The sequence below is a fragment of the Kitasatospora sp. NBC_01266 genome, from assembly GCF_036242395.1.
In the GTDB taxonomy this organism is placed as follows: Bacteria; Actinomycetota; Actinomycetes; order Streptomycetales; family Streptomycetaceae; genus Kitasatospora.
Map to the genome: position 1 here is coordinate 398170 of NZ_CP108458.1, position 56447 is coordinate 454616.

Consider the following 56447-nt stretch of genomic DNA (forward strand, 5'->3'; position numbering starts at 1 on the left):
TGGACGCCCGGTCTGGAACCGGGCATCGGCGGCGTCACGGTGACCCTCACCGACGACGCCGGCACCAGTATCGACGCGGTCACGGCGGCCGACGGCACGGTCACCCTGGCCCCGGCGCAGAGCAAGGCCACCGGCGGCAAGTACCGCGTACAGGTGGTGAACCCGCAACCGGGCGTACTGTTCCCGGCCTTCGCCTCACCGCAGGGCCTGGACGGCGCGCCGACCCAGCTGAGCAGCAACGAGGAGTTCGTCGACCTCTCCGGCAAGAAGAACGTGTCCTACACCACCGGTCTGTGGAGCCCTGGCGACTACTGCCAGAAGAACGCACCGCTGGTGACGACCTGTCAGCCCGCCACCCGCGAGGGCGCATCCCAGCGCACGCTGGTCTCCTTCCCGTACGACACGCGCGGGCAGGACGGCGCCGACGGTGTCAACGTCACCGACATCGCCACCGACGCCGACACCGGGACGCTGTTCGGCATCGCCTGGAACAAGGCCGACAAGCGGGTCTTCTCCTCGGCGGTGGCCAAGCGCACCACGGACTACGGTCCGGGCGGGCCCGGCGGCATCTACGTGACCGACATCGCGGCGAAGAAGACCTCGCTCTTCACCGTCGTCCCGGACGCGGGCACGACGGCGCACGGCCCGGGTACCGATGACGCCTTCCTCGCAGTGCCCGGCAAGGAGAGCCTGGGCGGCATCAAGATCACCGACGACGGTTCCTCCCTGTTCGTCGTCAACCTCAACAACCGCAAGCTCTACGAGTACGACGCCACCGCGGCGAGCGCGGCGGCGCCGAAGGCTGCCTTCAGCATCCCGGACCCGGGCTGCCCGGCGGCCGTGGACTGGCGGCCGTTCGGCCTCGGCATGCAGGACGACGTCGGTTACGTCGGCGGCGTCTGCTCCGGCGAGTCGACCGGCAAGACCTCCGACATGCGCGTGGTGGTCATGCCGTTCAACCTCGCCACCGGGGCCTTCGGCAAGCCGGTGCTGGACCAGCCGCTGGACTACCCCCGGCAGTCCACGGTCGGCTCGGGCGCGTGCGACGGCGGCACGGGGTGGTGGCCCTGGACCAACACCTGGCCGACCTCGCAGAACGGCCAGGCCTGCACGAGTTACCTGGCCCAGCCGGAACCGGAGTTGGGCGAGATCGGCTTCGAGACCGACGGCTCGATGCTGCTGGCCTTCCGCGACCGGTTCGCCGACCGCGCGCCGGCCGGCCCCACGCCGGGCACCACCGGCCTGGTGCTGTCGGGCGGAGACCTGAACAAGGCCTGCCTGTCGGGCGGGACGTACGTGATGGACACCAACGACGGCTGCGGGCTCTCCCCCCGGGGTACCCGGTTCTTCGACAACAGCCGGCTGGGGGCCCACCACAACGCCGCGTTCGCGGGGATGGCGCTCTCCAAGGTGGAGGACACCATCGCGGTCTCCAGCTTCGACCCCAACAGCACGGCCTTCGGGGCCGGCACCGCCTTCGTCGGACGGGACGGCAAGCAGCACCCGCCGGACGGGCTGCGGCTCAACCCCGCGGGCGTCAATGCGGCGTTCGGCAAGGGCGCCTCGATGGGCGACCTGGAGGTGCTCTGCGACCAGGCGCCGCTGCAGATCGGCAACCGCGTCTGGTACGACCCGCAGCGCACCGGCATCCAGGACCCGGGCCAGTTGCCGGTGGCCGGGGTGACGATCCACCTGTACGACGGATCGGGCAAGTTGGTCGGCACGACGAAGACGACGGCCCGGGGTGAGTACTACTTCGACGACTCCGACGTCACCGGCGGACTCAAGCCGAAGACCGACTACACCATCAAGCTGGACAACCCGGCCGACTACGCCAAGGGCGGTCCGCTCTACGAGTGGGTGCCGACCGACGCGAACGTCGGGACCAACCACTTCATCGACTCCAAGGGGACCGTGCCGCCGGGTACCGCGTTCCCGGTGAAGGCGCTGACCACCGGTGGGCCCGGCGAGAACAACCACACCTACGACTTCGGCTTCCGCCAGCAGGAGGGCGTGCTGCGCTTGGTCAAGCACGACCAGAACGGCAACCCGCTGGCCGGAGCCGAGTTCCAACTGTGGGAGGAGAGCAACGGCACCAACGGCCTGCAGACCGGCGGGTCGAAGCCGGACACCAAGGTGGGTGACGTCTGCACCACCGGGGCCGACGGCATCTGCCAGGGCAGCGGCACGGTGGGAACGTACTACTGGCAGGAGGTCAGCCCGCCCGCGGGCTACACCGCGCCGGACTCGACGGTCTTCGGACCGCTGGTCCTGACTGCCGACAACCTCACCACCGGGGTCTCGGTGACGGCGGTCAACCAGAAGATCGTCACCCCGTCCCCGACGCCCACGCCCACGCCCACGCCGACGCCGACGCCGACGCCGGGCCAGTCCCCGACGCCGACGCCCGCCCCGACCACGCCGGCACCGGTCGTGCCGGGCCCGGGCTCTCCGCCGGGCTCGCAACTGGCCTTCACCGGCATGGACGAGCTGGTTCCGCTGGCCCTGGTCGGCGGCGCCGCGCTCACCGCGGTCGGCGCGACGGTGCTCGTGCTGATGCGCAAGCGCAAGGCCTCGACACAGCACAGCTAGAGCCTGTCGAGGGGCCCCGGCACCAGGTGGTCCCGGGGCCGGATCGGGCGGGTTCGGCGGTCATCGGCCGACGAACCCGCCCGTATGCGTGACCGATCGGCCGTGCGACCGATCGGCCGGGACCCGATCACTCCCCCAGCGATGAGAGAAGGCGGCCGCATGGCTCGCAAGACCAAGAGCACCGGCCCCGCGCCGCACCAGGACGACCCCGCGCCGCAGCGGACCCGCTGGTCGCGCCGGACCCGCTGGCTCAGGGCCCTGGTCGCGCTCGCCGTGTGCGGCGCCGCGGTGGGCGGCCTGGCCGCCTACCGGGGCCTGTCCGGCGGCAGCGGCGAGCGGCCGGTGACGATGGACGAGGCCTCCCGTCTGGCGCTGTCGCGACTGAACCTGTACCAGGCCAGCCCCGTGGCGGTGACCCTGACCGCCGCCGAGGGTGGCGGCGTGGTGCTGCGGGTCAGCGGGGTGGTGGACTACCGGACGCACCACGGCGTCGGAAGCTACCAGACCACCGGGGCCGGGTTCACCGGTCCGTCCGGCACGGCAGGCTCCACCGCCGCCCCGCAGCTCGACCACGGCCTGATCGTCTGGGACAGCGACGGCCTCGGCCTGGCCCCCGCGCTGGACGGCACCCCGCCCTGGCAGCAGGCCGAGCACATCCCCCGCTCGGGCTGGTCACCGCGCTCCTACACCACCGATCCGCTGGACGCCGGACTCCAACTGCTGATCGGGCTCGGCGCGGACCGGCCGGACAACCCGCTGCTGCTCGCCCAGTCCGGCGCCCGCTGGCTGGGCCGCGACCGGATCGACGGTCGTGACTACGACGAGATCTCCGGCCCGCGGGCCACCGGCACCACCCCGGGCAGCGGCCCCGACGGTGGGAAGTCGCCACTGACCTACTGGGTGGACGGCAACGGCGACCTGCGCCAGGTCACGATGCGGATGCCGGGCCTGGGCACCCCGACCACCCTGGAGTTCACCGGGCACGACGCCAACGCCAAGCTGCCGGAGGCGCCATGGGACACGGGCACCGACTGAGACCCGAACCCCGTGGCGCACGGATGATCCGACTGAGCGTCAGTGCGACGCCGGCACCGCGCCGGCGTCCGTGGGCAGCGGGTACGCGTCCGGGTCGACGGTCCCCGGCAATCCGGTCGCCGGGCTGGCCGCGGCCGTCGGGTCGGGCATCGACGGCTGCGCGGGCGGCGCCGGCACCTGGGTGAACGGAACACCGGGCGGCGCCTGCACCGGGGCCGGCTGACCGCTCGGCAGGCTGCCCCGCCCGCTCGCCCCGCTGCTCGCCCCGTTCGCCCCGCAGCTCGCCAGGCCCTCCAGTCCGGCCGGGCTCTGAGTGGCCGGCTGGTTGCCGCTGAAGCAGTTGCTGGGGTCGGCGGCGGCCAGCACGAGGTCCTCGCCGTTGCCGGTGACCCGGTTGCCGGTGACCTGGTCGCCGCTCGCCGGGTGCCCGGGCGGGTCGGTGATGATCACCCCGACCGCCGTGTTGCCCTGGACCAGGTTGCGCTGCACGCGGTCTCCGGTGCCCCCGCCGATGCCGATCCCGATCCCGAAGCCGCCGTCCGCCTGCTCGGGCGTGTCGGTGGCGTTGTTGTCGCTGATCACGTTGCCCGCGAGCACCGCGCCGTGCTGCGGGGCGAGCGCCTCCTGGTCGTTGGAGTTGATGGTGACACCGACCCGGTTGCCGGTGACCAGGTTGCCCAGCACCGAGACGCCCTCGGAGGCGTTGGTGATCTCGATGCCGACCGCGTTCTGCGCCATGGTGTTCCCACGGACCAGGGTGTCGCAGGGCCGGCACTGGCCGACGTAGATGCCCGAGTCGGCCTGCCCGGAGGCGTAGGAGTCCTCGATCACACCACCGTGCGCGTCGAACGCGTAGATCCCGTACAGGCCGTTGTCGTACGAGGTCACACTGGTCGCCCGGAAGCCCTGGACGGCGGGGAAGCGGGAGGTGTCCAACGGGTTGTACGCCGAGCCGCCGGCCCCGCGCTGCTGCAGCTTCTGGTCGGTGACGCCGGTGAACAGCACGCCGTTGGCGAGGTAGTCGCGCACGGTGAGGTTCTCCACCACCGAGCCCGCGCCGGTCGCGGTGATGCCGTTGACCAGTCGCACCCCGCCGTCGAAGACCACCGCGTTGCGGTCCGTGCCGCGCAGCACCACGTCGGGCTTGGTGACCTGGACGCTCTCCCGGTACACCCCCGGGCCGATCAGCACCGTGTCCCCTGATCGGGCGACGTCCACCGCCTGCTGCACCGTGTGGAAGTCCTGCGGCACCCGCAGCACCGTCCCGGCCGGGTGCTTCGCGTCGGCGGACGCCGAACCCGAGGAGGAGCAGCCGGTGGCCGCCAGCGCCACCGCCGCCGTCGCGACGAGCACCGACAGGCGCACCGTCACCGCCCGAGGACCCGCCGGTCGGGCCTGACGGCAACTCAACACGGGCCGAACAGAGAGCATTTGCATGACAGCCGTTCTATCGTCTCCAATAGCCACATGCCCACCGAACCGGAAAAAGCGCAGGACCCCGTCCACCCGGGCGGCGGCGGCTTCGGGCGGCGCGGGGCGCTGCTCGCCGCCGGTGCGGTGCTCGCCGCCGGAATCGGCGCGGCGGCCGACGACCTGGTCAGGAAGGACCTGACGGACGCCCGCAGGCGCGCCCCGGCCGCACCGCCCGAGGCCGCGACCCCGTTCTACGGGCCCCGGCAGGCCGGTGTGACGGCGCCCCAGCAGCCGGCCACCCAACTGCTCGCCCTCGACCTCCCGCAGACTTCCGCCGCCGCCGACCGCCAGACCCTGCGCGCCGTCCTCGACGCGCTGACCCGCACCCTCGCCACAGCGGCTTCCGACACCCCGTCGGATGCCCGGCTGCAGGGCGTCGGCACCACCCGGCTCACCTCGCTGGTCGGCGTCGGCCCGGGCCTGGCCAGCCGGCTCGGCCTCGACGTCCCCACCGGGCTCGCCGAGCTGCCGCCCTTCCCCGGCGACCAGCTGGACCAGGCCCGTGGCGGCGGCGACCTGCTGCTCCAGCTGTGCGCCGCCGACCGCTGGACGCTCACCGTGGTCGCCGAACTCGCCGCCACCGCCGCCCGGTCCGCCGGCGCCACCCCGCGCTGGAGCCAGACCGGCTTCCTGCCCGTGACCGCCCCGGGGACCACCCCGCGCAACCTGTTCGGCTTCAAGGACGGCACCTCCAACCCCGGTCCGGCGGAGGACGAGCAGTTCGTCTGGGGCCCGCCCGGCGCGCACCAGAACGGCACGCTGCTGGTCTACCGCCGGATCCGGATGGACGTGGCCGGCTTCGCGGCCCTGCCCGCGGACCAGCGCGACCGGACGATCGGCCGCCGCGAGAGCGACGGCGTCCCGCTCACCGGCACCGCCGAGCACGACGACCCGGACATCTACGCCAAGAACCCCGACGGGTCCTACGTGATCCCCGCCAACGCCCATGTCCGGCTCACCAGCCCCCGCCTCGACGGCGGCGTCCGGATGCTCCGGCGCAGCTACAGCTACGACGACGGCCCGACCGACCGCGGCCTGCTGTTCTGCGCGTTCATGCGCGACCCCGCGCAGTTCAACCGGGTCCAGGACCGCCTGGCCACCCACGACGCCCTCACCCCTTTCCTCCAGCACCAGGCCTCGGCCGTGGCCTACGTACTGCCCGGCGCGGCCGCCGGAGGCAGCCTCGGCGAGCAGCTCTGGGCGTAGCGACGCCGGCGCTCCGGTTCCGCCCGTGGTCCGAAAGCCGGTGGTCCAGCAGCCCGTTCGACCACCGCCACGGTGCGCCCGGCCCAGTACGCCAGCGCCGAGAGCTCCGCAGAGGACAACACGGCCTTCCCCGCTCCCGCCCTACCGGCAGCACAAGCTACCGCTCATGTGGTGCGTATCGATGCCGCCGCCCTGCCAGGCGGGTTGATCACCCCCGTGCGGCCGACTCGTGGCGGATCGCGGCACCGGCCAGCTGTCCGGGTTCGAAGACCGCCGCCGCCACGCGGAACTCCGGGGCCAGCGCGGTCCACACCTCCTCCAGGAGCTCACCCGGATCGGCTGCTCCGGTCCGGGCCTCGCGGAACGGCTCGCCGGTGGTGACCTGTTGCCCGTCGGACCGGTACGTCGTCATCAGCACGGCGTCCCCGGGCTCCAGGCCACGGACGGCGAGCGTCAGCAGGTCGGCCGACGCCCTGCCGCCGGCGCTTCGACGGGCGGCTCCGAACCAGGCGTCCTGCCCCGAGCCCAGATCCACCGCCACGGTGATGCGGGGCGTGAAGATCGGCGGATCGGGCTCGTACTCCAGACCGGCCAACGCCTCGGCCGGCGTGCGCCCTTCCTGCAGCCGGTCCGACACCGCAGCGACCTGCTCCCCGTTGCCGAAGACCAGCCAGCCGCCCCGCTGACGAGCCGCGACATAGTGCCGCAACGGATCATGAGCCGGCTCCGTGGTCGGCGCCACGATCAGCTCGCCGTCCCCTCGACGCAGCACCCGGGCCTTGGACGCGGCACTACGTCCGGTGAGGAAGTAGCCCCCGCACAACGCGCCGTCCAGGGTCCTCGCCCACAGCACGCCCCGCCCCGGATAGCGGTTGCCCGCCACTACTTCATGCACCTGGTCCACCGGGACGCTCCTCCACCAGTCGCCGCAAGAACGCGGAGCTCCGCGCACCGCCATCCAACCGCAGGCGCGTCGGCCCTCGACCGGCGCCCCCACCGGCAGTCACGACAAGCCCCCCGGCGCATCAGCCCCGCGGTCTCGAACGAAATGATCTCGTGAGGTGACTCGGCCCAGGGAGGTCCCGCGAGCCTCGATGAGTCGGCGGCGTCGGCGGTCGTACAGTCGAACCCGTTACCGAGGAGGACTTCTGATGCGCAGCGTGACCTATGCGATGAACGTCTCACTTGACGGCTACATCGTCGGGCCGGACGGCGACTTCGACTGGACGGCGCCCGACGAGGAGGTCTTCCGCTTCTGGATCGACGAGCCTCGAGAGGTCGGCGTCCACCTGTTGGGACGACGGCTGTACGAGACGATGCTGTACTGGGAGACCGCTGACCAGGATCCATCGCTCGACGACTCGATGCGCGAGTGGACCTCGCTCTGGAAGCCGCTCCCGAAGGTGGTGTTCTCGACCACGCTGTCGGCGGTGCAGGGCCATGCCCGCCTGGCCTCCGGCGGCCTGGCGGAGGAGATCGAGCGGTTGCGAGCCGAGCCGGGTGAGGGCGACATCGCGATCGGCGGCGCGACTCTCGCCGCCCAGGCGGCTGCGTCGGATCTGATCGACGAGTACCGGGCCATGGTCTACCCGGTGCTGGTCGGCGGTGGCATTCCGTTCTTTCCCCGGCGCGAGCGCCGGGTGGATCTCGAACTCGTCGAGACCCGCACCTTCAGCTCGGGAGTCGTCTACCTCCGCCACCGCGTGGTGCGTTAGCCTCGCGCTTTCACCAGGCGATGGTCTGAGGCTTGCCTCGAACCCAGGAGAGTGCCTCTGACCTGGGACGATATGGCTTCTGTAGGGTTCAGTCGCCGCAGGGTAAGGAAGCACTCTCCAGGTGAAGAGTCGTAGAGGGTCGTATCCGCATATCAATCCGAGGCGCTGGTGCTGGCCGAGGGCAGTCCACGGCCCGGGCAAGATCCTTCTCGACCCGGCCCTGGCGGTCGCCTGGGCGGGGACTGCCTGTCGGACGTGGCGATATCGTGTCGTCCCGACCAGCCCGCGCGGAATGCCCCCGATCCACCAGACCCGTTGAGTAGAGCCGACAGCATCGCCGTGAAGACCGTGAAGCGGTCGGCTCGCTGACCGGCGGCTAGCGTTTGGTCGGATACCTCGGCCGGGAGGAGGAACTGCCCGGTTCGGGAAGACCCGGCGGTGCAGGCCGCAAGTGCATCCCGCCTGCTTCCCACATCGGGCAGTGAAGCCTCAGGCTAGGAGGACACTGGTGACGACACCGTCCGATCCTCTTGCGCTGCTGCGCTCCAAGAGCTACCTGGCGCTGCTGGTGCTTGCCGCGATCATCGGCGTTCCCGTCTCAGCAGCGGCCTACTTCTTTCTCGCCCTGGTCAGCAAACTGCAGGGGTGGATCTTCACCAGCCTGCCGAAGGCCCTGGGCTTCCACGGCGAACCCCTGTGGTGGCCCATACCGCCGCTGCTGCTGGCCGGCGTGCTGGTCGCGCTGACCATCCGGTACCTGCCCGGCACGGGCGGGCGTTCACCAGCTGACGGGTTCAAGGCCGGCGAGGGTCCGCCACCCGCCATCGACCTTCCCGGCATCGTGCTCGCGGCCTTCACCACTCTGAGCCTGGGCGTGGTGCTCGGGCCCGAAGGGCCTCTGGTCGCCCTCGGTGCCGGGCTCGGTGCCCTCGCGGTCCGCCTCGTCAAGCGGGACGCGCCGCCCAGAGTCGAGTCCAGTCCGTGCTGGCCGCCGCAGGCAGCTTCGCCGCGATCAGCCCCCTCCTCGGCTCGCCCCTGACCGGCGCTTTCCTGCTGATGGAGGCCTCCGGTCTGGGCGGCGCCACGATGCAACTCGTGCTGGTACCAGGCCTGCTGGCCGCAGGCGTCGGATCCCTCATGTTCGTCGGCCTGGACGCTTGGACCGGCCTGGGCACGTTCTCACTGGCGATTCCCGGTCTGCCGCACGTCGGTGCACCCACAGGCGGCGAATTCCTTTGGGCTGTGGCGATCGGGATCATGGCTGTCCCGGTCGGCTCCGGAATCCGGTGGCTCGCCCTGTTCCTGCGGCCCTACTCCGAGCGGTGGATCGTGCCGGTCACCGCAGCGGTCGGTCTGGCGGTCGCGGGCCTGGCGATCGCATTCGCCGCAGCCACCGGCAAAGACTCCTCCGAGGTGCTGTTCTCCGGACAGTCCGCCCTCGGCCCGCTCATCGCCAACAGCGCCAGCTACAGCGTCGGAGCGCTGCTGCTGCTCATCGTCTGCAAAGGGCTCGCCTACGGAGTGTCGCTGAGCTGCTTCCGCGGTGGTCCGACGTTCCCGGCCCTGTTCGTCGGGGCGGCCGGCGGCGTGGCACTGTCGCACCTGCCGGGGCTACCGCTCGTCGTCGGCGTCGCCCTGGGCATCGGCGCGATGTCCGTCGTGATACTCAGGCTCCCGCTGACGTCCGTCCTGCTGGCCACCCTGCTGCTGGCATCGGACGGCCTGACGGTCATGCCGCTGGTGATCGTGGCAGTCGTCGTGTCCTATGTGGTCTCCGCCAGGCTCGCACCGCCCTCGCCCCCGCCTCAGGGGACCCCTTCTGCCACGACAGCGCCCCCCGAACCGCACGAACCGCCCCGGCCTGATCGCGCGGCCTGATCGCGTCACTCGCAGCCAGGAACCGCCGGTAGCCGCACCGCTGCCGGCAGCCTCCGACCCGACCGTCTCCCGCCTGATCAACACCCTCGCCGCGGCCGGGCCCCGCGCACTCCGAGAAGGAGGACGCCGCCAAGACCTGGAAGAAGACCTTCGGCCACCACCCGCTGTTCGCGTTCGTCGACCACGGCCACGAGGGCTCCGGAGAACCGGTCGCCAGCCTGGTCCTGGCCCAGCTGCCGAAGATGTACCGACGCGGACGCCGAACCCCGATCCGTACCGACTCCGCCGGCGGCACCTATGGCTTCCTCAACTGGCTCACCGCACGCGGCCGATGGCTGTCCTACTCGGTCGGGATGACCATCACCGACAGCATGCACCAGGCCGTACTGACGATCCCCGCTTCGGCCTGGACCCCGGCCGTCGAACCCGGCGGCGAGATCCGCAACGGTACCTGGGGCGCCGAACTCGCCGGCCATGTCCTGGGCGGCTGGCCGACGGGCATACGGCTGATCGTCCGCAAGGAACGGCCTCACCCCGGCGCGCAGTTGCGCTTCACCGACGCCGACGGCATGCGGCTGACCTGCTTCGCCACCAACACCGGTCCTGAGTAGCAGCGGTACAGCGGTTAGCGCTAAGGGATGATCTTGGTTCCGGAAGGCGGCCCGACTGGAGCGGGCGTACGGGTGCACGAGGTCGGGGTCCCGGTAGGAACGGAACGGAAAGTCCGGGTTACTGTCAAAACTTTTGACGCTTGGCGTTGCGGACTTGTCCAAGTTGGGGGGTTCGATCCTTCGGTCGGTCTGATCATTGGCCTTGAGTAGTCATCAGGCGCCCGTTGGCGCTGAGGGTGGTCACCCCGGGCGGAATGGGAACGTTCGTGATGACGGGTCCGTCGTCTCCCCGCGCAGGGGTGACGACGGACCCGTGCATTACTTCTCTCCGCCTGTGGGTGCGCCTGTGAGGGCGGCCGCGTGTGCACGGTGGGACGGTGAGTCGGCGGTGGCGGTGGGCCGGATGATCAGGCGCTCGCGGTGGTGCTCCTCGGTGAGGTCGTGCAGGCGGGCTTTCAGCAGGTGACGAAGGGTGATCACGCCGAGCACCCTGGCTGAGGGTGAACGGTCGACGACGGCGGCGCTGGTGACACTGTGTTCGGCGAACAGGTAGGCGACGTGGCGCAGGGTGTCGTCCGGCCTCACTGTCGCCACCGTCTCCTGGACCGTGTCCGCCACGGTGCTCTCACGGCTGGAGGAGGTGCCGGCGGCAAGCAGGGCGCGGCGGGTGGCGACGCCGACCAGGGTTCCGCCCTCGCCGGTGACGGGGAAGAGCCGCTGGCCGTGGCCGGCGGCGGCCTCGTCCAGGAGTGCGTCCAGGAACTTCCCGTCCAGCACCCGGTCGGCGGTGAGGATTTGGGCGGAGCGGTCCATGACCTCCTCGGCGAAGAAGGTCTCCAGCGGATCGGTGGAGTACTCGCGCGTCAGGTGCAGGCCGCGCCGGGCGATCTTCTCGGTGAGGATCGAGCGCTTCAGCACCAGCGTCGAGAGGCCGTAGGCGGTGGTGGAGGCGACCAGCAGCGGCAGGGCGGTGGGCCAGGCGTGGGTCAGCTCCAGGGTGAAGATCGCCCCGGTCAGAGGTGAGCGCATCACGCCGCCGACCACTGCGGCCAGGCCCGTCATGGCCCAGAACCCCGGCATCACCTGCGGTAGGAACATGCCCTCCCAGGCGCCGAGCGCGCCGCCGATCATGAACACCGGCGCCAGCACGCCGCCCGAGGTGCCCGAGCCCAGTGACAGCGACCAGATCAGCGTCTTGACGACGAGGATCCCGATGATCAAGGAGGTGGTGGCCCGGCCGGTCAGCAGCTGGTCGATGACGTCGTATCCGACGCCGAGAGCGCGTGGTTCGATCAGGCCGCCGAGGCCGATGACTGCGCCGCCGATGGCCGGCCACCACATCCAGTGGAACGGCAGCTTCGCGAAGGCGTCCTCCGCTCGGTAGACCAGCCAGGTGGCCGCCACCGCGAGGACGCCGCCGGTGAGTCCGACGACGGCTGCCAGTGCGGTGATGCCGCCGTTCAGGTGCAGCCCGGTGGTCGGCACGGGGAAGACCGGGCCGGTGCCCATCAGGATGCCGCGCACCACGGTGGCGACGGCGACCGAGCCGACGACGGGGACGAAGCTGCGCGGGCGCCACTCGAAGAGCAGCAGTTCCACGGCCAGCAGTACCGCGGCCATCGGGGAGTTGAAGGTGGCGGCCATGCCGGCGGCGGCGCCGGAGACGAGCAGGGTCTTGCGCTCGTCGGCGCTCAGCCGCAGTACCTGGGCGAGCATCGAGCCGATGGCGCCGCCGGTCATGATGATCGGCCCCTCAGCGCCGAACGGGCCACCGGTGCCGATGCTGATCGCGGCCGAGATCGGTTTGAGGAGGGCGACCTTGGGGGCGACCCGGCTGCCGCCGGTCAGGATCGCCTCGATGGCCTCTGGCATGCCGTGGCCGCGGATCTTCTCCGAGCCGTACCTCGCCATCACACCGATCACCAGACCGCCCGCGACGGGGGCGAGCAGGACCAGCCACCACGGGTGGTGGTGCAGTCCCGGGGCCACCAGCCCGGTGTTCCAGCGCTGGTAGAAGACCAGGTTGGTGACCAGCCCGATCAGCCGCTGCAGGAACAGCGCCGCCAGCGCGCCCGCCCCGCCGACCGGCAGGGCCCAGGCGGCGATCAGCAGCATCCGCGGCCCGGCTGTGAAGTCCCCCAGGTGCGCGGCCCGCTGCCGCGGCCCGCCGCTCACAGCGGCACCGGCCCGTGCAGGTCGGCCGCGTACGCGTCGCCGACGACCGCGTGGAAGGCCCGCAGCCCCGCAGCGGTCGCCGCCCGCTCACCGGGATCCAACCGGCTCAGGATCCGCGCGAACTCCTGGTGGCGCCAGGCGAGTACCTGATCCACCAGGCGCCGGCCGCGCTCGGTCAGCTCCAAGGCGACCACGCTGCGGTGGTGCTCGTCAGCGCCCCGCTCGATGTGCCCGGAGGCGTGCAGCCGGTCCGCAAGCCGGGTCACCGACGACGCTCCCAGCCCCAGCGCCTGGGCCACATGGGAGGAAGGGCAGCGCCCCAGGTCGTTCAGCGCCAGCAGCATCCGGAACTGCGGCAGCGACACCTCACCGGCCAGCACCTCCAGACTCCGCAGCGCCACCCCGATCAGGTCTCGCGCGCCACGCTGGAACGCCTCGATCTCGTCCGAGGTCGGCAGCCCTTCAACGGGCGGCTCATCAGATATTCGTACCATGGGAGAAGTATTGCATTCGGCAATACTTGCCGGGAGGTAGTGTTCGAGGCGTGGGACGGGGCGCGCGAAATCACTTCCCCAGCAAGCACCTCCGCGCGCCGGTGCACTGCGCCACCTATCCGGCGCGCGACGCAGGCGACTCAACTCGTGCGGCCTGCCCGCCAACAGCGGCCCGCTATGCGGCCCGGCCCTGACTCCACGACCTCAGCGCCGGTGATCCGTTGGTCCCCAAGGCCGGGACCAGGTGTTCATCCTGACCGTCCACGAGATGAAGCGCCTGGCCCGCGACGCCACCGAGCTGATGCAGCTCTCCGCCGACCTGGAGGGGGCCGGCATCCTGCTGGAGCTCCTCGCTGGCCCGCTCACCGGCATCTATGACCCGGACGGCATGGGCTCGATGGGCTGTTCGGTGCCGAGCGCCGGGGCGCCGCCCGTGTGCCAGTGCTCGGCGGGGACACCGGTCGCCTCCTCCCGGCGGTCGGCGGCGGTCAGCTGGGCGCGCTGGGCGACCAGGCGCTCGCACAGAGCGATCTCCTCGGCAGTGAGCGGCTCGCCGGGCCGGAGGATCCGCGCGGGCTTGGGCCGCAGCGGCAGGCAGTCGTCCACCGCGGCGAGCGCGGCGGCCTCCTCGGCGTCAGCGAGTGCCCGGTAGACCGAGGCCACCGACGGGTGCTCGCCGGCGTTCTTGCCAGTCTTGATGACGAGCTTCTTGGCGATCTCGGGCACCGGGGTGCCCTTGTCCTTGAGTGCGACGGCGAAGGTCAGCGTGTCGTCGTCGATGACCTTCGGCCGGCCGCCGTGGTTGCCCTTGCGGGCGGCGGTCTGCTGGCCCTCCAGGGTCTTCTCCCGGATGTAGTTGCGGTCGAGCTGGGCGGCGACGGCCAGCACGGCGAAGAGCATCGAGCCCATGCCGTTGGGGTCGTAGATGCCGGTGAGCGGGCCGGCGAGGAGCTCCAGCAGGATGCCGGCTCCCTCCAGGTCGGCGGAGAGCTGCATCAGCTCGGTGGCATTGCGGGCCAGGCGCTTCATCTCGTGGACGGTCAGGATGACGACCTGGTCGGGTGCCGCTTCCTTGAACTCGGCGGCGAGCTTGAGGGCGGCGGCCATCTCGGGGCGGTGCTTGACGCGGGTGCTGATCTTCTCCCGGAAGATCTTCGTGCACCCTGCCGCCTCCAGCGCCTCGATCTGACTGGCCAGCTCCTGGCTGACCATGGACGTGCGGGCGTACCCGATCCGCACCGGCCGGGAGCCGGCGGCGGGCTCGGGCACGACGGCGAGCGCCGGGCCCGCCTGCCAGGTCCGGCCCGGGCCCCGGTCGGCGGGGACGAGGACTTCGAGGTCCTCGCGCAGCGCGGGCACCAGGATGAAGCGCGGGGTGTGGTACTTCGCGGCCACCTTCCCGCCGAGGGTGCGGCACGGGCTGCCGGGCTGCACTTCGCACTTCGGGCATTTATGACGTTCCACCGCAGAAGCTGCCTGATCGGGCGTCAGATCCATGGCGGAAGTCTCTCAGAAGTGCGTCGCAGAAGTGCGGAGTTCTGAGAGGACTTCTGCGAGAGCGGACCGGGGCGAATCGGACACGGATCGGGGGTCTCGCAGAACTCTCACATCTGATCATTTCTGCGAATCACCCACCGTCACCACCGTGACGCTCCGCTACATGTCCCTTCGCCGTAGCTTCGCGAGCGTCGCACTGGCGTTCAGGCGGGTTCGAGGTCGGCCGGGTCGGCTTCCCACTCGAACCCGCCTCCGATCGGCCGGACGAAGATCCGGCGGCGCAGTAGCTTGTCCGTCTCGGTGTCGCGCTCGATCAGCTGGCCGTTGATTGTGCCGGTGCGGCCGTCGCGCTTGTGGCGCACCCGCTTGCCGTGTTCGGGGTGGGGCGGGCTGGTGAGGGACACGCCCCACCCGCTGCGGCCGGCGGGCGCCATCAGCGGCTCGCTAGTGTGATGCGCCGCAAATCACGAGGGTAACTATTGCTGTGATGGTTGCTGGCGAGGAGGGTTGATCTTGGCGAGGTAGTCGGCGAGGGACTTGAGGATTTCATCGGCGGTCTTGGTCCAGGTGAACGGTCTCGGATCCTGGTTCCAGGTGTCGATCCAGGCCTTGATGTCGTCTTCGAGGGCTTTGACGGAGGTGTGGACGCCGCGGCGGATGAGCTTGTCGGTCAACAGGCCGAACCAGCGCTCGACTTGGTTGATCCAGGATGAGCCGGTTGGGGTGAAGTGGACGTGGAAGCGTGGGTGCCGGCTGAGCCAGGTTCTGATCTCGGCGGTGTTGTGAGTGCTGTAGTTGTCACACACCAAGTGCACGTCGAGCTGGGCGGGGACGGCCTTGTCTATGGTGATCAGGAATTTCTTGAACTCCAGGGCCCGGTGGCGGCGGTGGAGTTCGCTGATGACGGTTCCGTCGGCGATGTTGAAGGCCGCGAACAGGCTGGTGATGCCGTGCCGCAGGTAGTCGTGGGTGCGGCGTTCGGGCATGCCTGGCATCATCGGCAGCACTGGCTGGGACCGGTCCAGCGCCTGGATCTGGGACTTCTCGTCGACGCAGAGTACGACGGCCTTCTCGGGCGGGTTGTGGTAGAGCCCGACGACGTCCACCACCTTGTCCACGAACTGCGGGTCGGTGGAGAGCTTGAAGCTGTCCTGAAGGTGGGGCTTGAGGTCGAACCTCTTCCAGATCCGCCCGATGGTCGACTTCGACAGCCCCGTGCGGGTGGCCATCGAGGCCCGCGACCAGTGCGTGTCCTGACCCGGGGCGGACTCCAGAGTGGCGACGATGACGTCTTCGACCTGATCGAGCAGGATCGAGGGCGGCCTGCCTGGACGCGGCTCATCCTGCAAGCCGTCCAGCCGCTTGTCGATGAACCGGGCCCGCCAGCGCTCCACGGTCGACTCGTCGACGCCCAGGTCCATCGCCGCCTGCCGGTTCGTCCCGCCCTCCGCGCAGCGCAGCACGATCCTGGCCCGCAGCGCGAGAAACTGCGCGGTCTTCGCCCGTCTCGCCCAGCGCACCAACTGGTCCCGCTCGGCCTCACTCAGGACCAGGTCGGCCTTCGGTCGACCGATACGGCCCGCATCCTGCAAGCCGGCCAGCCCCTCGGCCGCGAACTTGCGCCGCCACTTGGACACCGTCTTTGCCTGGACGCCAACTTGCTCCGCGGCAGCGGCATTCGACTTACCGTCAGCGCACGCCAGAATGATCCGGGCCCGCTCGGCCGCTCTCCGGTCCCACGACCCGGCCCGACGCACCAACTCGGCACGCTCGTCACCAGACAGCGTGATCGCCACGGCAGAAGGTCCAGGATGCGCCACTCTAAAAGGGTATCAACTTACCTCGTGATTTGCGGCGCATCACACTAGTGCTGTGACCGCAAAGGTTCACCGAGTTGGCGCCGGCAGGCCTTCGGCCGGTTGGATGTCGTGAAACGTCCAACTCGGTGGTGGGATGCACAGTGGCAGAGCCGGTCCGGGTCCGCAGGCTCACGGACCAACAGGGCCAGCAGTTACAGCGGATCGTGCGCCGAGGTAGCACGAACACGGTGCGTTACCGGCGGGCGATGATGCTGCTCGTGTCGGCCGGCGGCAACCGCGTACCGGTGATCGCCCAGCTGATCCAGGCGGACGAAGACACCGTGCGGGACGTGATCCACCGGTTCAACGAGATCGGCCTGGCCTGCCTGGACCCTCAGTGGGCGGGAGGCCGTCCCCGCCTGCTCAGTCCTGACGACGAGGACTTCGTCATCAAGACGGCCACCACCCGCCCCACCAAGCTCGGGCAGCCCTTCACCCGCTGGTCTATCCGTAAACTGCTCGCCTACCTGCGCAAGGTCCACGGCCGGGTCATCAGGATCGGCCGCGAGGCCCTGCGCTGCCTGCTCGCCCGACGAGGCGTCACCTTCCAGCGCACCAAGACCTGGAAGGAGTCCACCGACCCCGAGTACGACGCCAAGCTCGACCGGATCGAGCACGTCCTGGAACGCTTCCCGGACCGGACGTTCGCGTTCGACGAGTTCGGCCCGCTCGGCATCCGCCCCACCGCGGGCAGTTGCTGGGCCGAGCAGGGCAAGCCGGACCGACTGCCGGCGACCTACCACCGCACCCACGGCGTCACCTACTTCCACGGCTGCTACTCGGTCGGCGACGACACACTCTGGGGCATCAACCGCCGTCGCAAGGGAACCCCGAACACCCTGGCCGCACTCAGGTCGATCCGAGCCGCCCGGCCGGATGGCGCCCCGGTCTACGTGATCCTCGACAACCTCTCCGCCCACAACGGCAAGAAGATCCTCCGCTGGGCGAAGAACAACAACGTCCACCTGTGCTTCACCCCGACCAACACCTCCTGGGCGAACCCGATCGAGGCTCACTTCGGACCACTGCGGCAGTTCACGCTCGCCAACTCGAACCATCCGAACCACACCGTCCAGACCCGCGCGCTCCACACCTATCTGCGGTGGCGCAACGCCAACGCCCGCCACCCCGACGTCCTGGCCGCCCAACGCCGCGAACGCGCCCGCATCCGCAGCGAGAAAGGCATCCGCTGGGGCGGCAGACCCGCCACCGCCGCCTGATCAAGCGACCCGGCTGGTGTTGCCGGTCAGAAGTGAGCCCATGCCTCGGCGAGCAGGCTGTTCACCGCTTCGGGCCGATCACGATGCGGGGAGTGGTCGGCGCCCGGTATCCGGACCAGGCGGGCGCCGATCCGGTCCGCGATGAACTCGCCGCAGGCCGCCATGGCTTCGCCGATGAACGCGCGGTACTCCGGATGTGCGGTCTCCCAGGTGCCGTTGACCACCAGCTTCGGGAAGTAGGCCCGCGCGAGCGGGGCCAGCGGGATCTCCGCGTCCCAGACCGGACGCTCAGCCATCGCCGAGGCGGCGGCCCGCAGCAGGTGCGGGGTGAACTCGGGCAGCGGGAGGCCGTAACCCTCCGTCGAGTAGCGCAGGTACTCCTCGGGACTCATCGGCTCGCGCTTCTCGCCAAAAGCCGCCCGGATCCGGCCCAGCGCCTTGGCGACCGCCGGGTGCTCCTCCGCCACGCGCAACGCGGACGGCTCGATCAGCGTCAGCGAGTGAACGGCCTCCGGACGGCGCGCCGCCGCGATCATCGCACCGGCCGCGCCGTAGGAGTGACCCACCAAATGCGCGCCGGTGCCGAGCAGCGCCACGATGTCCTCGGCGTCCACCTCGTAGTCGCTGCGCTCGATGTCAGGGCTGTCCCCGAAGCCGCGCCGGTCCATCAACTCCAGCCGGAAACGCTCGGCAAGCAGGCGCTGGCCCTGGAAGCAGTCGGTGCCCCAACTCATGGTGCCGTGCACGAGAAGTGCACGCGGAGCGATTGCCGATGATTGGTCCTGCCACAGCGTCACATGAACTGGTTCGCATCCCATGGCAGTGATCCTATGAACCGTCAAGCTTGCATGGGTAGCAGTGCGAAGGCGCAATCTCGCTGGTGGTGCTGCAGGGCTTTCCGGTGGGATCGAGCTCGGCAACGGCGGGTGCGTCGAGACCGACAAGCACGTCCGAGCAACACGGTGAACCTTCACGGTCACAGCACTAGCCGGCTCGTCCGCCGGGCCGAATCGGGAAATGATCGTCGCCGAGAAGACGTCAGTTGCCAGTTCAGCTGAGTGGAATGCTCATCGGCGCCTCACCCTGACGACCTCACGCATTCAAGGTCGGCAACAACAAGGGGCCAACTCTGGGCGACTCATGGGCCGATCATCGCGAGCCGTGCGCGGCCCAGCTGGGCGGCGACCGCACCGCCCAGCAAGCCGACCCGCGAACGCGCTGGCGCCCAGAATCAGAATCCACACGACAGCCGACTGTTTCGGCTGCCCGCGCGGCTTGAACTGCTCAGCAGTTCAGAGGGAGCAGGCGGCATAACCGCCGACGTAGTAGGCAGTGGTGATCCCATAGGAAAACGCTCCGCACGGGCCATTCTGGCGTATCCCGACGAGGAGCGTGTGCTGGGCGTCGCTGAAGAAATCCACGACATACTCGGAGCTCGGCCCTATCTCGGGCTTGGGGTGCGCTTGGGCTGCCTGCGCGGGCAGGGCACCCACCATCGCGGTACCGGTCATGAGCAGTGCGACCAATCCGGTACGGGCAAACTTCCCGATCATCGGACCTCCGGACGTTGTGGCCAGCGAACACTCCGACAGAGGGCACCGCCCGGCAGGTCACGGAGTCACATGGCCAGCTGAACTATCATGACAGAGCGCTGTGACATTACCTCGCATGGCTCGAACGGTCAATGGTAACAACGCAGTTGGCACCGGTACCTGATTTTCTCGTCCGTTCGCCAGGTTCATGCAATGAGGCCAGTGGTACTTGACTTCATGAATGGGCTCCTGCCGGCAGGGCGACTTCAGTGCCCCGGCCAAAGCGACCAAGTACACGCCCACCGAGCCCAGCAGGAGCCCTCCTCCCCCGCCGACCCGTGACCGCGACCTCACTTCACCATCGGCGCCGAAAACCGCTCGACGGACCGGCCGGCACGGACCATGATGCGAACTCGTGACAACGCCGAAGCAGTCCCTGGTCCGCACCGCCGCCCGCAACAACGCCGACTGGTGCGCGGCGATGAGCCGATCGCACGACCTGGCGGGTGAGTTCGGGGCGCAGGCCTGGGCCGCGCCGGCCCGGACGCCGCTGTACTACCCGGATGCCGTGACGCTGGTGCCGGGGGCCGACCCCACTGCCCTGGTGGCCCGGATCGACACCGCCGCGCCCGGTGCCTCGGTCAAGGACAGCTTTGCCGATCTCGACCTGACGGGGGCCGGCTTCCGGGTGCTGTTCGAGGCGCAGTGGATCCACCGCCCGGCGGGTGCGCCCGGCGCCGCGTCGGAGCTCGGCTGGGAGGTGGCGGGCGATCCGGGGACGTTGCGTGCCTGGGCGCTCGCCTGGGACGACGGGGACGGCAACGCCGACCTCTTCCGGCCCGAACTGCTGGACGACCCCGACACGTTCGTGCTCGCCGGACGGTCCGCCGACGGCCGGGTGGTGGCCGGAGCGGTGGCGAGCCGCAGTGACCACGTGGTGGGCGTCTCCAACGTCTTCGCGCTGGAGGGCGGCGCCGAGGCGGCCTGGCCGGGCGTCCTGGACGCGGTGCACCGGCTGTTCCCCGGATTGCCGGTGGTCGGCTACGAGCACGGCGAGGACCTGGCGGTCGCCGTCCGCCACGGCTTCGAGCCGGTCGGTCCGCTGCGGGTCTGGCTGCACGGCTAGCGCCGGTCGTCGGAACCCGGCCCGGCGTTCAGGTCCGCGGGCCGGTCCCGGACCGGGATGCCGTCCTCTTTTTCGCGTCGTTCCGGAGGAGTTCCCCATGTACCAACCGTCCCTACTGCCCGAACCGTACGCGCACGGCCTGCTCGACGTCGGCGACGGCAACCGGATCGCCTGGGAGGCGTGCGGCAACCCCGAGGGAAAGGCCGTCCTGTCCGTACACGGCGGCCCCGGCGGCGGTTCCCTCCGCCGCAGCCGAGGGCGCCGCCGCGGCGGGGTGTTCGATCCCGAGGTCTACCGGGTCATCCAGTACGACCAGCGCGGCTGCGGCCTGAGCCTGCCCCACGTCGCCGACCCGGCCGTCAGCCTGGAGCACAACACCACCGACCACCTCATCGCCGACATGGAGCGGTTACGCGAGCACCTGGGCATCGAGCGCTGGCTGCTCTACGGCGGCTCCTGGGGCACGACGCTGATCCTCGCCTATGCCGAGCGGTATCCCGAGCGGGTCTCCGAGATCGTCCTGATCAGCGTCTTCCTGGGCCGGCCGGAGGACATCGACTGGCTCTACCACGGGCTGGGGCGGCTGCTGCCCGGCCCCTGGGAGGCGTTTCGGGACGCCCTGCCGGCCGCGGACCGGGGCGGCAGTCTCGTGGCGGCGTACAACCGGCTGCTCGAGCACCCGGACGAGGCGGTCCGGTTCAAGGCGGCGCAGGACTGGTGCGCCTGGGAGGACGCGGTCGTCGCCCACGAGGCGCTCGGCAGTCCGGGTGCCTACAGCAACCGGCCCGACGACGCGCTGCTGGCCCTCGTCCGGCTCTGCGCCCACTACTTCGCGAACGACGCCTGGCTCGAGGACGGGCAGTTGCTGCGCGACGCACACCGGCTGGCCGGGATCCCGGGCGTGCTGATCCAGGGCCGGCTCGACCTGGGCTGCCCGCTGCAGGGCGTGTGGGAGCTGGCGAAGGCCTGGCCGGACGCGGAGTTGAAGGTGATCGACGACTCGGGTCACACCGGCAGCCCCGCGAGGCGGGAGGCGATCGTGGCGGCACTGGAACGGTTCAGCGGGAGCGGCAGCGGTGGCGGTGGCGGCAGCGGCAGCGGCAGCGGCAGCGGCAAGCAACGGTGACGCCAGGCCGGCTCCGCAGTTCAGCGCGGCGGAGCCGGTACGATCCCGTGTTCCGCGAGCCAGGCCAGCACCTCGTGGCGGTCGGCGCGCACCAGCCTGCCGCCGGTGAAGCGGGCGTCGGCGGTGACCTCGGCGAGGCAGTCCGCCGGGGGCTCGAAGGCGCGGGCCTCGTCGTCCGAACCGAACTCGGCCTCCGCGAGGACCAGGCCGTGCAGCGGTGGGTCGAAGACATCGATGCCCAGCGGGGGGACGCTGAGGCGGGTCTTGGACAGCACCGCGGCGGGCAGTGCGGCGAACAGCTCGTACTCGGCGCGGGACAGGTAGATGTTCGTGATCAGTCCCTGGACGGGGCCAGGCCGGCCGGCGGGCACCTTCTGAGTGAGCTTGTACTCGATGGTTCCCCGCTCGAGGCGCTCCACGCGCCGCAGGCGCAGGCGGGTCCCGTCCAGGTACCGGTCGGTGATCAGGCGGGTGGCGGTGACGGCCGACGCCGGGGGTGGTCCCGCCAGCAGGAACCTCCGCTCCCGCTCGACCCGCGCGTACTTGCCCTCGCTGACGGGTTCTGCGGGCACCGGGTCGACTGGTGCGGTCATGCTGCGCGCCTTCCCGACCGACGCCGCGACGTCGGCCAACTCGTCTACCACTGCATGAGCATGAGGCACCGTCAGCTGACCGGCTTCTCCCAGACCGAGACGTGCTGGGCGCTGTCCTCGGTGAAGGGCTCGCGCGTCCAGCCGTCCCAGCGGTCGCGCAGCCGCAGACCGGCGAGCTGGGCCATCAGGTCCAACTCGGCGGGCCAGACGTAGCGGAAGGGGACCGAACGGGCCGAGCCGACGCCGTCCTCGGTGACCTCGACGTAGTGACAGGTCGCGTCCTGGGTCACGGTGTCGTAGACGGTGTAGGCCCAGCCGGTCGGACTCGTGTGGAACGGGACGATGTTCTGCCCGGCCGGGATCTTGCGCAGCTCCGGGACCATGACCTCGATGGCGAAGCAACCGCCGGGTTCGAGATGCGCCGCGACGTTGCGGAAGCAGGCGACCTGGGCTTCCTGGCTGGTCAGGTTCATGATGGTGTTGAAGACGAGGTAGGCGAGGGAGAAGGCCCCGTCCGCCCGCGTGTCCACCGTGGTGGTGGCGAAGTCACCGATCGACACGCCGATCGCCTCGCCGCCGGGCTTGGCCCGCATACCGGCCACCATCGCCCGGGACAGCTCGATGCCGTGGACCGGAACACCCCGCCGCGCGAGCGGCAACGCGATCCGCCCGGTGCCGATCCCGAGCTCCAACGCCCTGCCGCCGCCGGCCAGTTCCGCGAGGACCTGGACGGTCCGCTCGATGACGTCCGGCTGGAACGACGGGCCCGATGACCGGTCGTACCGCTCTGCCACGTCCTCGCCGAAGTACCCGTCCTCATCGATCACCGGCGGACCGTACCGCAGCAGCACCCGAAGGCGCTGACATTTTCGGAGTCACCCGAGTGGCTGCGCGTACCAGCGCCGGTGGACGATCCCTTCCACGCAGAGGACGGCCGAACCGGCGATCACGCCCACGAGCAGGGAGGCCCGGCCGCCGCCATGGGCGAGAGCACCCAGGCAGCCGGCGACGATGGCGAGCGGGCGCAGCAGGGTGAGCGGTCCGAGGCCGACCACCATCGCGAGGGTGCTGGCGCGGAACGGCAGCACGAAGTAGGCGGCGAGCGAGAGCAGGTCCGCGGCGGCGTAGGCCGCGGCAGCCGGCACCGCGGTTGCCATCAGTGCGGGGGCCAGGAGCAGGACGGATCCGACGGGTCCCCGCCGCGCCGGCCCCGCAGGGCTGACGCAACTCCCCGGGGGATGCGGGCCGTGCCGCTCAGGCTGCCCCAGGTGAGCAGTTCGGTAGGCGAAGCACCTCGCGCCTTCGGACGAGCGTCAGATCCCCAGCACCAGGATGGCGACCCGCCAGCGCGCGTCCTCCAACTCGGCGTGGATCGCCGTCCAGTCCACCGTGTCGGCCAGGAGCGCCGCCGACTGTTCGGGACGCTGGGCCCGCAGCCGGACCCGCAGGTGGGTCGGCGGGTGCCAGGCGTCCACGGCCGCCGCCTCGCGGGCGGCCAGGCGCCGGCGGCGCTCGCGCTCGATGTCCGGGACGGAGTCGACGTACTCGGCCAGGCCGTTCCAGAGGGCCTGCGCGATGTCGGCCGGGCGGGCCGCCGCGCGGTGTCCGGCCAGCGCCCGCTGCTTGCGCAGGTAGGCGGTGGCGGTCTCGTCCAGGAACAGGGCGTCGAGCATCGCCTTGGTCGCCGTCGACGAGCCGACGCGGGCGGCCAGGTCGTCCGCCTGGTACTCGGCCTGCTGGCTGCCGGAGCGGACCAGTCGGTACAGGCCGCGCCGGGCCAGCTGGACGGGCAGCGCGCAGACCAGCAACAGCCGGAGCGACAGTTCCTCGAGCAGCGCCTTCTGGGTGTTGGCGTTCATCTGCCGCAGGACGCCGCCGCCCGGCAGGGCGTCGTACTGGCTGCTGCGCTCGATCCGGCTGACCATCAACTCGTCACCACTACCGGGCATCAGCAGGTTGTGCCAGGCGTCCAGGGTCTCCAGCGCCACCCGAAGCCACAGGCCCCGTCGCGGATCCCAGGTGGCGCCGTGGCCGAGCTCCTGGGCCAGCAGGGCGATGCGCTCCTGCGGGGTGAGCACCGTCCACAGCGTCATCCCCAGCGTGAGCTCCACCTGCTGACGCACTCCCAGCCGGGCGTAGCCGGTGCGGTAGCCGGACTGCATCCGGATCCGGTCCGGCCGCCGGGCCCCCAGCGCCTCGGCCACCCGGTCGGTCAGCGCGTACAGCTGCGGGGCCTGCTCACGGGTCACCAGCGCCGGGTCGTCCCGCCGCCCGCCGAGCCGCGGGCGCAGCAGGTAGGCCAGGCCCAGGCCGACCAGGCCGAGCACGATGAAGACCAACCTGCCGGTCAGCAGCAGCCAGAGGGAGCAGACCACCACTGCCAGGGTCACGAGGTGTACCAGCGAGGCAAGGGCCAGCGCGGCCAACCGGCCGACGTTCCACCGCCGTCCGCCCACGGTGCTGGCGGCCAGTCGCTCGTACAGTCCCTCGGCCCGCGCCCGCGCCCGCGAGCGCCGCCGCGCCTCCCGCCAGCCCAGGGGCGGCTCGGCGCCGAGGTTCCACTCGCAGCTGGGACACCACTCGCTGAACCGGGGACTGGAGTCGAACGCCGCACCGCACCGGGGGCAGGTGCGCGTTGCTATGGAGTCGGTCATGCCGCCTGATGATGCCACCGCGGAGCCGCCCGAGCTCCGCTCTTTCCCGTACGGATGATCACAATTTCTGCGGGCGACGGACACCTCGGACCTGCCCGGTCCTCACCCGGATCGGCAACAGCTGCCCAGCGGTGCGACGGGGGAAGGTAGCGTCGCGATCATGCGACCGCCGACCAGGACCGCCACCGACCAGGCGCCGGCCGATCCGGCCGCCACCGACGACCTGCTGGCCACCCAGCCCATCGGCTACTGGACCGGCCTCGCCCACGCGGCCGTCACCCGGCAACTGCGTGACGCCACGGCCAGGGTCGACGTCACGCAGCCGCAGTACTGGGTGCTCAACCGGGTGAACGGCGGGCCCGCGGCGCCGAGCCGCGAGGAGGTGGTCGGCCAGCTGACTCCCCTCGCGGACGGGCCGCACGAGATCGCCCGTGTCATCGACCAGTTGCTCCACCGCGGCTGGCTGCGGATCGACGCCGGGCAGCGCCTGCGGCTCACCGACGCCGGGGAGGCCGCCCGGGTGCGGCTGCGCGAGCTGGCGACCGAGCTGCGCGCCGTGGTCCACCAGGGCATCAGCGACGAGGAGTACGTGGCCGCGCTCAAGGTGCTGCGCAGGATGGTCGCCAACGTCGAGGAGAACGGCGGCTCCTAGGCGCGGGAGCTCCTGGGTACGGGGGCTCTGGGTACGGGGCCCGCGCGCACCACCCCGCACTCGGCGGCGATCCGCCCGCCCTGGTCGCCGGTCTCGCGCTCTGGCATCATTGACAAACGGAACTACGTTCCGCTGCACAGGCCCGACAACCGCGCAGGAGGCAGCGCAGTGAACGACAGCGACGGGGACACCGGGCCCGCAACCCGGCCCAAGCGGGCGGACGCCCGGCGCAACGAGGAGGCACTGCTCGACGCGGCCGCCGCGGTCTTCGTCAGGTCGGGCGTCGAAGCGCCGGTACGCGACATCGCCGCCGAGGCCGGCGTCGGCACGGGCACGATCTACCGCCACTTCCCGACCCGCGCGGACCTGATCATCGCCGTCTACCGGCACCAGGTCGAGGCCTGCGCCGAGGCCGGCCCGGCCCTGCTGGCCACCAGCCCGACTCCGCACGCCGCACTCGGGCGGTGGATCAACCAGTTCGTCGACTTCCTGGTCACCAAGCACGGACTCGCTGCCGTACTGCAGCCCGGCAACGCCGACTTCGACACGCTGCACGCCTACTTCCTCGACCGGCTCGTGCCCGTCTGCGCCCAACTGCTCGAGGCCGCAACCGCCGCCGGCGAGATCCGCTCCGACGTGAACGCCCTCGAACTCATGCGCGGCGTCGGGAACCTCTGCATCGGCGCATACAACAACCCGCAGTACGACGCACGGCGCCTGGTCGAACTCCTCATCGCGGGACTGCGGCTATCGGTCCAGGACCTGTCGTGGTGCCACGGAGGCGGTGCCGGGCGTCCCCGTGAGGCCGACTAGGCTTGCGCCGGGACGTTCGGGTGCAGCTGATCGCCGGTCATACAGTCGGCCATACAGGGGTGGGGCAGTGACAACGCGGGAACAGAGCGGCGCGCTCGGCCCGGCCGCATCGGCTCGTGACCTGCGAACGCTGCCCAAGGCCGAGTTGCACCTGCACCTGCTGGCAGCCATGCGTCCGACGACGCTGGTCGAACTCGCGGCCGAAGACGGCCGGACCGCGCCGGATCCGCGCGGGTTCACCAGCTTCGCCGAGTTCCAGCAGGTCTTCCACGCGGCCTACCAGGCCACGTCGGCCCGACCGGAGCAGTTGCGGCGGGTGGTGACCGAGTTGGTGGAGGACACGGCCGCCGACGGCGGCGTCTGGGTCCAACCCCACTTCGACCCGCACAGCTACGCGCACTTCGGGTCCGGGGAACACGTCCTCGACCTGGTCCTCGACGCGGGTCGGCAGGCCGGCGCCCGCTGCGGCGTGGGGTTCGGCCTGACGCTCGCGGTCTCGCGCCACAGCAGCCCCGAGGACGCCCTCCGCCTCGCACGCTTCGCCGCGCGCCACGCCGGACGCGGAATCCATGCCCTGGGGCTGACCGGCGATGAGAAGGCCCGCCCCGCCGAGGCTTTCGCCGAGGCGTTCGCGCTCGCCAGGGCAGCCGGTCTGACCTCCGCACCGCACGCCGGCGAACTCTGCGGCCCCGACAGCGTCCGCGCCGCGGTCGAGCACCTCGGCGCGACGCGGATCGCGCACGGCATCCGCGCCGCGGAGGATCCGGACCTCCTGCGGTTGCTGGCCGAGCGGGGCGTCTCGATGGACGTCTGCCTGAGCTCCAACCGGGTCCTCGGCGTGGTCCCCGAGCTGACCCGGCACCCGCTGCCGCAACTGCTGGCCGCCGGCGTGCGGTGCTCGCTCGGAACGGACGACCCGTTGATGTTCGGGTCCTCGCTCGCCGAGGAGTACGCGATCGCCCGGCACACGCTCGGCCTCACCGACCATCAACTCGCAAGCATCGCACGCACGTCCGTCGAGACCAGTGACGCACCCGCCGACCTGATCGGATCGGCCTGCGCGGGCATCGACAACTGGCTCCAGCAGGGCTGAGACCCGCCCGCCGGAAGGCCTGACACACCCTCAGCCCGCGCACGCACCCGGGCCTGGCGCTCGGTCCTGTGACCCCAGGGCGCCTTTGGCAGGCTAAATCCAACTGACACCCGTCCGCCGGTGCGGCAGGATGACCGCTGGCCGTCCTGACAAGCGAAGGGCACACCGTATGCCGCACCTCGCACCGCGACCGACTCCCGGACCCGCCGAAGAGCTCACCGCCGAAATGGCGCAGGACGTCGCCGTAGCGGTGACACCGGCCATCTCACCTGATGGTCGCCTGGTCGCCCACGGGGTGATCTCGGATGGTGGCAAGGACGGGCATCCGCACGGCTCGATCTGGGTCGCCGCCACGGACGGGAGCACAGCCCCGCGCCGACTGACCGACGGCACCGCCCACGACCTCGCTCCGAAGTGGGCACCCGACTCGGCCTCTCTCTTCTTCACCTCCGAGCGCGAGCAGCGGGGCACCGCTCAACTCCAGCGAGTCCTCCTGGACGACGGCGAGGACGTCGCCAAGGTCCAGGCCCTGACCAGTTGGCGCGGGGGAATCTCCGACCACTACCCGCTCGCCGACGGCCACACGGTCGCTGTTCTCGCCGAGGACGAACCCACCGCGGAGGACGAGCGCCGGGAGGCCGAGCGCGACGACGCCAAGGTCTGGGGCCGGCACCTCCCCGTCACCCGGTTGCGTCTGCTCGACCTGGGGACCGGCGTGCTCCGCACCGTGGCGGGCCTCGGGAACCGCCATGTCGTGGAGCTGACCCAGCGTCCGGACGGCGGCCCGCTGGCAGTGCTGAGCTGGTCCACCCCGGAACTCGACCCCGGTGTCCTGAACGCGGAGTTGCATCTGGTCGACCCGCACACGGCAGCGGTCCAGGACCTGGGCCCGATCGGGGTCGAGGCCGAGTCCCCGGCCTGGTGGAACCATGACGGTGAGTGGCACCTGGCCCACCTGGCAGTCACCCCACCGAACTTGATCGGCGGGCTTGCTGTGCTGGACACCGTCCCGCCGGTGACCGGTCCGGCGGTCGAGCACCGCAACCTGACCCTCGGCATGCCCGTCAGCCCGACTGAGCTGGTGCAGGTCGCCGACGGGCCGCTGCTGGCGCTGTTCGCCGACGGACTGGACACCGCGCTGTACCGGCTCGATCCGCACTCCCAGCGATTCCACCAGCTGTCCTCGGCCCCTGGCGCGCTCGCCGGGCTGAGTGCGAGCCGCTCCGGCGAAACGCACGCCGTGCTGTGGAGTACTGCCTACGAGCCCGAGAACGTCCATGCGGGACTCGTCGGCGGGCCGCTGCTCCAGCTCAGCGACACCAGGCCGCACCTACGCGGGATCCGCTGGGGAGTCCAGGAGCGTCTCAGCTACCAGGCCTCCGACGGACTCCCGTTGGACGGACTGCTGATCCTCCCGGCCGGCCGCACGCGGGACGAGGGGCCCTTTCCGCTCGTCACCTTGGTCCACGGCGGCCCTTACTACCGCTATGCCGACGCGTTCGCGCTGAACCCGGTCGACTGCGGGCAGTGGCTGGCAACGAGCGGATACGCGGTGTTCCTGCCCAACCCCCGGGGCGGATCGGGCCATGGCCATGAGTTCGCCGCCATGGTGGCGGGCGCGGTGGGCGGCGACGAGTGGACCGACATCCTCGCCGGAATCGACCTGCTGGTCGCCGAGGGCGTCGCCGATCCCGAACGCCTGGGCATCTCCGGGTGGAGCCACGGCGGCTTCATGGCAGCCTGGGCAATCAGCCAGACCGACCGGTTCAAGGCCGCCCTGATGGGCGCCGGCATCAGCGACTGGGGCATGCAGGCCGGGACCGGCGACTGGGGAGTCCTGGACGCGGCGCTCGGCGGCAGCACCGGCTGGGACGGGCCGGGACCGCACATCCACGACGCACACAGCCCGATCTCCCATGCGGCCAAGATCCGCACCCCGATACTGATCCTGCACGGCGAGGAGGACACCAACGTCCCACTCGGCCAGGTCATCCACTTCCATCGCGCACTGCGCCACTTCGGGGTCGAGCACGAGTTCGTCGTCTACCCCCGCGAAGGCCACGGCCTCGTGGAGCGCAGCCACCGACTGGATGCCCTGCGGCGCATCCGCGGCTGGTTCGACCGCTGGCTGTAGGGGCTGTCGTCGAACCCCCTTCGTCGCCAAGCAGAAGGGGGTTCGACGACAGGCCCTAGACTCGTCGAATGATCTTCATCGTCGTCAAGTTCCCGGTCCGGCCCGAGTACACCGACTCCTGGCTGACCCACGTCGAGGCGTTCACTCAAGCCACCCGCGCCGAGCCCGGAAACCTGTGGTTCGAGTGGTCGCGCAGCGTCGAGGAGGCCGACACCTACGTGCTCGTCGAGGCGTTCCAGGACGGCGCCGCCGAGGCCCATGTGAACTCGGACCACTTCCGGGCCGCGATGGAGACCCTCCGTCCGCTGGTCCAGCGGGCGCCGCAGATCGTCAGCACCACGATCGAGGGCGCCACCGGCTGGAGCAAGATGGGCGAACTCGGCATCGACTGACGCACGGCACCCGGCGGGGCCGAAATATCGCCAATGCTTCCGATGATGCCGTTGTGTTCGAGCCAACGTCGGTGACACAGCCGCCCGTTCGACCGGGCCGCCCACGATGCTGGGGTCCTCGGCCGGTGACGCCCGGCCGGTCCCCCGGCATCCAGGAGGCCCCCGTGCCCGTGTCCCGCCCGCAAGCCCGCACGCTGCTCTCGCTGGCGGCGACCGCCGCACTCGGCCTCAGCGGGGTGATCGCGACGACCGGCACCGCCACCGCGGCAGCCGCCGGGACCACCACGACGATCACCCTGCCCGCCGGGGTCAGCACGGCCCAGCTGGCGTCCGGCACGGCGCGGGCCACCGTCACCAGGACCCCGCGGGCCGCTCAGGTGAACCTGACCTGCACGCTGACCTCCAACACCCCCATCCACACCAGCAGCATCGTCTACGCCTCGGCGAGCATCTCCTGCACCGCGCCGGTGGCCCAGCTGACCATGACCGCCAACCTCTACCGGAACGGCGCGCTGGTCGTCGCGGGCGACCTGATGGAGACCTGGTCCGCCAGCGGCCTCTCGGCGAACGCCTACACGCCCTACGCGCCGGGGACCTACCAGACGGGTGCCCAGGGAACCGTCAGCTACCCGGCCGGCTACAACCCGCCCACCGGGACCCTGCCCACGACCTACAGCCCCAAGGCGACCCTCTGAGCGCGAACCGCTGAGCGCGAACCGCTGACGGCGGACCACTGGGCTCCGCCATCGTCCGTCAGCGTGCGGTCGGGGGCGGGCTTCGAGGTTGGTCAGGACGAGTAGTGGGCGTAGGAGGGCGGTGGCGCGGGCGGGGTCGGTGCGGATCCGCCAGTTCTTCAGGTGGGCGAAGCCGTGTTCGACGATTCTGTCAGCACAGACGCCACGCACTCCGACTCACCCAGAAGCGGGAACCTGCTCGGGGTTCAGGTGGTGGGGCAGGGCTGGGCGGGGGCGGCGGCGGGGGTGTGGTGGTGGAGGGTGAGGACGAGGGCGAGGCCGGATGGGTCAGTGTGGGCGGAGGCGAGCTCGGTGCCGGCGGGTAGTTGGGGGAGGTTGATCGTGTGGGGGCTGAGTCGACTGGTGAGGGCGGCGGAGGTGTTGGGGAGGTGAGCGAGGGCGGTGATGGGGAGTTGCTGACCCATGAGGGTGATGGTGGTGGGGGTGATGGTGAGTGAGTGCGGGGTGACGGTGAGGCTGGTGTGGACGGTGACGGGGAGGCCGATCTGGCCGGCCGTCGTGGTCAGGGTGAGACCCGTGCCGTCGGTGCCGAGGGTGAGCGCGCTGTCCTTGCCCTGGCTGAGTCGTTGCTGGAGTGAGGGGTAGGGGATGGTGGCGGTCGCGGTGCCGGTGCTGTAGGTGCCCTTGGTGGTCACGTCGTGCAGGGCGATCCGCAGGTTGAGGTCGGTGTCGGCCCGGTGGATGCCGTTGGCGTCGATCTGCGCGGTGCCGAGGGTGCCGGTGAGGGCTTCCAGGCCTGCGACGGGATCGAGGAACCGCGCTCGGACGGGACCGGTGGGCTTGAGCCGGCAGGAGATTGTGCGGGCCATGCGCCGGTCGGCGACGTGCTCGATCGCGAGGTCGGCGGCAGTGGCGCCGAGCGCGACGGTTGCTGCCAGGGCGGCGGCCACGAGCTTGGGCCTGCGGCGGAGGATTTTCATCATGCGGTCTCCTTGCCGGGGCTGGGCGTGCCGCGCGGCAGAGTGGTCTGCCGGGCCCGGCTGCTTGCCTGCGCTGCCCGGGGTGAGCGTGTGTTGGCCGGTTCAGGGTGTGGGGACGGACGTGGTGGTGGGTGGTGTGGTGCGGGTGGGGCTGTTGTGGCGGCGATGCAGGATCGGTCCGCCGGTGGCGATCGCCGTGCCGAGGCAGGCACCGACGACGAGTTGGGCGTGGGCGGGCGGCATCCAGTGCTGCAGGAGGTATTCGGCGGCCAGCGCCAGCGCGACCAGGAGCAGTTTGAACAGGATGAGGTCCCGCCAGGGGAACCGGGCCATGGGACCTTCGCGCTTGCCGCGGCGGGTGCGCCACCATCGGAGGGACTGCACGAGGGTCATGGCGATCAGCATGGTGACCAGGACCTGGAGGGCGTGCCGCCAGGCCGGTCCGTGCCCGCCGGCGGCCCAGCGCCAGCCGAAGTACAGGCCCGTGAGGATGAAGACGACGCGGACGACGCGGGGCGAGGGCCCGTGCCGGCGTGCGCGGGTTCGTGTCATGGCTCAGGCCGCTCCGGTCATTCGGTCGTGCCGAGTCGCTGGCCCAGCAATGGCCGGTCCGGTTCGGGGCCGTGGCCGGCGTCCGGCCGGAACTGGGCGGCCGGGCCGAAGTGTCCGATGACGCCGGTGGCAGTGCCGAACTGACCGCTGGTCAGGGCGGTGTGCGAGGGCAGGCAGGGTGAGTCGGAGCAGTAGTAGCGGTCGAAGGTGACCGACTTGTCGGCGAGCTTCCGCAGGTGGGGCGTGGTGCGGCGGTGGTATCCGTAGGGCGTGGTGCGGTCGGCGCGCAGGGTGTCCACGTCGACGTAGATGATGCGCATGCTCGGCTCCAGGGTGAGGCGGCAGGGCGGTTTCGGGCACACCGGGTGCGTCCGGGCCCGTCCGGGCATGGAATGCGTGCCGGACGGGTTCCGGGGTGGTGGCGGGCACCTCACGCGCGGCGCGACGCGCTGACGGAGGAAGGGCGCAGGGCGGTTCAGCGACAGCGGAGCTGCGCCTCCAGGCGCGCCTGGGTCAGTTCCAGCCAGGTGATGTAGGCGCGGGCCGTGGCGTAGCCGTGCTCGTGTGCCAGGGTGTGGACCGTGCCGGCCCACACGGGGTCGAGCTCGGGGATCTGCGGCTCCAGCCGACCGCCGTCGGCGGCGGGCAGGGCCGGTGAGCGCCCGTCATGCTCGCGCCGGTACTCCAGCTCGGTGCGCACCACGTCCAGGGCGATCTCGGGATCGAGCTGCCCGGCGAAGATGAAACGCAGCGTGAAGTCGGGGTCCATCGGGCGGGGGGACGGCTCGAAGGGGGACCGGGCCCACTCCAGCAGCGCCGTGCGGCCCGTGTCGGTGATCCGGTAGACCTTGGCGTCCGGGCGTCCCTCGCGCGGGTCGACGTCGAAGTCCACCCAGCCGCGTTCGGTCAGCTTGGCGAGCCGGCGGTAGATCTGCGGGAGTTGGACGCCGTAGCCGATGTATCGTCCCCGACCCTCCATCCACCGGCGCAGGTCGTAGCCGGACAGGCGGCACAGCGCCAGGACGCCGAGGATCACGTAATCGAGCTGCATTTCCCACACCTATGTTCCTGAGTACCTATGACCTCAGGCTATCTGCCGACGGCACGGTGTCAAGCGCCGGTGGCGCCGACGCCGCGCAGCGAAAGCCCGCGTGGCCACTGGAGCTGTCGGGGCTGTTGGCGGTGCGGGCGGCGACCCGGTAGCGGTTGCAGTAGGAACGGTGGCACAGGTGGGAGCCACCGCGGATGACCTTGTCCGTGCCGGTGGGCGGGCCGCTCGGATCGACCAGGGGGCGGGCGGTGCCGTGCTCGGTGGTCCACCAGTCGGCGCACCACTCCCAGACGTTGCCCGAGGTGTTGTACAGGCCGAAGCCGTTGGGCTCGAAGGCGTCGACGGGCGCGGTGCCGCGGTAGCCGTCGGCGGCGGTGTTGCGGGTGGGGAAGGTGCCGCGCCAGATGTTGCAGCGGTACTCGCCCGCCGGGTCCAGTTCGTCCCCCCACGGGTAGCGCCGCTGCTCGAGGCCGCCGCGGGCCGCGTACTCCCACTCGGCCTCGGTGGGCAGCCGCTTGCCCGCCCAGGCGGCGTAGGCCGCCGCGTCGTTCCAGGACACGTGGACCACCGGGTGGTCGCCGCGCCCGTCGAGGGTGCTGCCGGGGCCTTCCGGGCGGTCCCAGGCGGCGCCGCCCACCGCGCACCACCAGGGGGTGCGGGCGGGGCGCGCGGCGCCGCGCCGCAACGCGGCCGGCAGGAAGCCGGCGAACACGTACGACCAGCCCAGGCGCTCGGCGTCGGTGCGGTACCCGGTGGCCGCGGCGAAGCCGGCGAACTGGTCGTTGGCCACCGCGCGGGCATCGATGCGGAACGGATCGAGTCGGACCGACCGCACCGGCCCTTCCCCGTCACCGGCGAACCCTTCCCGGTCCCGGGTGCCCATCAGGAAGTCGCCGCCCGGCAGCAGCACCATCCCCGACGGTTCGCGCACCGGCCCTGCCGGGCATGGCCGCACGGTGGGGGCCTGGCCCGTCGGCGCGGCCCGGACGGCGTCGTGGGCGGGCGGCATGCAGCAGTGCGAAGGCGCCGAAGGATCACTCATGGCGGCAGGTCTCCGTTCCCGATCGGCGGGCGTCCAAGCCCAGGTGGCTATGTTCTAATGTATATAGCTACCTGGGCTTGCGTCGGCGGGGGCGCGATGCCGCAGGCCGACCGCCCGCGCCGCGCGCGGCACCCGTGGCCGTGAAGGGAAAGGGACGCCCTTGAAGGCGATCATGCTCATGTTCGACACGCTGAACCGCCGGTACCTGCCGCCCTACGGCGCCGACGGGGTTCACGCGCCCAACTTCGAACGTCTCGGGGAGCTGAGCGCGACCTTCGACAACTGCTACGGCGGGAGCATGCCCTGCATGCCGGCCCGGCGGGAGATGCACACGGGGCGGTACAACTTCCTGCACCGATCCTGGGGGCCGCTCGAGCCGTTCGACGACTCGGTCCCGCAGATGCTGTCGGCCGCCGGCATCCACACGCACCTGGCCACCGATCACTACCACTACTGGCAGGACGGCGGCGCGACCTACCACAACCGTTTCAGCAGCTACGAGCTCTTCCGGGGCCAGGAGGGCGACAAGTGGAAGGGGCAGGTCGCCGACCCGCCCATGCCGCAGGCGACGGCCAGCTGGCGGGCCGGTTCCCCTGCCTGGCGCCAGGACTGGGTCAACCGGCAGCACATGCCGACCGCCGCCTCCCACCCCCAGACCCTCACCGTCGACGCCGGTCTGGAGTTCGTCCGGACCAACCACGACAGCGACCGCTGGTTCCTGCAGATCGAGTGCTTCGACCCGCACGAGCCGTTCCTCAGCTACCCCGAGCACCGCGCCCACTACCTGCACGCCTACGACGGCGACCACTTCGACTGGCCCGACTACCGGCGCGTCGCCGAGGACCAGCAGACCGTGGACCACCTGCGCGCCGAGTACTCGGCCCTGCTGACCATGTGCGACGCCTCCCTGGGAAGGGTGCTGGACGCGATGGACGCCCACCGGCTGTGGGACGACACGATGCTGATCGTCTGCACCGACCACGGCCTGCTGCTCGGCGAGCACGGCTGGTGGGGCAAGAACGTCCAGCCCTGGTACGACGAGAACATCCACACCCCGCTGTTCATCTGGGATCCCCGCACCGCCGTCCGCGGCGAGCGCCGCGCCGGCCTGGTGCAGACCATCGACCTCGGGCCCACGCTCCTGGAGTACTTCGGACTGCAGCCCACCCCTGACATGCACGGCGTGCCGCTCGCCGGCACCGTCGCCACCGACCAGGCCGTGCGCGTAGGTGCACTGTTCGGCAACCACGGGGGCCACGTCAACGTCACCGACGGCCGCTACGTCTACATGCGCGCCTGCGCGGACCCCTCCAACCAGCCGTTGGAGGAGTACACCCTGATGCCGACCCACATGGCCTCCCGCTTCACCACCGCCGAGCTGCAGGCCGCCGAACTCGCCGAACCGCTCGCCTTCACCAAGGGCTGCCCCGTGCTGCGCATCCCCGGCGCGGCCTGGGGCAATCCCCACCACTTCGGCACCCTGCTGTTCGACCTGGAGCACGACCCCGAGCAGCAGCACCCACTGGTCGACGACGGCATCGAACTGCGCATGGCCACGCTGATGACCGAACTCATGCGCCGCAACGACGCCCCCGCCGGCCAGTTCGAGCGGATGGGACTGCCCGCCACCGGCGAGGTCGGACCGCAGCACCTGCTGGCCCACGCGCAACGCGAACAGGTGGCCCGCTCCCACGCCCCGCTGCCGCCCCCCACAGGCTTCCGCACCGACGGGCCCGGCGTGCTGACCTCCATCGACGAACTCCTCAACGACCCGCACGGCCGTGACGTGCTGGTCGGGCACCTCCCCATGCTCGCCGCCGACGGCCTGCGCCAGATGGTCGCCCACCTCTCCCCCTACCGCCTCGCCGCGATGACACCGGCAATCAGCGCCGACCAACTGCGCAAACTGGAAGCCGATCTCAACGCCGCCGACACGGAGGTCCCCGCATGACCCAGCCGCACGCCGAGCACACCGAGCACACCGAGACCTTCGCCGCCGCCGACGGAACTCCCCTGCCCCTGCACGTGTTCGTCCCCCAGGGCGAGGCCAGGGCCGCCCTCCTGCTGTTCCACGGGGGCGGCTGGATGATCGGCTCGCCGGCCATGTTCTTCCCGCAGGCCAAGGCCCTGGCACAAGCCGGCATCCTCACCGCCAGCGCCGGCTACCGGCTCATCGGAGCCGGTGCCGACAACCCCCTCGACTGCATGGCCGACGCCGAAAACGCCGACCGACTCTTCCGGACGATCGCAGCAGCCGCAGGTCTGGACTCGATCAGCGTCGGCGGCGGATCCGCAGGCGGCCAACTGGCATTCAGCCTGGCCACCTCACCCGCACGGCACTACGACAGCCTCGTACTGTTCAACCCCGCCCTGGACGCCTGCTGCGAAGGCGCAGCCATCGCCGACCTGCTCAAGGTCACGCCCCAGCAGGCCAGGGCGTTCTCGCCACTGCACCACGTGCGCCCCGGCATGCCCCCCACCGTCATGTTCCACGGAACCGACGACCAACTCGTGCCGATCACCCTCGCCCGCCGCTTCCGCCAGCTGATGACCGACACCGGCACGGAGTGCGAACTCGTCGAATTCCCCGGCGCGGGGCACGGCTTCTTCAACCACGACCCGAACGGCAACCCCGCCTACGACACCGTCCTCGAACGAACCCGCGCCCACCTCTTGCGGACGGCGGGAAGACAGTGCCTTCGCCATCGATCGTGCTGATCGAAGGGGGAGGCGTGACGGCGATCGCGGCGCGACGCGCGGAGCTGGACAGGCTCGAAGAGTAGCTGGCCGAGCAGCTCGATGTCCCCCCGTCGAACACGGCTTCGCCCACCTGAAGAACTGGCGGATCCTCACCAGGCTCCGCACCGACCCCGCCCACGACCAGCACGAGCACCCCGGAGAGCCGTCACGCCTGCCCCTCCGACCAGCACGTTCGAAGATGGCGAGGCTTCACTGAACCGCCGCCAGGCTCAGCGCACCCCGCAGGCCGCGAGCGCCCGGACCTGCGGCGCGGTCGGCTCGGCCGGGAAGTAGAGGTAGCAGATCCCACCGCTGCCCGAGGTCGCCACGCCTTCGGCATTCGTCCAACTGGTGCGCAGCCAGGCGTTCTCGAACTGGTGGCGCCGGTAGACGCGGCGCACCGCCTCGTCGGAGGGCGCGGCGGGATCGTTGGCGATGACGTCGCCGTCCGTGGTGAAGCCGATGACCGTCATGAGGTGTCCGGCGGTGCCGTAGCCCGCGCCGTCCAGTTCGCTCGGCAGGAAGCAGACGGAGGTGATGACCGGGATGCCGGCCAGGATCAGCGTCTCGGCGTCCGTCAGCGAGCGCAGTCGGGTGACGACGGCCCGCAGGTCCGGGTAGGTCGCCGCGTAGGCGGCGTTGAACGGCCAGTTCCCGCAGCCCTGGTACTGGTAGTCGTAGGTGCCCCGGGCGGCCTGGCAGACCTGCGGGTCCGGGTAGGCGGGGTCGACCCAGGCCAGGTCGGCGGGTGCGGGCGTGCGGCCCCAGTACGCGATGACCATCTGCGAGGAGGTGGGGCTGCACCAGGCCTCACCGCCGCTGTCGTACCGCGGGTACTGGCCCTGGTGGGTCTCCTGCGAGTAGCGCGGTACGGGCAGTTCGCAGCCGGCGGCCGGGCCGGGGCCGGTGGCCGGCACCTCGGAGCGCTCGGGCAGGTCCGAGGTCAGCACGCCCAGCCGCCGGACCACGGGGGTGAGCGCGGTGCCGGGCCTGCGGTGGAGGGTGAGGCGCAGTTGGCAGGTGGCCAGGCGCAGGCCGCTCGCCGGGGTGTCGATGGCGAAGGTGTCGGTCCGGACGCTGCTCCTGCCGTCCTGCTGGCCGTCCACGCTGGTGCGGCGGATGTCCTGGTCCCCGGCGGCCCAACGGCCCATCACGTACCAGGGCGTGCGGGTCTCGTCGGGGTAGGCGCCGCGCAGCTCGACGGCGATCCAGGTGCCCGCGGGCGCCTCGGCGTTCCAGGAGACCACGGCTTGGGTGGCCGCCACGGCGAGCGGACGTTCGGGCGAAGTCCAGCTCGCCCACTCCCAGTCGGCGGTGGCACCGGTGTGCGGGTCGAGGTAGTCGGCGGTGCCGGCCGCCGCCTCGATCCGGAGTCCGGGCCGGGCCCCGCTCACCACCCCGGTGCCCAGTGCCTCGCCGTCGCCCCAGTCCGCGGCGGTGGTCCAGGCCTGGTAGGCGATCCCGTCGGCCTGCGCGTCCGCTGCCTGCCGCGCCAACCGGCTCGCGGTGGCGGCGAGAGCGCGGGGGGCGACGGCCGCGGCGGTGACGGCGGCGGAGGCGGCGAGCAGCGATCTGCGCGTAGTGGGGTCGGGCACACACTCTCAACGCGGCCGACCCCGTTGGGGTCACGGACAGCGGCCCGGATGCCTCACCTGGCGGATTCCCGGGGAGAAGCCGTTCCGCGACCCGTGGCCGCGGTCAGAAGCCGGTGAGGGTGGTCCTGCCGATGGCCGTGCCGGACTCCAGGATCCGGTGGGCCTGGCGGAGGTTGGCGGCGTTGATCGGGCCGAGGTCCTGGGTGGCGGTGGTGCTGAGGCGGCCGTCGTCCACCAGGCGCGCGATGCGGGTCAGGATGGTGTGCTGCATCGCCTGGTCCGGGGTCTGGAACGTGGAGCGGGTGTACATGAACTCCCAGTGGAAGGAGGCGCTCTTCGCCTTGAGCGCGCCGATGTCGAGGGATTCGAAGTCGTCGATGGCGACGATCTGGCCGAACGGGTTGAGCGCGGCGGCGTAGGCCGCGAGGTTGCGGTCGGTGCCGGCCGTGCTGAAGACGTAGTCCACGCCGCCCGGTGCCACCGCGGCCAACTGCTCGGCGAGCGGCTGCCGGTGGTCGACCACGTGCTCGACTCCCATCCGGCGTGCGAAGGCGACGGTCTCCGGGCGGGAGGCGGTGCCGATCACGGTCAACCCGGTCAGGGCCCGCGCCAGTTGGGCCACGATCGAGCCGACGCCGCCGGCCGCGGCGGTCACCAGGAGCGCGCCGGTCCGGTCCACGGCTCCGTTGCGCAGGCCCATCCGGTCGAACAGGCCTTCCCAGGCGGTGAGGAAGGTGAGCGACAGGGCGTGGGCTGGCTGCGCCTGGTTTCTGCCCCGGCGGAGAAGGCCGGCGGCAAGCTCTGGGAGGGGCCGCAGGAGGCGGAGCGACTCATGCCTCCTGCGGGAGATGATCGATTCCAAGCCGTCAGTGGTCATAGGCAGTCAGCGACCGCATGACGGGCTGGCCGGTGTGCTCGTTGTGCCAGACGGCGGCGGTCAGCGCGAGGATTCGCTGAAGCACGCGGACCATCACGCCGCCGGGGGTGCGGCCGCGGTGGCGTTCGAGGTCGAGCTGGCCCTTGAAGGTCTCGTTGATCGACTCGATGACCTGCCGCAACGGCTTGAACAGCTGTGATCCGGCCCATTCAGCCTCGCCCTTGCGGGCCGGACGCAGCAGTTCGATGTTCAGGTCGGCCAGTTGCGACTCGAACTCGCGGCCGAAGTAGTTCTTGTCGCCGATCAGCGTCTGTCCAGGTGGCCGGTCGGTGACGAGCGTGGGTTCGGTGGCGAAGATGTCGAGGAGTGTCTCGCGTTCGTCGGCCTTTGCCCCGGTCAGCGCGAACGTGATCGGCAGCCCGCCCATCGTGCACAGCAGGTGCAGCCGAAGTCCCCAGAAGTAGCGCGTGTGGCTGGCGCAGTAGCCGTACTGCGCCCATCCGGCCAAGTCGGAGCGCTTGACGGTCTCCCGGGAGCGACCGCACTCAACCGGTGTGGAGTCCACCACCCACACGTCGTCGGTCCACAGCGCGGTGTCCACGGCCAACTCGCGCATGACGTGCCGGATGAGCCCGACCGCCTTCCGCAGCCTCTTGTTGTAGCCGGGCTGCTTCGGCGGGTACGGGAACAGGTGCCTCAGGTGGACCCGGGCATGCCGGAGCCAACGGGCCTCGGAGGTGTAGCCGAGCATGGCCTGCATCATCGACAGCGTCACCAGTTCGGCATCGCTGAGCTGCGGCGAACCCATCAGCAGGTCGTCGGTCCTGACGTAGAGTGCGGTCGCGAGGGAGTCCATGTCTGGCGTCACAACCTGACTGTGGACTCCCTCGCCTCAGGCGCGCAGCCAACCCCTGGAATCGATCATCCGTTCGGTACGAGACAGTTCGCGATTCACCCGGCAGGCTGTACGCGCTGGCGTGTCGTCACGTCCAGTCCTCCGGTTCCCAGGCGAAGAGCAGGTCGAGCAACTCCCGGTCCCCGTCGAGTTGCAGGGAGTCCACCGAAATGCGGTCGTACCGCCAGAGGACCAGATCACTGGCCGTGCCGCGAATGGAGAGGCCTACCGCGTCCTGGTCCTCGCCGGCAGCGGGCAGCCGGGTGGTCCGTGCACCGTCGCCGTCGACCGTGAGGCGCCAGGAGCGGCCCTCGGTGGCGTGAAAGTCGAATGCGGTGGGCTTGTGCGGCCAGGCACTCCTCGTGAAGCTGCCGATGAACAGGCTCTCCTCGACACCGTCGAGCGCCACCTCGACAGGCAGTGAGGCCGAGTCGCCCACGGTGAGCTGGGCATCGTAGGTGTGCACCGCGATCTCCTGGACCTGGTGCCGGGCGACGCCACCGGCAGTGTGCGGCGTCTGCGTGACACCCCAGCCGGTGAAGCAGCCCTGGTCCGGACCGGCCTCCCGCAGGGCCGCCAGCATCAGCTCGGTCGAGGCCGCCAGCCAGGCCAGCACGGCCTCGCGTTCCTGCGGCGCGACCGCGTCACCCTGGGCCGGGGTCTTGGATGTGGCGTCCGGCCCGGCGGCGACGGTGGCGGCCCAGAGACGGCGGCGCTCGCCGATGTGCTGTACCAGGTCGGACAGCGTCCACTCGGGGCAGGTCGGCACCTGCACGTCGAGGCTGGGCGCGGCGGCGATCGCAGCACGGAAGGCGGTTGAACGTTCGTCGATCAGTCGCAACAGATCGGGAAACTCCAGAGTCTTGTGCACAGCGGCAGTCCTACCATCTTGATTCACTTGCCCGACAGCGGTTTTCCCAGCCGGTGCGGCAGGGCACTCCGGCCCAGGCGAGCCCACGCTCGGGCTTCCGCTACGCCACAGCCGAGCCCCGCGTCCCAGGTGACAGACCCACGATCCACTCGCTCCGGCCGCCTCGGCCTCGGCCAAGATCGCGGTGGGCAGCCGCTCCCAGGTCCGGTCCAACTCCCAGGTCCGGAAGCGGCTATACACCGTCTGCCGGTGATGCTCATCCCTCGCTGCTGCCGACAGCCGCAACAGGAGACCGCATTCTTGCTGTTCAGCGCCTCAACGCGCAGCCCAGGACCCCTTGGAATCAATCATCTAGACGCATCCACCCAGGTCGGACGCCGTGAAAACTCCTGGCAGTCTGCCCGTCCGGCCCGGAGAGTCCGATCGTATGGGAGCCGACATACATGGGTTCGTCGAGTGCCGGACCACCTACGGAACGCTCGGCGAAGACAAGGCGCGCTGGCATGCGGCGATAGACCTGGATCTGCTGTACGGCGGTCGAAGCTACGACGCCTTCGGCTGCCTGTTCGGCGTACGGAACCACGCGGGCTTCCGCCCGCTGGCCGGAGATCGAGGCATACCCGCCGACGTGTCGCCCCGGACCCGACAGGCGTACGAGGAATGGGACCCCGATGGGCACGGCCCGTCCTGGATCAGCTGGGCCGAGCTGGCCGCGGTGGACTGGGACGAACCCGCCGAGGCTGTGGACGAGCGCGTACACGAGTACACCCGCACGCCGGACCGGGGTTGGGTCCGGACGGGCAAGTCGTTCCGTGGCCGCCAAGGCAGGTCGGAAGGCGCTGAGTGGGTCGAGGACGGGGTGCTGCTCCGCGTCGTGCGAATGGTGCGCCGGGACGCCGTGCCGGAAGACGGCGAGTGGGCACCGGTGTGGAAGGCCATGAGCGCCCTCGCCGATGTCCATGGCGGAGAGAATGTCCGACTCGTCGTTTGGTTCGACAACTGACCGCATCTCTGGACCTTCTGGAAACTCTGACCAGGAGGGCGTGACCTGCGACTACTGTGCCGCTGTGACTCTCACCGATGCCGAGATAGGCAGCCTGCTCGCGCCCGCCGGGTTCCGCCTCCTCGAACAGGTCCAAGGAGAGGTCCAGTTGCCGCCTCTCTTCAGGTAAGGGCTCTTCACCGCTCGCTTCGTTCCGGAGTTCACTGCGGCCTCCCTGGACGGCCGGATGATGATGAACACCACCGTCTGGGGCAATGGCACCATCAGCGCCATCGTCATCCGCCCGTAGCTCGGCCGAGCGAAGGTCCGACCGTGAGCCACCCACTCAGTCAGCGAGCAGACTCATCGGGTTCCCGGCGGAGAGCTCGGCTGGTGGCTGTGCGCCCTCGCGCAGCCACCAGCCGAGTTGGGCGGGTAGGTCAGTAGCCGGCAGGCGAGCGCTCAAGGGCGCCGCCCCGGTCAGCCGTCGAGGTCGATCGCGTTCTTGGCCCGTTCGACCGACTCCTCGGCGGCCGGGCCGCCGGGGTTCTCCGTGGCCAGCGCCTGGTTGAGCTCGACGAACGGGCGCATCCGTGCCTCGTAGCCGGCCAGCGCCGCGCGGTGGTCGCCGGCGGCCCGGCCGAGCGCGTCGGCCAGCACGTAGGCGCCCACCAGGGCCAGGCTGGTCCCCTGGCCCGACAGCGGGGAGGCGCAGTAGCCCGCGTCGCCGAGCAGCACCGCGCGGCCCTGCGACCAGCGGTCCATCCGGACCTGGGCCATCACGTCGAAGTAGAAGTCGGGCGCCTCCCACAGGGCCTTCAGCAGCCGGGGGGTCTCCCAGCGCAGCGAGGCCATCCGGTCGGCGACGAACTGCTTCTGCGCTTCGGGGGCGAGCCGGCCGTCGGCGGGCGGCTCGCCCCCGAAGCCGAAGGTGATCCTCAACTCGGTGTTGTCGCGCACCGGGTAGATGCCGTAGCCGGCCTCGCCGTCCCTGAGCCACTGCTGCCAGTGCGCCAGGCCCAGGAAGTTGTCCGCGCTGAAGATCGCCGCGCAGGAGCCCAGGTGCTGGGTGAACCGCTCCGAGGGCCCGAAGACCAGGCGTCGCACGGCCGAGTGCAGGCCGTCGGCCCCCACCACCAGGTCGAAGGTGCGCGGGCCGCCGTGTGCGAAGGCGACCTGGACGCCGTGCTGGTCCTGGTCGATCGCGGTGATGCTGTCGCCGAAGACGAACTCGGCTTCGGCTGCGGCCCGTTCGTGCAGCAGCCGGACCAGGTCCTCGCGCAGCAGCTCGATGTCCTCGCTGTCGAGCCGGCCGCTGCTGAACGTCTCCTCGGTGGACCGGTGGATCTCGTTGCCGTCCGCGTCCAGCACCGACATGCCGCGCATCCGGGTGCGGTGGGCGCGTACCTGGTCCAGCAGGCCGATCCGCCGCACGACGTCGAGCGCCGCGCCGCGGATGTCGACCGCCTGGCCGCCGCCGCGCGGGCCCGGCGCGTGTTCGACCACCGTCGGGGCGAAGCCGTGGCGGCGCAGGCAGCAGGCGAGCGCGGAGCCCGCGACACCGGCACCGGAGATGAGCACAGTCTTCATCGAAAGCTCCTCAATACGCTGTACGTGCTGCTGAATGTACGGCGTATTTTCAGGCCCGCCAACTGCCAACTTTCCAGCACTGAGCTAGTACAGCTGGCGCGTTCCGGCGGTTCCCGCTGGTAGCGTCTGAGCTAGTACAGGTGCGGCGCGTGACATGACGCGCGGAAAAAATCCCAAGGAGCCGACCGCATGGCCTCCCGATCCGGTCCACCGTTCCGGCGCATCGCCGACGAGATCGCGCGACGCATCGCCGACGGCGAGCTCGCCCCGGGCGAACGCGTGCCCTCGACGCGGCAGATCTCCCGCGAGTGGGGAGTCGCGCTCGCCACCGCCACCAAGGCCCTCACCGCGCTGCGCCTGGAAGGGCTGGTCGAGGCCCGCCCCCGGGTCGGCACCGTGGTGGCCGCCGGGGCGGCGGCAGGGACGGCGGCAGCGGCGGCCGCCGGGGAGCGGGCGGCCGCCCGGCCGAGCCGCCGGACCGCCTCGGGGGCCGGCTCCGACCGTGAGCTGACCCGCGAGCGGATCGTCCGCGCGGCCGTCGACCTCGCCGACAGCGAGGGGCTGGCCGCGCTGTCCATGCGCAGCGTCGCCGCCCGGCTCGGTGTGGCCGCAATGTCGCCCTACCGGTACGTCAACAGCAAGGAGGACCTGCTGCTGCTGATGGCGGACGCGGCGTTCGGCGAGGAGCGCTACCCGGCCGAGCCGCCCGGGGGCTGGCGGGCCCGCCTGGAGCTCGGCGCGCGGACCCTGTGGCGGATCTACCGCAGGCATCCCTGGCTGGCGCAGATCGACTCACTCGGCCGCCCCTTGCTGGTGCCGAACCTGCTGGTGCACGCCGAGTGGGCGCTCGCCGCCCTGGACGGCCACGGCCTCGATCCGGTGACCATGTTCGACCTGCACGTCCTGCTCTACAGCCACACCCACGGCCTGGCGGTCCACCTGGAGCGGGAGGCCCAGGCCGAGGCCGCCACGGGGCTGACCGGGGACCAGTGGCTGGACCGCCGGGCGCCCGCCTTCCAGGAGATCACCCGGGCGACCGGGTACCCGGTGTTCGCCCGGGTCGTCGCGAGCTTGGGCCCCGCAGGCTACGACCTCGACCTGGACGCGCTCTTCGAATTCGGCCTGACCCCGCTGCTCGACGGCATCGCCGTCATCGTCGAGAACCCGCCGCCGGGCCGCACCACCGGGTGACCGGGTCGCCAGACCCTCAGGCCCGGGGCTGTGCGGCCGCGCACTGCGGATGTCCCCAGCTGCTGCCGACCTTGGTGATCGTGTCGCCCTTGGCGTAGGGGCGCGAGCACGGGCAGGTGCCGGGGAACCGCGCGGCCAGCGTCCGCGAACCACCCGAGGAGGCCCGCTTGGCCCCGGCGGCGGACGAGGCCTTGGCCGTGGACGCAGACGAGGACGAGGACGAGGAGCGGGCGGCCCGCGGCGCGGAAGCGGGGACCGGGTCCGGCACCGGAAGGTCGGCCGCGGTGCCGCCGGCGCCCTGCTGGGAGCGGGCCGCGTCACTGGCGGCCTTGTCGGCGATCGCGTTGAGCGGATCCCCGTTCACCTGGTGGGCCGGGACGTAGACGAAGGTGACGTCCCGCCCCTCCAGCAGGGCGTCGATGCGCTGGATCAGCTCCTGGTTGGCCACCGGCTTGCCGGCGGCGGTCCGGAAGCCGTTGCGCTTCCAGCCCGCCAGCCACTTCGTCACCGCGTCCCGGGTGTAGGTGCTGTCGAGGCGCACCTCCAGCGGAACAGCGGGGTCCGTCGCGCCCAGCAACTGCTCCAGCGCGGTCAGTTCGCCGATGTTGTTGGTGCTGTGCCCGAGCGGACCGGCCTGCCACTGCTGCGGCGCTCCTGTGCTGTCCGCGACCACGAAGGCCCAGGCAGCCGGCCCGGGGTTGCCCTTGGCCGCTCCGTCACACGCCGCGATGATTCGTTCAACCATGCCACGATGATCGCAGGTCGGGCGGCCGGGCCGGAATCGGCGCACCCGCCGCCCCGCTCCCCCGACCGCTCCCCCGGCCCGCCGAGAGGGTCGCAAAAGCCGGGGGAGGTGATATGACGCATCGTCAGGAGGGCAGGTTCCAGACCTGGTTGGCCGCTCCGGTGCAGTCCCAGATCTCCACCTGGGTGCCCGGCGTGGTGGACCACCCGGTGTCGTCCAGGCACTTGTTGGACTGGGGGTTGTAGAGCGACCCGTTGGACTGCGGTATCCAGACCTGCGAGCCGGTGTCGTTGCAGTCGTAGAGGTCCACCAGGGTGCCGTCCGCGGTGCCGCCGCCGTCCACGTCCAGGCACTTGCCCAGCACGTGCAGGGTGCTGCCGGCCTGGACGACCGTCCACTGCTGGGCGGCGGTGCCGTTGCAGGTGTAGACCTGCACCGGGTTGTAGTCGGCGGTGGAAGCCGAACGGTCGTCCAGGCACAGGCCGCCGTAGCCGGTGATCGCCGAACCGCCACCGCCACCGCCACCGCCGGTGGTGGTGTACGCCGCGACGTAGCCCACGCTCATCGTCGCGCCCGAACTGGTGGCGGCCGTCGGCGTGGTGCACCCGCAGACGCCGTTGGGGAAGCCGCCGCCGATGGCCAGGTCGAAGATGATGGACAGGTTGTGGTCGAAGGCCTGCTGCCAGGTGGCCGTGCCGACCTGGGCCTCCGACACGCTGAAGTACGCGTTGCCGTCGAGGTACCAGGTGACCGACTCGGCGGCGGTGTTGGTGCGGTCCAGGATCATCGAGTAGGTGTGGTAGCCGCCCTGGCAGCCGGAGCAGGCGACCAGCCCGCTGCCGATGCCGTTGCTCTCGTTGCACGGGCCGCCCGGGTCGGTGCCGCAGTGGATCGTGCCGGCGACGTTCGACAGCGCGTTGACGTCCTCCATGATGTCGATCTCGCCGTTCTCGGGCCACTGCCCCGGGCCCAGCATCCAGAAGGCCGGCCAGTAGCCCAGCCCGCTGCCCGGATCGGGCTGCATGATCGACGCCGTGACCTCGAGCTTGCCGCCGGCCGGCGCGCCGACGTCGGCACTCGGCGTCTGGATCCGGCCCGAGGTCCAGTTGCCGCCGTTGTTCAGGGCGGTGATGTCCAGGTGGCCGTTGCCGTCGAGGTACACGTTGGAGGTCGAGTTGGTCATCGTCTCGATCTCACCGGTGCCGAAGTTCGAACCGGGGCCGGTGTCGTAGATCCAGTTCGACCCGGACGGCGGCGAACCGGCCGCGCCCGAGAAGTCGTCGCTGAACACCGTCGTCCAGCCCGCCGGCGGCCCGGGGACGGTCGCCGCGGTGGCGGCCGGTGCCCGGGTCAGCAGCGCGAGCAGCATGCCCAGGATCGCCAGCACCGCGAGCCGGCGACTGGGGTGGGCGAGGACGTGGAAGAAGTGAACGCGCCGGACGGTGCTCCGGCGCGGAAGGTCACGGGTCATCTGCGGCTCCCGGCAGAAGGGGGGCGCGGGCCCGGCGGACGAGGTGGGGGCCGGTCCCGCGCGTGCGGAGCTACTGGATTCATCCCATCAGGTACCTGGCTGGCGTTCATTCAACTCCTGTACCTGTCAACGCGTCAAGGCGTCGGCAGAACGTTCCGTCAGGTCAACTCGTGAACGCGGCGGGCCCGCGCGCGAGCGGGCCGACGGCGGGACCGGCCGACTTCCTGAGCACGGTGCGGAGCCCGTTGGCCGTTCGGCCCTCAACGCCCGGCGTGGTGCTCCACAATGATCCTGGAGAGCAAGGGGGACTCTGTGGCAGCATCGCGCCGTCCTGCACGACGACCGGGCCGGCGCCCGGCCCGGCGGCGTTCCGGCGGCCCGGGGCCGCTGCTCGCCGCCGGCGTCCTGCTGCTGCTCCTGATCGCGGCCGTGCGCGTGGTGGCCGCCCACCCGGTCGCCGCCACCCTGACCGGACTGGGCGGGGTCGGCGCCGTGGTCGCGGCGATCGTCGTCCGCGGCAGGCAGCAGGCCGCCCGGCAGGCCGTCGAGACGGTGCGGATCAGCCACATCGGCGCCTACCATCGGATGACCCCGCGCGAGTTCGAGCACGCGCTGGCCGCGCTCTGCCGGCGCGACGGCTGCACCGACGTCCGGGTGGTCGGCGGCGCCGGGGACCTCGCCGCGGACGTCATCGCGACCGCCCCGGACGGTCGGCGGATCGTCATCCAGGCCAAGCGGTTCGGGCCGAGCAGCAGCGTCGGCAGCGGCGACGTCCAGAAGGTCAACGGCACCTACGCCGCCATCCACGGCGGCCAGCTCGCCGCGATCGTCACCACCTCGCGGTTCACCCGCCCCGCCGCCGAACTCGCGGCCCGGGTCGGCATTCGCGCCTACGACCAGCAGGCGCTGGCCGGCTGGGCCTCGGGGACCGGGCCCGCGCCCTGGGACAGGTTCTGAGTGCGACCGCCACCCGGCGGACCCGGCCGGTGGCAGCGGCGCCGCCGACGGCCCAGAGTTGTGGGGGTGGGGACGCCGGCGCCACCGCGGACACGGCCCCGCCACCGCCCCGCCACCGCCTGACCCCCGCCTGAGGAAGGACCTCCGCCATGCCCATCAGCACCCGAGCCATGCAGGTCGCCGAGCCCGGCACCGGCTTCCGCCTCGTCCAGGTCGACACGCCGGAACCCGGCCCCGGGCAGGTCCGGGTCGTCGTCGAGGCGTGCGGCATCTGCCACTCCGACGCGATGATCACCGGCGGCCACATCCCCGGTACGACCTTCCCGGTGACCACCGGACACGAGATCGCCGGCCGGATCGAGTCGATCGGCGAGGGGGTCGAGGGCTGGCAGGTGGGCACCCGGGTCGCGGTCGGCTGGTACGGCGGCGGCTGCGGGTACTGCGACGCCTGCCGCGAGGGCGACGGCGTCAACTGCCCCCGGCTGCGGATTCCCGGGGTCGCCTACCCCGGCGGGTACGCCGACGCGGTGCTGGTTCCCGCCGTCGCGCTGGCGCGGATCCCGGACGGGCTGACCGCCGTCGAGGCGGCGCCGCTGGCCTGCGCGGGTGTCACGACGTTCAACGCGCTGCGCCGCAGTTCCGCCCGCGCCGGCGATGTCGTGGCGATCCTCGGCGTGGGCGGCCTGGGACACCTGGGCGTGCAGTTCGCGGCCCGGATGGGTTTCGACACCGTGGCCATCGCCCGCGGCGCGGACAAGGCGGAGCTCGCCCATCAGCTGGGGGCCGAGCACTACATCGACAGCACCGGCGAGGACGTCGCGAAGGCGCTGCAGCGGCTCGGCGGCGCCAAGGTGGTCCTCGCCACGGTGACCAACGGCGCCGCGATGGCCGCCACCGTCGACGGGCTGGCGCGGCGCGGGGAGCTGATCATCGCGGGTGCCACCGCCGACCCGCTGCCGATCAGCGGACTGCAGCTGCTGGGCGGCACCCGGCGCGTCTACGGCCACGCCTCCGGGATCGCCACGGACACCGAGCAGACGCTGCGCTTCGCCGCCCAGACCGGCGTCCGCCCGTGGACCGAGGAGGCGCCGCTGGAGGAGGCGGGAGCCGCGTTCGAGAAGATGCTCAGCGGGGCGGCCCGGTTCCGGATGGTCCTCACCACCGGCCGCTGAACGACACCTGGAACGGCCGGGGCCCGGGCCGCGTGATCCGACGCGGCCCGGATCCGTCGCGGCCCGGATCCGTCGCGGCCCGGGGTTCGGGCCCTTCTCCCCAACGCCCTTGGCCTGCTATGATGTTGGCCATCACCTGAGCCTTCCCGGTGCGGATTCCGATCCGCCGGGGAGGCTTTTTTCATGCCCGGGGCCAGGCGCCCCCGGCTCCCCCGGTGCCGTTGCGACCACCGGCCCGCCCGACTCGCACAAGGAGATCCATGCCACTCTCACAGACGAACACCGCTGCTGCGGCCGGCAGTTGGCGACTGGGTGAGCTGACCGTCAACCGGGTCGGCCTCGGCACCATGCGCCTGACGGGCACCGCGCCCTTCGACCTCGGTGTGCCGCGTGACCGGGAGCAGTCGATCGGCGTGCTCCGGCGGGCGATCGAGCTGGGCGTGAACCACCTCGACACCGCCGCGTTCTACTTCTCGGCGACGCGCTCCGCCAACGAGCTGATCAACCGGGCACTGGCGCCGTACCCGGAGGATCTGGTGATCACCACCAAGGTCTGGCCGGGCCGCGATCCCTCGGGCGCGTGGTGGTGGGCCGCGCCCGAGCAGCTGCGCGGCCAGGTCGAGGAGAACCTGCGCCAACTCGGCCGTGACCACCTGGACGTGGTGAACCTGCGGGTGCCACCGAGCCGCCGAACCGGCTCGATCGCCGAGCACTTCGGCGCGCTGGCCGAGCTGCGCGAGGCCGGGCTGATCCGCCACCTCGGCATCTCCAACGTCACGTCCACGCAGCTGACCGAGGCGCTGGCCGTCGCGCCGGTCGTCTGCGTGCAGAACCCGTACGGGCTCGGCGCGTCGAGCCAGGACCAGGAACTGCTGCGGCGCTGCGGCGAACTCGGCATCGCCTTCGTGCCGTTCTTCGCGATCGCCGGCCCGGGACGTCAGGCGGGACCGGGCGGTGACGACAGCGAGGCGGTGCGCGCCGTCGCCGACGCGCACCGGGTGTCCGCCGCGCAGGTCCGGCTGGCCTGGACCTTGCGGCAGGGCCCGCACGTGCTGGCCATCCCGGGGACCGGCGATCCGGACCACCTGCGGCAGAACGTGGCGGCCGGCGCGCTGCGGCTCTCGGACGAGGAGCTGGCACGGCTCGGCTGACCACGTCCGGCCGGGCGGTGGCGCCTCGATCACCGCCCGGCAGGCGGGGTGGCCGCCCGATAGCCTGGCAGCGTGACATTCGAAGGCTGGCAGGACGAGGCGCTGGAGTTCTACGAGCGCCTGGAGATCGACAACTCGAAGGGTTTCTGGGCCGAGCACAAGGAGCTCTACGAGCGCGCGGTGCGCGGGCCGATGGTGGAGCTGCTGGCGCGGCTGGAACCCGAGTTCGGGCCGGGAAAGATCTTCCGCCCCAACCGGGACATCCGGTTCAGCGCCGACAAGACGCCGTACAAGACCCACCTCGGCGGCCACCTGGAGGCCGGGGGCTACATCCAGCTCTCCGCCGACGGGTTGGCCTGCGGCAACGGCATGTACCAGCTGGCCGCCGACCAGTTGGAGCGCTACCGTGCCGCCGTCGCCGAGGACCTGACCGGCGCCGAGCTGGAACGGGTGATCGCCCGAGTGGCCGCATCGGGCCCGGTGGTCTCCGGCCGCGATCCGCTGAAGACCGCACCGCGCGGCTACCCCAAGGAGCACCCGCGGATCGGCCTGCTGCGCAACAAGGGCCTGGTCGCCTGGCAGCAGTGGGAACCCGCCGACTGGCTGGGCACCCCTGAGGCGTACCGGCGGATCACCACGTTCCTGCGCGCCTCACAGCCGCTGAAGGACTGGCTCGACGCCCATGTCGGCCCCAGCGAGCTGCCGCCGCGCTGAACGCCGCACGGCGTGGTCGTCATCCCGCGCCGACGCCCGCCAGCACCGCCTCCGCCACCGCGGTCCGGGCGTAGAGCACCGAGCGGCCGGCCCGGTGGGCGCTGACCAGTCCGGCGTCGCGCAGGGCGGTGAGGTACTGGGAGACCCCCGGGGCGGAGAGGCCGGTGCGGCGGGCCAGTTCGGTGGTGGAGGCCGGGGTCTCCAGTTCGGCCAGCAGCAGGGTGCGCGAGCGGCCGAGGACGGCGGCGAGCGCGGCGGTCCCGGCGAGCGGCCGGGGTTCCCAGAGATTACCGGCACCGCGTGCCGGATAGGCGAGTTGGGGCGGCTGCGGCGGGGTGAGGCGGGTGCGCAGGCCGGGACCGGCGAAGGCGGACGGGATCAGCAGCAGGCCGGCGCCCGCGCGCTCCCGGGACAGGGTCCGGGCGGGCCGGGCCAGCTGCAGCCCCCTCTCGTCCCACCGCATCGCCGGGTGGAGGTCGTTGAAGAGGTGCCCGGCGCCGTACTCGGCCACCTGGCGGGCCCGGTGGAGGACGTCGGCGTCGAGCAGGGCGCGGATCCGCGCCCAGTAGGGGGCGATCGCCAGGTCCCAGTAGGCCTCGATCGCCTCGGTGACCTTGGCCAGGCGGGTCTGCGGCTCGGCGTACAGGCTCCGCAGTCTCGGGCCGAGCGAACCCTGGTGGTACTTCAGGTGGTCGAGGTCGCTGCGGACCTGGTCGGCGGGGGTGGCCAGGATCGCGGCCAGCTCCTGCGCCAGGGTCGGGGCCGGTCCGGCGGGTGCCGGGTTGAGGAAGTCGGGGACGTAGCCCGAGGGCGGGATCAGCTCGGCGAGCCATCCCCGGGCCGGGGCGGCCGCCGACAGCCGAGGGCGTACCTGCTCGACCCAGCGCCGGTGCACCGGGTGTGCGGGCTGCGCGGGGTCCCGGGTCAGCAGCCGGAAGCTGGGCGTGATCTCCCACATCGGTGAGACGGCGAACCGCAGTTGCGCCAGGTCGCTCGCGGTGAACGTCAACTCGGCCGGCATGGCCGCCCTCCAGGATTCAGCTATGCCCTAATCAATGGCGGCCACGCTACCGCGTGGCGATCATTCCGGCATGACCTCCACCATCACCACCACCACCGCGACGGCGGGCAGCTGGCAGCTCGGCGACCTGACCGTGCGGCGGATCGGGTTCGGCGCGATGCGCCTGACCCAGCGCGGCGAGGCGTTCGCCGCCGACGCCGTGCCGAGCGATCGCGGGCAGGCGATCAGCGTGCTGCGCCGCGCGGTCGAACTCGGCGTCAACCACCTGGACACGGCCGCGTTCTACTTCTCGCCGCTGCGCTCCGCCAACGAGCTGATCAACCGGGCGCTGGCCCCCTACCCGGACGACCTGGTGATCACCACCAAGGTCGGGGCCGAGCCGGGCCCCGTCGGGCGAGTTCCTGCCGCACGCCACCGCGGCGCAGCTGCGCGGCCAGGTGGAGGAGAACCTGCGCCAACTCGGCCGCGACCACCTCGACGTGGTGAACCTGCGGATCCTGGGAGCCGATTCGATCGCCGAGCGGTTCGGCGCGCTGGCCGACCTGCGCGCGGCCGGGCTGATCCGCCACCTCGGGCTCTCCAACGTCCATCCGCACCAGCTCGCCGAGGCACGGGCGATCGCGCCGGTGGTCTGCGTGCAGAACCGGTACGGCCTCGGCATCCGCCCCGATCACGACGAGTTCCTGCGCGCCTGCGGCCGGCAGGGCATCGCCTACGTGCCGTTCTACTCGATCGCCGGGACCGGCGGCCAGGCGGGCGCGAGCGGCGAGGAAAGTGCCGAGGTGCTCGCCGTCGCCCGGGCCCACGGCACGAGCGCGGCGCAGGTCCGGATCGCCTGGACGCTGCACCGCGGTCCGCATGTGCTGGCCATCCCCGGCACCGGCAACCCCGAGCACCTGGCGGCCAACGTGGCCGCCGGCGCGCTGCGGCTCAGCGAGGACGAGCTGGCCGTCCTGGAGGCCGTTCATCGATGCGCCGGTTGATCCCGTGTCAAGCGCCTCCGGGGCACCACTCTCGAACAGCAGTGCCTCTTTCGGGGGATATTCCGGCAACCGGGTCACCCGGCGTTCAACGGCCGGTTACCCTCGGCGGCGTGGAGCACAAGATGAATCCCGCCGATGTGGCGCTGCAGGACCAGATCCGGGCGGCCAGCGCGGACGCGGCGGGCCTGGGGGTGGCGGAGGGCTGGGGAGCGCCGCGGAAGATCTCCGTCGAGCAGGCACCGCAGTGGTACCGGACGGCCTCGGCCACCATGCAGCAGGCGCTGGCCAGCGGCGAGCTGACGTACTGCGCGCATCTCGACGGCGGTCCGCAACCGGTGGCGCTGCTGGCCGAGGAGCCGAAGCGCTGGTACTGCCTGCCCTGCTTCCGGCGCGCGCAGGCCACCCGCCGGTGCCTGGGCTGCGGGGCGCCCTCGGGTGAACTCACGCCGCGCGGTAGGCACGAGGACGTGATCCAGGGGCCGGTGGTGACCTACTCGATGGTCCGCTGCCCGGCCTGCTACCAGCGCGGTCGCACGGTGCCGGCCACCTTCGGCCGGGGCTGACCGCGGCTCTCCGCGCCACGGCTCCGTCATCACCTGCTGGACCACGTCCTGCGATCAGCCGCCGCCCGGCGGCCGGCGGGTCACCGCCAGCAGCGCCATGTCGTCGTCGCGCGGGCCGCCGGTCCACCACGCGACGTCCTCGGCCACGGCCTCCACCAGCTCCAGCGGCGACCCGTGCCACCCGAGGGTGGCCAGCCGCGGGGTGGGGTCGTAGAACTCCCCCGCGCTGTTCCTGGCCTCGGTCACCCCGTCGGTCACCAGCAGCAGCGTGTCCCCCGCCGCGAAGGGCCAGCTGTCGGCCACCGGGCGCGGGCCGCCGAGCGCGCCCATGCCCAGCGGCAGGCCGGGATCGCGGGCGTCCAGCCGGCTGACCAGTCCCCCGCCGCCCGGCAGCAGATAGGGCCCGGGGTGGCCGCAGTCGAGCAGCCGCAGCTCGTCGTGCTCGGGGTCGAACTCGCCGAGCAGCGCGGTGATGAAGCCCTCCATCCGCAGTTCCTCGCTGCCGTGCGCGACCTCGCGGATCAGGGTGTGCTCCACGGCGTCGGCGAGCGTGCACAGGTCGGGCTCCCGCTCGGCCGCCTCCCGGAAGGCTCCGAGCAGCACCGAGACGGCCCGCACCGCCTGCAGCCCCTTGCCCCGCACGTCCGCGATCATGACCCGGACGCCGAACGGGCTGTCCTGGACGGCATACGCGTCGCCACCGATCAGCGCCTCCGTCTGGGCCGAGCTGTAGTGGGTGCCCACGGCCAGCGGCCCGACCTCGGGCGGCGGGACGGGCAGCACGGCCTGCTGGGCCGTCCGGGCCACCGACCGCACCGTGCGCAACCGGCGCCCGTGCCGGGCGACCACCTGGTTGACCCAGAGCCCGACGGCCACCGCGAAGAGCGTGTTCAGCAGTTCGAGGTAGCCGCTGTTGTTGCTGACCGAGCCGTCGTGGGCGGTCAGCGCGAAGACCCCGAGGAAGATGGCGGCGCCGACGATCACGGTGCCCCGCAGCGAGAGCAGCGCGCCCGCCATCACGGCCGCCGCCGCCAGCATCGGGTCGCCCCAGTACTCGGTGGGTGCCTGGAAGTCCCAGATCAGCCCGCCGACGATCAGCGCCCACAGGGCGAGCCGGACGTGTCGGGGCACTCCTAAGGGCTTCGACGCCATGGCGACCATGCATCCCATCAGAGGGGCGGGGGCCATACCGATTTTATCCGCCCGGCGGCCAACCGGCCGGGGGACGGCCGACCCGGGCCCGCCCCCGGAGCGTCTCCAGGGGCGGGCCCGGCCGCGGGCGCCGACCGCACGGGCGGGCGCTACCGGGCGCTACCGGACGCGCAGGGCCTCGGCGAGCCCGCTCGGCACCGGGGCGTAGCCGGCGGGCCGGGTGGTGAAGGTGCCCCGGCCCTGGGTGCGCCCGCGCAGCCGGGTCGCGTAGCCGAACAGCTCGGCCAGCGGCACCGTCGCGGTGACCTGCGCCGTGCCGCCGCGCGCCGCCTGGCTCGAGACCCGGCCGCGACGGGCCGCCAGGTCGCCGAGCACCACGCCCACGGCGTCCTCCGGCACCGTGACCGTGACCTCGGCCATCGGCTCCAGCAGCGCCAGCTCAGCGGCCCGCAGCGCCGCCCGCAGCGCGAACCGGCCCGCCGTGCGGAATGCCAACTCCGAGGAGTCCTTGCTGTGCGTCGCCCCGTCGGTCAGGGTGACCCGCAGCCCGGTCACCGGATAGCCCCCGAGCGGCCCTTCGAGCAGGGCGTCCCGGCAGCCGGCTTCCACCGCCCGCACGTACTCCTGCGGCACCCGGCCACCGACCACGGTGGAGCCGAACGCGAACTCCGCCGCACCGGCCGCCCCCTCGGCGGTCTCGCCCGGGTCGGCGGCCAGCGGTGCCACGTCGATGACGACGTGCGCGAACTGCCCGGCGCCGCCGTCCTGCTTGACGTGCCGGTACACCAGACCGGTGACGCCGCGCACGACGGTCTCCCGGTAGGACACCTGCGGCCGGCCGACGCCCACCTCCACCCCGTGGGCGCGCCGGAGCTTCTCCACCGCGACCTCCAGGTGCAGCTCGCCCATCCCCGACAGCACCGTCTGCCCGGTCTCGGGGTCGGTGCGGACCACCAGCGAGGGGTCCTCCTCGACCAGCCGGGCCAGCGCCGAGGCCAGCCGCTCGGTGTCGCCGCTCCGGCGGGCCTCGACGGCCACCGAGACGACCGGATCGGCCACCGTCGGCGGCTCCAGCAGCAGCGGGGCCGACGGCGTGCAGAGGGTGGCACCGGCGCGGGCGGCCTTCGGTCCGACCACCGCGACGATGTCCCCGGCCACCGCCCGCTCCACCTCGAAGTGGCGGTCGGCCTGCACGCGCAGGATCCGCGCGATCCGCTCGGTTCGCCTCGCGCCCACGTCCTGCACCACCTCTCCCTTGCCCAGCGTTCCCGAGTACACCCGCAGGAAGGTCAGCCGACCGGTCGGCGCCGCCTGCACCTTGAAGACCAGCGCCGCGAACGGCTGCGCCGGATCGGCCGGCCGCTGCTGCTCGTCCGAACCCGCGGTGCCGCGCACCGGCGGCAGGTCGAGCGGCGAGGGCAGGTAGGCCACGGCGGCGTCCAGCAGCGGCTCGATCCCCCGGTTGCGGTACGCGGAGCCGCAGAGCACCACGACACCCGCGCCGGTGCGGGTCAGCTCGCGCAGCGCCGCGCTGAGCGTGGGCTCCGTGAGGGCCGAGGTGGCGCAGAACTCCTCCAGCGCCACCGGG

The 56447-nt window shown here is 71.6% G+C and carries 50 protein-coding genes and 4 pseudogenes (2 of these 54 only partly in view); 25 read left to right on the forward strand and 29 right to left on the reverse strand.

Going from position 1 to position 56447, the window contains the following annotated elements:
* Together OG403_RS01750 and OG403_RS01755 are read left to right on the forward strand one after the other, a co-directional pair.
* On the forward strand, positions 1–2592 hold the 3' portion of the coding sequence (locus OG403_RS01750) for an SdrD B-like domain-containing protein (RefSeq protein ID WP_329560804.1). 192 nt of this gene lie to the left of the window's left edge; only the last 2592 of its 2784 coding nucleotides appear in the window; its start codon lies off the left edge, out of view; its stop codon occupies positions 2590–2592.
* Positions 2593–2751: 159 nt separating this feature from the next.
* A complete protein-coding gene (locus OG403_RS01755) occupies positions 2752–3627 on the forward strand; it encodes a hypothetical protein (protein ID WP_329560806.1) in 876 nt (291 codons plus the stop codon).
* A 39-nt stretch (positions 3628–3666) separates the two neighbouring features.
* Here the strand turns inward: OG403_RS01755 and OG403_RS01760 are convergent, their stop codons facing one another.
* Positions 3667–4998, reverse strand: a complete 1332-nt coding sequence (locus OG403_RS01760) for a right-handed parallel beta-helix repeat-containing protein (protein ID WP_329560808.1) — start codon at positions 4996–4998, stop codon at positions 3667–3669.
* Between the two features lie 96 nt (positions 4999–5094).
* Between OG403_RS01760 and OG403_RS01765 the strand changes: the two genes are divergently transcribed.
* Entirely contained in the window at positions 5095–6306 is a 1212-nt protein-coding gene (locus OG403_RS01765; protein ID WP_329560809.1) for a Dyp-type peroxidase, read from the forward strand.
* A 208-nt stretch (positions 6307–6514) separates the two neighbouring features.
* On the opposite strand, the gene OG403_RS01770 is transcribed toward OG403_RS01765, so the two are convergent.
* Positions 6515–7210 carry an IMP cyclohydrolase gene (locus tag OG403_RS01770; protein WP_329560810.1) on the reverse strand — a complete coding sequence of 232 codons (696 nt, stop codon included), beginning with the start codon at positions 7208–7210 and terminating at the stop codon, positions 6515–6517.
* Positions 7211–7457: 247 nt separating this feature from the next.
* Here OG403_RS01770 and OG403_RS01775 point away from each other — a divergent pair, with 247 nt between their 5' ends.
* The 3 genes and pseudogenes from OG403_RS01775 to OG403_RS01785 all read left to right on the forward strand — a co-directional run.
* A complete protein-coding gene (locus tag OG403_RS01775; protein ID WP_329560811.1) occupies positions 7458–8021 on the forward strand; it encodes a dihydrofolate reductase family protein in 564 nt (187 codons plus the stop codon).
* Positions 8022–8502: 481 nt separating this feature from the next.
* A pseudogene (locus OG403_RS01780) lies at positions 8503–9899 on the forward strand (chloride channel protein).
* A 104-nt stretch (positions 9900–10003) separates the two neighbouring features.
* A pseudogene (locus OG403_RS01785) lies at positions 10004–10498 on the forward strand (transposase); the annotation flags it as partial.
* Positions 10499–10828: 330 nt separating this feature from the next.
* Here the strand turns inward: OG403_RS01785 and OG403_RS01790 are convergent.
* The 5 genes from OG403_RS01790 to OG403_RS01810 form a co-directional block, all read right to left on the reverse strand.
* Positions 10829–12625 carry a chloride channel protein gene (locus OG403_RS01790; protein WP_442911038.1) on the reverse strand — a complete coding sequence of 599 codons (1797 nt, stop codon included), beginning with the start codon at positions 12623–12625 and terminating at the stop codon, positions 10829–10831.
* A 56-nt stretch (positions 12626–12681) separates the two neighbouring features.
* The gene (locus tag OG403_RS01795) at positions 12682–13179 is read right to left on the reverse strand and encodes a MarR family winged helix-turn-helix transcriptional regulator (protein WP_329560816.1); all 498 of its coding nucleotides are present in this window, start codon (positions 13177–13179) and stop codon (positions 12682–12684) included.
* A 372-nt stretch (positions 13180–13551) separates the two neighbouring features.
* Positions 13552–14676, reverse strand: a complete 1125-nt coding sequence (locus OG403_RS01800) for a recombinase family protein (RefSeq protein ID WP_442910848.1) — start codon at positions 14674–14676, stop codon at positions 13552–13554.
* A gap of 203 nt (positions 14677–14879) precedes the next feature.
* Complete coding sequence (locus tag OG403_RS01805) at positions 14880–15110, reverse strand: hypothetical protein (RefSeq protein ID WP_329560819.1); 231 nt, start codon at positions 15108–15110, stop codon at positions 14880–14882.
* Positions 15111–15152: 42 nt separating this feature from the next.
* Positions 15153–16472: an IS630 family transposase gene (locus OG403_RS01810; protein ID WP_329560820.1), complete on the reverse strand. Its 1320-nt coding sequence runs from the start codon at positions 16470–16472 to the stop codon at positions 15153–15155.
* A 164-nt stretch (positions 16473–16636) separates the two neighbouring features.
* On the opposite strand from OG403_RS01810, the gene OG403_RS01815 reads away from it, so the two are divergent.
* Positions 16637–17755, forward strand: a complete 1119-nt coding sequence (locus OG403_RS01815; protein WP_329560821.1) for an IS630 family transposase — start codon at positions 16637–16639, stop codon at positions 17753–17755.
* Positions 17756–17781: 26 nt separating this feature from the next.
* On the opposite strand, the gene OG403_RS01820 is transcribed toward OG403_RS01815, so the two are convergent.
* Together OG403_RS01820 and OG403_RS01825 are read right to left on the reverse strand one after the other, a co-directional pair.
* On the reverse strand, positions 17782–18573 hold the full coding sequence (locus tag OG403_RS01820; RefSeq protein WP_329560822.1) for an alpha/beta fold hydrolase: 792 nt from the start codon (positions 18571–18573) through the stop codon (positions 17782–17784).
* A gap of 474 nt (positions 18574–19047) precedes the next feature.
* Complete coding sequence (locus tag OG403_RS01825; protein WP_329560824.1) at positions 19048–19308, reverse strand: hypothetical protein; 261 nt, start codon at positions 19306–19308, stop codon at positions 19048–19050.
* Between the two features lie 394 nt (positions 19309–19702).
* Between OG403_RS01825 and OG403_RS01830 the strand changes: the two genes are divergently transcribed.
* Both OG403_RS01830 and pip read left to right on the forward strand, forming a co-directional pair.
* Positions 19703–20413 (forward strand): hypothetical protein, encoded by a 711-nt coding sequence (locus OG403_RS01830; protein WP_329560826.1) that lies wholly within the window; start codon positions 19703–19705, stop codon positions 20411–20413.
* A 97-nt stretch (positions 20414–20510) separates the two neighbouring features.
* Positions 20511–21539, forward strand: a complete 1029-nt coding sequence (pip, locus tag OG403_RS01835) for a prolyl aminopeptidase (protein ID WP_329560827.1) — start codon at positions 20511–20513, stop codon at positions 21537–21539.
* A 20-nt stretch (positions 21540–21559) separates the two neighbouring features.
* On the opposite strand, the gene OG403_RS01840 is transcribed toward pip, so the two are convergent.
* The 4 genes from OG403_RS01840 to OG403_RS01855 all read right to left on the reverse strand — a co-directional run bounded on the left by OG403_RS01840 (position 21560) and on the right by OG403_RS01855 (position 24786).
* The gene (locus tag OG403_RS01840; RefSeq protein WP_329560828.1) at positions 21560–22132 is read right to left on the reverse strand and encodes a hypothetical protein; all 573 of its coding nucleotides are present in this window, start codon (positions 22130–22132) and stop codon (positions 21560–21562) included.
* Positions 22133–22203: 71 nt separating this feature from the next.
* A complete protein-coding gene (locus tag OG403_RS01845; protein WP_329560829.1) occupies positions 22204–22959 on the reverse strand; it encodes a class I SAM-dependent DNA methyltransferase in 756 nt (251 codons plus the stop codon).
* A 48-nt stretch (positions 22960–23007) separates the two neighbouring features.
* Entirely contained in the window at positions 23008–23289 is a 282-nt protein-coding gene (locus tag OG403_RS01850; protein WP_329560830.1) for a hypothetical protein, read from the reverse strand.
* Positions 23290–23445: 156 nt separating this feature from the next.
* Positions 23446–24786, reverse strand: coding sequence for a M48 family metallopeptidase (locus OG403_RS01855; RefSeq protein WP_329560831.1), 1341 nt, complete (start codon positions 24784–24786; stop codon positions 23446–23448).
* A 160-nt stretch (positions 24787–24946) separates the two neighbouring features.
* Between OG403_RS01855 and OG403_RS01860 the strand changes: the two genes are divergently transcribed.
* The 6 genes from OG403_RS01860 (at position 24947) to OG403_RS01885 (ending at position 30565) form a co-directional block, all read left to right on the forward strand.
* Positions 24947–25438 (forward strand): MarR family winged helix-turn-helix transcriptional regulator, encoded by a 492-nt coding sequence (locus OG403_RS01860; RefSeq protein WP_329560832.1) that lies wholly within the window; start codon positions 24947–24949, stop codon positions 25436–25438.
* Positions 25439–25606: 168 nt separating this feature from the next.
* Positions 25607–26251 carry a TetR/AcrR family transcriptional regulator gene (locus tag OG403_RS01865; RefSeq protein ID WP_329560833.1) on the forward strand — a complete coding sequence of 215 codons (645 nt, stop codon included), beginning with the start codon at positions 25607–25609 and terminating at the stop codon, positions 26249–26251.
* Between the two features lie 67 nt (positions 26252–26318).
* Positions 26319–27344: an adenosine deaminase gene (gene add, locus OG403_RS01870; RefSeq protein WP_329560836.1), complete on the forward strand. Its 1026-nt coding sequence runs from the start codon at positions 26319–26321 to the stop codon at positions 27342–27344.
* Between the two features lie 169 nt (positions 27345–27513).
* The gene (locus tag OG403_RS01875; RefSeq protein ID WP_329560837.1) at positions 27514–29478 is read left to right on the forward strand and encodes a S9 family peptidase; all 1965 of its coding nucleotides are present in this window, start codon (positions 27514–27516) and stop codon (positions 29476–29478) included.
* Positions 29479–29546: 68 nt separating this feature from the next.
* Positions 29547–29870 carry a putative quinol monooxygenase gene (locus OG403_RS01880; protein WP_329560838.1) on the forward strand — a complete coding sequence of 108 codons (324 nt, stop codon included), beginning with the start codon at positions 29547–29549 and terminating at the stop codon, positions 29868–29870.
* A gap of 164 nt (positions 29871–30034) precedes the next feature.
* Positions 30035–30565, forward strand: a complete 531-nt coding sequence (locus OG403_RS01885) for a hypothetical protein (RefSeq protein ID WP_329560840.1) — start codon at positions 30035–30037, stop codon at positions 30563–30565.
* Between the two features lie 81 nt (positions 30566–30646).
* On the opposite strand, the pseudogene OG403_RS01890 reads toward OG403_RS01885, so the two are convergent.
* The 6 genes and pseudogenes from OG403_RS01890 to OG403_RS01915 form a co-directional block, all read right to left on the reverse strand.
* Positions 30647–30748 (reverse strand): annotated as a pseudogene (locus OG403_RS01890) (IS5/IS1182 family transposase); the annotation flags it as partial.
* A 62-nt stretch (positions 30749–30810) separates the two neighbouring features.
* A complete protein-coding gene (locus OG403_RS01895) occupies positions 30811–31548 on the reverse strand; it encodes an LmeA family phospholipid-binding protein (RefSeq protein WP_329560841.1) in 738 nt (245 codons plus the stop codon).
* A gap of 99 nt (positions 31549–31647) precedes the next feature.
* Positions 31648–32097, reverse strand: coding sequence for a hypothetical protein (locus OG403_RS01900; protein ID WP_329560843.1), 450 nt, complete (start codon positions 32095–32097; stop codon positions 31648–31650).
* Positions 32098–32114: 17 nt separating this feature from the next.
* Entirely contained in the window at positions 32115–32417 is a 303-nt protein-coding gene (locus OG403_RS01905) for a sulfatase-like hydrolase/transferase (protein WP_329560845.1), read from the reverse strand.
* 155 nt (positions 32418–32572) lie between these two features.
* A complete protein-coding gene (locus OG403_RS01910; RefSeq protein ID WP_329560847.1) occupies positions 32573–33148 on the reverse strand; it encodes a PadR family transcriptional regulator in 576 nt (191 codons plus the stop codon).
* 25 nt (positions 33149–33173) lie between these two features.
* Positions 33174–34190, reverse strand: coding sequence for a formylglycine-generating enzyme family protein (locus OG403_RS01915; RefSeq protein WP_329560849.1), 1017 nt, complete (start codon positions 34188–34190; stop codon positions 33174–33176).
* Positions 34191–34368: 178 nt separating this feature from the next.
* Here OG403_RS01915 and OG403_RS01920 point away from each other — a divergent pair, with 178 nt between their 5' ends.
* Positions 34369–36141 (forward strand): sulfatase, encoded by a 1773-nt coding sequence (locus OG403_RS01920; RefSeq protein WP_329560851.1) that lies wholly within the window; start codon positions 34369–34371, stop codon positions 36139–36141.
* Positions 36138–36908, forward strand: a complete 771-nt coding sequence (locus tag OG403_RS01925; protein ID WP_329560852.1) for an alpha/beta hydrolase — start codon at positions 36138–36140, stop codon at positions 36906–36908. Before OG403_RS01920 ends, OG403_RS01925 begins: the two co-directional genes overlap by 4 nt.
* 251 nt (positions 36909–37159) lie before the next feature.
* Here OG403_RS01925 and OG403_RS01930 read toward each other — a convergent pair whose 3' ends face one another.
* The 4 genes from OG403_RS01930 to OG403_RS01945 all read right to left on the reverse strand — a co-directional run bounded on the left by OG403_RS01930 (position 37160) and on the right by OG403_RS01945 (position 41167).
* Positions 37160–38524 (reverse strand): peptidase C39 family protein, encoded by a 1365-nt coding sequence (locus OG403_RS01930; RefSeq protein ID WP_329560854.1) that lies wholly within the window; start codon positions 38522–38524, stop codon positions 37160–37162.
* A 103-nt stretch (positions 38525–38627) separates the two neighbouring features.
* Positions 38628–39224, reverse strand: a complete 597-nt coding sequence (locus tag OG403_RS01935; protein WP_329560856.1) for a zinc-binding dehydrogenase — start codon at positions 39222–39224, stop codon at positions 38628–38630.
* 166 nt (positions 39225–39390) lie between these two features.
* Complete coding sequence (locus OG403_RS01940; RefSeq protein WP_442911039.1) at positions 39391–40257, reverse strand: IS982 family transposase; 867 nt, start codon at positions 40255–40257, stop codon at positions 39391–39393.
* Between the two features lie 127 nt (positions 40258–40384).
* Complete coding sequence (locus tag OG403_RS01945) at positions 40385–41167, reverse strand: maleylpyruvate isomerase family mycothiol-dependent enzyme (RefSeq protein WP_329560860.1); 783 nt, start codon at positions 41165–41167, stop codon at positions 40385–40387.
* A gap of 427 nt (positions 41168–41594) precedes the next feature.
* Between OG403_RS01945 and OG403_RS01950 the strand changes: the two genes are divergently transcribed.
* Complete coding sequence (locus tag OG403_RS01950; RefSeq protein ID WP_329560861.1) at positions 41595–42170, forward strand: hypothetical protein; 576 nt, start codon at positions 41595–41597, stop codon at positions 42168–42170.
* A 459-nt stretch (positions 42171–42629) separates the two neighbouring features.
* Here OG403_RS01950 and OG403_RS01955 read toward each other — a convergent pair whose 3' ends face one another.
* Entirely contained in the window at positions 42630–43739 is a 1110-nt protein-coding gene (locus OG403_RS01955) for an FAD-dependent monooxygenase (protein ID WP_329560863.1), read from the reverse strand.
* A gap of 189 nt (positions 43740–43928) precedes the next feature.
* Here OG403_RS01955 and OG403_RS01960 point away from each other — a divergent pair, with 189 nt between their 5' ends.
* Positions 43929–44930, forward strand: coding sequence for a TetR/AcrR family transcriptional regulator C-terminal domain-containing protein (locus OG403_RS01960; protein WP_329560864.1), 1002 nt, complete (start codon positions 43929–43931; stop codon positions 44928–44930).
* Positions 44931–44946: 16 nt separating this feature from the next.
* On the opposite strand, the gene OG403_RS01965 is transcribed toward OG403_RS01960, so the two are convergent.
* On the reverse strand, positions 44947–45675 hold the full coding sequence (locus OG403_RS01965; RefSeq protein ID WP_329560866.1) for a ribonuclease H family protein: 729 nt from the start codon (positions 45673–45675) through the stop codon (positions 44947–44949).
* 124 nt (positions 45676–45799) lie between these two features.
* Positions 45800–47146: a ricin-type beta-trefoil lectin domain protein gene (locus tag OG403_RS01970; protein ID WP_329560867.1), complete on the reverse strand. Its 1347-nt coding sequence runs from the start codon at positions 47144–47146 to the stop codon at positions 45800–45802.
* A gap of 312 nt (positions 47147–47458) precedes the next feature.
* Between OG403_RS01970 and OG403_RS01975 the strand changes: the two genes are divergently transcribed.
* The 4 genes from OG403_RS01975 (at position 47459) to OG403_RS01990 (ending at position 51140) form a co-directional block, all read left to right on the forward strand.
* Entirely contained in the window at positions 47459–48103 is a 645-nt protein-coding gene (locus OG403_RS01975; protein ID WP_329560868.1) for a restriction endonuclease, read from the forward strand.
* 149 nt (positions 48104–48252) lie between these two features.
* Entirely contained in the window at positions 48253–49275 is a 1023-nt protein-coding gene (locus tag OG403_RS01980; RefSeq protein ID WP_329560870.1) for an alcohol dehydrogenase catalytic domain-containing protein, read from the forward strand.
* Positions 49276–49535: 260 nt separating this feature from the next.
* A complete protein-coding gene (locus OG403_RS01985) occupies positions 49536–50426 on the forward strand; it encodes an aldo/keto reductase (protein WP_329560872.1) in 891 nt (296 codons plus the stop codon).
* 72 nt (positions 50427–50498) lie between these two features.
* On the forward strand, positions 50499–51140 hold the full coding sequence (locus OG403_RS01990) for a DUF2461 domain-containing protein (protein ID WP_329560873.1): 642 nt from the start codon (positions 50499–50501) through the stop codon (positions 51138–51140).
* A 19-nt stretch (positions 51141–51159) separates the two neighbouring features.
* Here the strand turns inward: OG403_RS01990 and OG403_RS01995 are convergent, their stop codons facing one another.
* Positions 51160–52161, reverse strand: a complete 1002-nt coding sequence (locus tag OG403_RS01995; protein ID WP_329560875.1) for an ArsR/SmtB family transcription factor — start codon at positions 52159–52161, stop codon at positions 51160–51162.
* Between the two features lie 70 nt (positions 52162–52231).
* Between OG403_RS01995 and OG403_RS02000 the strand changes: the two are divergent.
* Positions 52232–53144 (forward strand): annotated as a pseudogene (locus OG403_RS02000) (aldo/keto reductase).
* A gap of 110 nt (positions 53145–53254) precedes the next feature.
* Entirely contained in the window at positions 53255–53707 is a 453-nt protein-coding gene (locus OG403_RS02005) for a hypothetical protein (protein WP_329560877.1), read from the forward strand.
* A gap of 54 nt (positions 53708–53761) precedes the next feature.
* Here the strand turns inward: OG403_RS02005 and OG403_RS02010 are convergent, their stop codons facing one another.
* Positions 53762–54838: a PP2C family protein-serine/threonine phosphatase gene (locus OG403_RS02010; protein ID WP_329560880.1), complete on the reverse strand. Its 1077-nt coding sequence runs from the start codon at positions 54836–54838 to the stop codon at positions 53762–53764.
* 180 nt (positions 54839–55018) lie between these two features.
* On the reverse strand, positions 55019–56447 hold the 3' portion of the coding sequence (fusA, locus tag OG403_RS02015) for an elongation factor G (protein ID WP_329560882.1). It continues 680 nt past the right edge of the window; 1429 of the gene's 2109 nt are visible here — the last part of the coding sequence; its start codon lies off the right edge, out of view; it ends in the stop codon at positions 55019–55021.

What these genes read in the sequence shown, in the direction of transcription:
- OG403_RS01755 (WP_329560806.1), top strand. Translation starts at nt 2,752, where the DNA reads ATGGCTCGCAAGACCAAGAGCACCGGCCCCGCGCCGCACCAGGACGAC.
- OG403_RS01765 (WP_329560809.1), top strand. Translation starts at nt 5,095, where the DNA reads ATGCCCACCGAACCGGAAAAAGCGCAGGACCCCGTCCACCCGGGCGGC.
- OG403_RS01775 (WP_329560811.1), top strand. Translation starts at nt 7,458, where the DNA reads ATGCGCAGCGTGACCTATGCGATGAACGTCTCACTTGACGGCTACATC.
- OG403_RS01790 (WP_442911038.1), bottom strand. Translation starts at nt 12,625, where the DNA reads ATGCTGCTGATCGCCGCCTGGGCCCTGCCGGTCGGCGGGGCGGGCGCG.
- OG403_RS01795 (WP_329560816.1), bottom strand. Translation starts at nt 13,179, where the DNA reads ATGGTACGAATATCTGATGAGCCGCCCGTTGAAGGGCTGCCGACCTCG.
- OG403_RS01800 (WP_442910848.1), bottom strand. Translation starts at nt 14,676, where the DNA reads ATGGATCTGACGCCCGATCAGGCAGCTTCTGCGGTGGAACGTCATAAA.
- OG403_RS01805 (WP_329560819.1), bottom strand. Translation starts at nt 15,110, where the DNA reads ATGGCGCCCGCCGGCCGCAGCGGGTGGGGCGTGTCCCTCACCAGCCCG.
- OG403_RS01820 (WP_329560822.1), bottom strand. Translation starts at nt 18,573, where the DNA reads ATGGGATGCGAACCAGTTCATGTGACGCTGTGGCAGGACCAATCATCG.
- OG403_RS01825 (WP_329560824.1), bottom strand. Translation starts at nt 19,308, where the DNA reads ATGATCGGGAAGTTTGCCCGTACCGGATTGGTCGCACTGCTCATGACC.
- pip (WP_329560827.1), top strand. Translation starts at nt 20,511, where the DNA reads ATGTACCAACCGTCCCTACTGCCCGAACCGTACGCGCACGGCCTGCTC.
- OG403_RS01840 (WP_329560828.1), bottom strand. Translation starts at nt 22,132, where the DNA reads ATGACCGCACCAGTCGACCCGGTGCCCGCAGAACCCGTCAGCGAGGGC.
- OG403_RS01850 (WP_329560830.1), bottom strand. Translation starts at nt 23,289, where the DNA reads ATGGCAACCGCGGTGCCGGCTGCCGCGGCCTACGCCGCCGCGGACCTG.
- OG403_RS01855 (WP_329560831.1), bottom strand. Translation starts at nt 24,786, where the DNA reads ATGACCGACTCCATAGCAACGCGCACCTGCCCCCGGTGCGGTGCGGCG.
- OG403_RS01860 (WP_329560832.1), top strand. Translation starts at nt 24,947, where the DNA reads ATGCGACCGCCGACCAGGACCGCCACCGACCAGGCGCCGGCCGATCCG.
- OG403_RS01875 (WP_329560837.1), top strand. Translation starts at nt 27,514, where the DNA reads ATGCCGCACCTCGCACCGCGACCGACTCCCGGACCCGCCGAAGAGCTC.
- OG403_RS01880 (WP_329560838.1), top strand. Translation starts at nt 29,547, where the DNA reads ATGATCTTCATCGTCGTCAAGTTCCCGGTCCGGCCCGAGTACACCGAC.
- OG403_RS01895 (WP_329560841.1), bottom strand. Translation starts at nt 31,548, where the DNA reads ATGATGAAAATCCTCCGCCGCAGGCCCAAGCTCGTGGCCGCCGCCCTG.
- OG403_RS01900 (WP_329560843.1), bottom strand. Translation starts at nt 32,097, where the DNA reads ATGACACGAACCCGCGCACGCCGGCACGGGCCCTCGCCCCGCGTCGTC.
- OG403_RS01905 (WP_329560845.1), bottom strand. Translation starts at nt 32,417, where the DNA reads ATGCGCATCATCTACGTCGACGTGGACACCCTGCGCGCCGACCGCACC.
- OG403_RS01910 (WP_329560847.1), bottom strand. Translation starts at nt 33,148, where the DNA reads ATGCAGCTCGATTACGTGATCCTCGGCGTCCTGGCGCTGTGCCGCCTG.
- OG403_RS01915 (WP_329560849.1), bottom strand. Translation starts at nt 34,190, where the DNA reads ATGAGTGATCCTTCGGCGCCTTCGCACTGCTGCATGCCGCCCGCCCAC.
- OG403_RS01920 (WP_329560851.1), top strand. Translation starts at nt 34,369, where the DNA reads ATGTTCGACACGCTGAACCGCCGGTACCTGCCGCCCTACGGCGCCGAC.
- OG403_RS01925 (WP_329560852.1), top strand. Translation starts at nt 36,138, where the DNA reads ATGACCCAGCCGCACGCCGAGCACACCGAGCACACCGAGACCTTCGCC.
- OG403_RS01935 (WP_329560856.1), bottom strand. Translation starts at nt 39,224, where the DNA reads ATGGGCCTGCGCAACGGAGCCGTGGACCGGACCGGCGCGCTCCTGGTG.
- OG403_RS01940 (WP_442911039.1), bottom strand. Translation starts at nt 40,257, where the DNA reads ATGGACTCCCTCGCGACCGCACTCTACGTCAGGACCGACGACCTGCTG.
- OG403_RS01950 (WP_329560861.1), top strand. Translation starts at nt 41,595, where the DNA reads ATGGGAGCCGACATACATGGGTTCGTCGAGTGCCGGACCACCTACGGA.
- OG403_RS01955 (WP_329560863.1), bottom strand. Translation starts at nt 43,739, where the DNA reads ATGAAGACTGTGCTCATCTCCGGTGCCGGTGTCGCGGGCTCCGCGCTC.
- OG403_RS01960 (WP_329560864.1), top strand. Translation starts at nt 43,929, where the DNA reads ATGGCCTCCCGATCCGGTCCACCGTTCCGGCGCATCGCCGACGAGATC.
- OG403_RS01965 (WP_329560866.1), bottom strand. Translation starts at nt 45,675, where the DNA reads ATGGTTGAACGAATCATCGCGGCGTGTGACGGAGCGGCCAAGGGCAAC.
- OG403_RS01970 (WP_329560867.1), bottom strand. Translation starts at nt 47,146, where the DNA reads ATGACCCGTGACCTTCCGCGCCGGAGCACCGTCCGGCGCGTTCACTTC.
- OG403_RS01980 (WP_329560870.1), top strand. Translation starts at nt 48,253, where the DNA reads ATGCCCATCAGCACCCGAGCCATGCAGGTCGCCGAGCCCGGCACCGGC.
- OG403_RS01985 (WP_329560872.1), top strand. Translation starts at nt 49,536, where the DNA reads ATGCCACTCTCACAGACGAACACCGCTGCTGCGGCCGGCAGTTGGCGA.
- OG403_RS01995 (WP_329560875.1), bottom strand. Translation starts at nt 52,161, where the DNA reads ATGCCGGCCGAGTTGACGTTCACCGCGAGCGACCTGGCGCAACTGCGG.